This window comes from Streptomyces sp. NPDC044064 (assembly GCF_056434245.1).
Map to the genome: position 1 here is coordinate 1 of NZ_JBWKFN010000014.1, position 50,662 is coordinate 50,662.

General features: G+C 70.5%; 40 protein-coding genes. 25 read left to right on the forward strand and 15 right to left on the reverse strand.

The genetic code is table 11. The annotated features are described in order from the left end of the window. Positions 1-93: 93 nt before the first annotated feature. A complete protein-coding gene (locus AC07DS_RS22730) occupies positions 94-408 on the reverse strand; it encodes a hypothetical protein (RefSeq protein WP_479147905.1) in 315 nt (104 codons plus the stop codon). Positions 409-652: 244 nt separating this feature from the next. Here AC07DS_RS22730 and AC07DS_RS22735 point away from each other — a divergent pair, with 244 nt between their 5' ends. Together AC07DS_RS22735 and AC07DS_RS22740 are read left to right on the forward strand one after the other, a co-directional pair. Further along, positions 653-1,021 (forward strand): arsenate reductase family protein, encoded by a 369-nt coding sequence (locus AC07DS_RS22735; RefSeq protein ID WP_479147907.1) that lies wholly within the window; start codon positions 653-655, stop codon positions 1,019-1,021. A gap of 120 nt (positions 1,022-1,141) precedes the next feature. After that, positions 1,142-1,882 (forward strand): hypothetical protein, encoded by a 741-nt coding sequence (locus tag AC07DS_RS22740; protein WP_479147909.1) that lies wholly within the window; start codon positions 1,142-1,144, stop codon positions 1,880-1,882. Positions 1,883-1,885: 3 nt separating this feature from the next. On the opposite strand, the gene AC07DS_RS22745 is transcribed toward AC07DS_RS22740, so the two are convergent. Continuing rightward, on the reverse strand, positions 1,886-2,752 hold the full coding sequence (locus tag AC07DS_RS22745; protein ID WP_479147911.1) for an alpha/beta fold hydrolase: 867 nt from the start codon (positions 2,750-2,752) through the stop codon (positions 1,886-1,888). Positions 2,753-2,820: 68 nt separating this feature from the next. On the opposite strand from AC07DS_RS22745, the gene AC07DS_RS22750 reads away from it, so the two are divergent. The 7 genes from AC07DS_RS22750 to AC07DS_RS22780 all read left to right on the forward strand — a co-directional run bounded on the left by AC07DS_RS22750 (position 2,821) and on the right by AC07DS_RS22780 (position 10,302). Beyond that, a complete protein-coding gene (locus AC07DS_RS22750) occupies positions 2,821-3,288 on the forward strand; it encodes a MarR family transcriptional regulator (RefSeq protein ID WP_479147913.1) in 468 nt (155 codons plus the stop codon). A 199-nt stretch (positions 3,289-3,487) separates the two neighbouring features. Next, positions 3,488-4,519: a glutamine synthetase gene (glnII, locus tag AC07DS_RS22755; protein ID WP_479147914.1), complete on the forward strand. Its 1,032-nt coding sequence runs from the start codon at positions 3,488-3,490 to the stop codon at positions 4,517-4,519. Between the two features lie 422 nt (positions 4,520-4,941). Next, complete coding sequence (locus tag AC07DS_RS22760; protein ID WP_479147916.1) at positions 4,942-5,517, forward strand: winged helix-turn-helix domain-containing protein; 576 nt, start codon at positions 4,942-4,944, stop codon at positions 5,515-5,517. 66 nt (positions 5,518-5,583) lie between these two features. After that, positions 5,584-6,609, forward strand: coding sequence for an NAD-dependent epimerase/dehydratase family protein (locus AC07DS_RS22765; protein ID WP_479147918.1), 1,026 nt, complete (start codon positions 5,584-5,586; stop codon positions 6,607-6,609). A gap of 52 nt (positions 6,610-6,661) precedes the next feature. After that, positions 6,662-7,933 carry a sensor histidine kinase gene (locus AC07DS_RS22770; RefSeq protein ID WP_479147920.1) on the forward strand — a complete coding sequence of 424 codons (1,272 nt, stop codon included), beginning with the start codon at positions 6,662-6,664 and terminating at the stop codon, positions 7,931-7,933. After that, on the forward strand, positions 7,918-8,571 hold the full coding sequence (locus AC07DS_RS22775; RefSeq protein ID WP_479147922.1) for a LuxR C-terminal-related transcriptional regulator: 654 nt from the start codon (positions 7,918-7,920) through the stop codon (positions 8,569-8,571). The genes AC07DS_RS22770 and AC07DS_RS22775 overlap by 16 nt, the downstream gene beginning before the upstream one ends. 174 nt (positions 8,572-8,745) lie before the next feature. Continuing rightward, a complete protein-coding gene (locus tag AC07DS_RS22780) occupies positions 8,746-10,302 on the forward strand; it encodes a DUF1996 domain-containing protein (protein ID WP_479147923.1) in 1,557 nt (518 codons plus the stop codon). A gap of 112 nt (positions 10,303-10,414) precedes the next feature. On the opposite strand, the gene AC07DS_RS22785 is transcribed toward AC07DS_RS22780, so the two are convergent. Further along, complete coding sequence (locus AC07DS_RS22785) at positions 10,415-10,807, reverse strand: hypothetical protein (RefSeq protein ID WP_479147925.1); 393 nt, start codon at positions 10,805-10,807, stop codon at positions 10,415-10,417. A 97-nt stretch (positions 10,808-10,904) separates the two neighbouring features. Here AC07DS_RS22785 and AC07DS_RS22790 point away from each other — a divergent pair, with 97 nt between their 5' ends. The 5 genes from AC07DS_RS22790 to AC07DS_RS22810 all read left to right on the forward strand — a co-directional run bounded on the left by AC07DS_RS22790 (position 10,905) and on the right by AC07DS_RS22810 (position 16,168). After that, positions 10,905-11,423, forward strand: coding sequence for a tetratricopeptide repeat protein (locus tag AC07DS_RS22790; RefSeq protein WP_479148285.1), 519 nt, complete (start codon positions 10,905-10,907; stop codon positions 11,421-11,423). A gap of 49 nt (positions 11,424-11,472) precedes the next feature. After that, on the forward strand, positions 11,473-13,395 hold the full coding sequence (locus tag AC07DS_RS22795) for a hypothetical protein (protein WP_479147927.1): 1,923 nt from the start codon (positions 11,473-11,475) through the stop codon (positions 13,393-13,395). 69 nt (positions 13,396-13,464) lie between these two features. Then, positions 13,465-14,361: a metal-dependent hydrolase gene (locus AC07DS_RS22800; RefSeq protein WP_479147929.1), complete on the forward strand. Its 897-nt coding sequence runs from the start codon at positions 13,465-13,467 to the stop codon at positions 14,359-14,361. After that, positions 14,361-15,410: a PDR/VanB family oxidoreductase gene (locus AC07DS_RS22805; protein WP_479147931.1), complete on the forward strand. Its 1,050-nt coding sequence runs from the start codon at positions 14,361-14,363 to the stop codon at positions 15,408-15,410. The genes AC07DS_RS22800 and AC07DS_RS22805 overlap by 1 nt, the downstream gene beginning before the upstream one ends. 68 nt (positions 15,411-15,478) lie before the next feature. After that, positions 15,479-16,168 carry a TetR/AcrR family transcriptional regulator gene (locus tag AC07DS_RS22810; RefSeq protein WP_479147933.1) on the forward strand — a complete coding sequence of 230 codons (690 nt, stop codon included), beginning with the start codon at positions 15,479-15,481 and terminating at the stop codon, positions 16,166-16,168. Between the two features lie 13 nt (positions 16,169-16,181). On the opposite strand, the gene AC07DS_RS22815 is transcribed toward AC07DS_RS22810, so the two are convergent. Then, entirely contained in the window at positions 16,182-16,544 is a 363-nt protein-coding gene (locus AC07DS_RS22815; protein ID WP_479147935.1) for a 5-carboxymethyl-2-hydroxymuconate Delta-isomerase, read from the reverse strand. A 33-nt stretch (positions 16,545-16,577) separates the two neighbouring features. Next, on the reverse strand, positions 16,578-21,983 hold the full coding sequence (pulA, locus tag AC07DS_RS22820; RefSeq protein ID WP_479147937.1) for a pullulanase-type alpha-1,6-glucosidase: 5,406 nt from the start codon (positions 21,981-21,983) through the stop codon (positions 16,578-16,580). Positions 21,984-22,184: 201 nt separating this feature from the next. On the opposite strand from pulA, the gene AC07DS_RS22825 reads away from it, so the two are divergent. Further along, positions 22,185-24,257: a carbohydrate-binding module family 20 domain-containing protein gene (locus AC07DS_RS22825; RefSeq protein WP_479147939.1), complete on the forward strand. Its 2,073-nt coding sequence runs from the start codon at positions 22,185-22,187 to the stop codon at positions 24,255-24,257. A 10-nt stretch (positions 24,258-24,267) separates the two neighbouring features. On the opposite strand, the gene AC07DS_RS22830 is transcribed toward AC07DS_RS22825, so the two are convergent. The 5 genes from AC07DS_RS22830 to AC07DS_RS22850 all read right to left on the reverse strand — a co-directional run bounded on the left by AC07DS_RS22830 (position 24,268) and on the right by AC07DS_RS22850 (position 30,961). Beyond that, positions 24,268-25,647, reverse strand: a complete 1,380-nt coding sequence (locus tag AC07DS_RS22830; RefSeq protein WP_479147941.1) for an alpha-amylase — start codon at positions 25,645-25,647, stop codon at positions 24,268-24,270. A 133-nt stretch (positions 25,648-25,780) separates the two neighbouring features. Then, a complete protein-coding gene (locus AC07DS_RS22835) occupies positions 25,781-27,502 on the reverse strand; it encodes a glycoside hydrolase family 13 protein (RefSeq protein ID WP_479147943.1) in 1,722 nt (573 codons plus the stop codon). Between the two features lie 158 nt (positions 27,503-27,660). After that, the gene (locus tag AC07DS_RS22840) at positions 27,661-28,566 is read right to left on the reverse strand and encodes a sugar ABC transporter permease (protein WP_479147945.1); all 906 of its coding nucleotides are present in this window, start codon (positions 28,564-28,566) and stop codon (positions 27,661-27,663) included. A gap of 19 nt (positions 28,567-28,585) precedes the next feature. Further along, positions 28,586-29,590, reverse strand: a complete 1,005-nt coding sequence (locus AC07DS_RS22845) for a carbohydrate ABC transporter permease (protein ID WP_479147947.1) — start codon at positions 29,588-29,590, stop codon at positions 28,586-28,588. 99 nt (positions 29,591-29,689) lie between these two features. Beyond that, entirely contained in the window at positions 29,690-30,961 is a 1,272-nt protein-coding gene (locus AC07DS_RS22850) for an extracellular solute-binding protein (RefSeq protein ID WP_479147949.1), read from the reverse strand. A 379-nt stretch (positions 30,962-31,340) separates the two neighbouring features. Here AC07DS_RS22850 and AC07DS_RS22855 point away from each other — a divergent pair, with 379 nt between their 5' ends. Both AC07DS_RS22855 and AC07DS_RS22860 read left to right on the forward strand, forming a co-directional pair. Then, entirely contained in the window at positions 31,341-32,375 is a 1,035-nt protein-coding gene (locus AC07DS_RS22855; RefSeq protein ID WP_479147951.1) for a LacI family DNA-binding transcriptional regulator, read from the forward strand. A gap of 68 nt (positions 32,376-32,443) precedes the next feature. Continuing rightward, the gene (locus AC07DS_RS22860) at positions 32,444-33,310 is read left to right on the forward strand and encodes a phosphatase PAP2 family protein (protein ID WP_479147953.1); all 867 of its coding nucleotides are present in this window, start codon (positions 32,444-32,446) and stop codon (positions 33,308-33,310) included. A 5-nt stretch (positions 33,311-33,315) separates the two neighbouring features. On the opposite strand, the gene AC07DS_RS22865 is transcribed toward AC07DS_RS22860, so the two are convergent. Then, complete coding sequence (locus AC07DS_RS22865) at positions 33,316-36,318, reverse strand: bifunctional [glutamine synthetase] adenylyltransferase/[glutamine synthetase]-adenylyl-L-tyrosine phosphorylase (RefSeq protein WP_479147955.1); 3,003 nt, start codon at positions 36,316-36,318, stop codon at positions 33,316-33,318. Between the two features lie 1,026 nt (positions 36,319-37,344). Between AC07DS_RS22865 and AC07DS_RS22870 the strand changes: the two genes are divergently transcribed. Genes AC07DS_RS22870 through AC07DS_RS22880 form a run of 3 tightly spaced genes read left to right on the forward strand, consistent with a single transcriptional unit; the run spans position 37,345 to position 40,527 of the window. Further along, positions 37,345-38,232: an alkaline phosphatase family protein gene (locus AC07DS_RS22870; protein ID WP_479147957.1), complete on the forward strand. Its 888-nt coding sequence runs from the start codon at positions 37,345-37,347 to the stop codon at positions 38,230-38,232. A gap of 1 nt (position 38,233) precedes the next feature. Beyond that, positions 38,234-39,511, forward strand: a complete 1,278-nt coding sequence (locus tag AC07DS_RS22875; RefSeq protein WP_479147959.1) for an MFS transporter — start codon at positions 38,234-38,236, stop codon at positions 39,509-39,511. Further along, the gene (locus AC07DS_RS22880) at positions 39,508-40,527 is read left to right on the forward strand and encodes a TolB family protein (protein WP_479147961.1); all 1,020 of its coding nucleotides are present in this window, start codon (positions 39,508-39,510) and stop codon (positions 40,525-40,527) included. Before AC07DS_RS22875 ends, AC07DS_RS22880 begins: the two co-directional genes overlap by 4 nt. 103 nt (positions 40,528-40,630) lie before the next feature. On the opposite strand, the gene AC07DS_RS22885 is transcribed toward AC07DS_RS22880, so the two are convergent. Then, entirely contained in the window at positions 40,631-41,674 is a 1,044-nt protein-coding gene (locus AC07DS_RS22885; protein WP_479147963.1) for an NAD(P)-dependent alcohol dehydrogenase, read from the reverse strand. Between the two features lie 245 nt (positions 41,675-41,919). Between AC07DS_RS22885 and AC07DS_RS22890 the strand changes: the two genes are divergently transcribed. Then, positions 41,920-42,345: a hypothetical protein gene (locus AC07DS_RS22890; RefSeq protein WP_479147965.1), complete on the forward strand. Its 426-nt coding sequence runs from the start codon at positions 41,920-41,922 to the stop codon at positions 42,343-42,345. A gap of 96 nt (positions 42,346-42,441) precedes the next feature. Here AC07DS_RS22890 and AC07DS_RS22895 read toward each other — a convergent pair whose 3' ends face one another. After that, on the reverse strand, positions 42,442-43,803 hold the full coding sequence (locus AC07DS_RS22895; protein ID WP_479147967.1) for a glutamine synthetase family protein: 1,362 nt from the start codon (positions 43,801-43,803) through the stop codon (positions 42,442-42,444). Positions 43,804-44,103: 300 nt separating this feature from the next. On the opposite strand from AC07DS_RS22895, the gene AC07DS_RS22900 reads away from it, so the two are divergent. Next, positions 44,104-45,291: a globin domain-containing protein gene (locus AC07DS_RS22900; RefSeq protein WP_479147969.1), complete on the forward strand. Its 1,188-nt coding sequence runs from the start codon at positions 44,104-44,106 to the stop codon at positions 45,289-45,291. A 57-nt stretch (positions 45,292-45,348) separates the two neighbouring features. Here AC07DS_RS22900 and AC07DS_RS22905 read toward each other — a convergent pair whose 3' ends face one another. Further along, positions 45,349-46,389: an FAD-dependent monooxygenase gene (locus tag AC07DS_RS22905; RefSeq protein WP_479147971.1), complete on the reverse strand. Its 1,041-nt coding sequence runs from the start codon at positions 46,387-46,389 to the stop codon at positions 45,349-45,351. 90 nt (positions 46,390-46,479) lie between these two features. Beyond that, positions 46,480-46,926, reverse strand: a complete 447-nt coding sequence (locus AC07DS_RS22910) for an RrF2 family transcriptional regulator (RefSeq protein ID WP_479147973.1) — start codon at positions 46,924-46,926, stop codon at positions 46,480-46,482. 136 nt (positions 46,927-47,062) lie between these two features. On the opposite strand from AC07DS_RS22910, the gene AC07DS_RS22915 reads away from it, so the two are divergent. From AC07DS_RS22915 to AC07DS_RS22925, 3 genes are all read left to right on the forward strand, one after another. Next, positions 47,063-47,749, forward strand: a complete 687-nt coding sequence (locus AC07DS_RS22915; protein ID WP_479147975.1) for a DUF3105 domain-containing protein — start codon at positions 47,063-47,065, stop codon at positions 47,747-47,749. Then, entirely contained in the window at positions 47,746-48,375 is a 630-nt protein-coding gene (locus tag AC07DS_RS22920; protein WP_479147977.1) for a DUF305 domain-containing protein, read from the forward strand. The genes AC07DS_RS22915 and AC07DS_RS22920 overlap by 4 nt, the downstream gene beginning before the upstream one ends. Before the next feature lie 209 nt (positions 48,376-48,584). Continuing rightward, the gene (locus AC07DS_RS22925) at positions 48,585-50,528 is read left to right on the forward strand and encodes a S53 family peptidase (RefSeq protein ID WP_479147979.1); all 1,944 of its coding nucleotides are present in this window, start codon (positions 48,585-48,587) and stop codon (positions 50,526-50,528) included. Positions 50,529-50,662 lie beyond the last annotated feature (134 nt).

A 50,662-nucleotide genomic window follows, 5' to 3' on the forward strand; every position in this document is an offset into this window, starting at 1 on the left:
TCTCTTGCCCCCCCCCTCCTGGTGTTTTTTTTTCCCCTCTCCCCCCCCCCCCCCCCCCCCCCCCCCCCCCCCCCCCCCCCCCCCCACCTCGGCTCAGCGCGAGTACCGCATGAACGCCCGCACCATGTGGCACGTCGTGTCCGACGGCGGGTGCACGCCGATCTTCTCCGCCGTGCTGCGGATCGTCTCGTTGCGCGCCTGGTCGGGCAGGTAGATCCCCAGGTCGAGCAGGGCTATGGCCAGGCGCATGGCCTTCAGGCGCCGGTTGTGCGTGACGTACCACGCGCGCGGCCGCCCGGCCGGCAGGGCACGCTTCTGCATCGGCACGTAGGGCGAGTCGAGCTGGACGGAACGCTTGGCGGTGGACTGGGTCGGCAACGGCTTGGTCTTCAGGGCGGCAGCGGGCACGGGCATCCTCCTGTCGCGGTCGGGGCAGCACCGGAAGGCTCCGGCGATTCCCTCGAACACTGCCTCCAGTTTACTGCCGGGCACTGACAATCAGGGAGTCCGAACGTCCACCAAAGGTCCAGGTCAGCAAGGAAATTGTCATTGCGTCACCGCAGGTTCGGGAGGTACGCGTGAGACGGCAGAAATTCGAACAGAGCCGACGGTGACCGCAGGTGGGCAGCGGGGTTCGCGTACCGTGGGCCGCATGGAAATCTGGATCAATCCGGCCTGCTCCAAGTGCCGCAGCGCGCTCAGCCTTCTGGACGCCGAGGGGGCCGACTACACCGTCCGCCGCTATCTGGAGGACGTGCCCCACGAGGACGAGATCAGGGCCGTGCTCGACCGGCTCGGGCTCGAACCGTGGGACATCACCCGCACCCAGGAAGCCGCGGCCAAGGAGCTGGGGCTCAAGGAGTGGGCGCGCGACGACGCCTCGCGGGACCGGTGGATCACGGCCCTCGCCGAGCACCCCGAGCTCATCCAGCGCCCGATCATCACGGCCGACGACGGAACCGCCCTGGTCGCCCGTACCGAGGAGGCCGTGCAGGAGGCACTCTCCCGGAAGAAGAGCTGAGCGATGCTCAACTCCCCTGTGACGCAGGTTACTTCGGCAAAGTCCCGCAACCGCTGAGTAACCTCGTTCGGGATCTCGTACATAGCGGCGTACGCTCCCCTACCTCTTCAGGAGGCGCGGATGTCGCGCAGGAGAACTCTCGGCACGAAGAAGAAGATCGCGCTGCTCGTCAGCGCCGCGGCAGTGGCGGGCGGCGGAGCCTTCGCGCTGGCGACCACCTCGAATGCCGCGCAGAGCCCGCAGAACGCCAAGACGCTGTCCGCCGGGAACTCGACCGTGTGCCAGGGGCTGGCCACGGCCCACGGCAACAACGACAAGTTCATCGCGGACCAGAAGGCGAAGCCGGACGCGCAGTCGGCGGCCCGGATCGCCAACCGCGAGGCGGTCATCAAGCAGATCGAGGTCCAGCAGAAGGCTGCCGGATGCACCGTTGGGGAGTCGGCTCAGGGCTCTCAGGCGGCTCAGGGCAACGCCGGCCAGCAGGGCAACGCGGGCAAGCAGGGCAACGCCGGCCAGCAGGGCAACGCGGGTCAGCAGGGCAACGCGGGCAAGCAGGGCAACCAGCAGGCCGGCAACGCGGGGAACAACGGCGGTGGCGCCGCCGCGGCCTCCGGTCAGCAGGTGTGCAACGGCTCCACCGTCACGCTCTCCGGCGAGGGCGGTGCCCCGGCGGCGTCCAGCAACCAGTTCCCGGCGGGCACCACCCTGAAGGTCACCAACCTGGACAACAACAAGTCCACGACGGTGAAGGTCACCTCGGTCTCCGGCAGCTGTGTGCTGCTGAACAACGCGGCCTTCGAACAGGTCCGGGAGCCGGGCAAGTTCCTCATCCGCCGCGCGGTGATCGAGAAGGTGGGGTGAGGTTCAGCCACCGGACAGGAAATCGGTGAGGTGACGGGCCAGGCCGGGCGAGGCCGCCTGCGGCAGCGCGTGGTGGGAGACACCGGGCAGTACGACGGTCTCCACGTGCGGCAGCATCGCCGCGGCCCGGCCCGTCACTGTGATGGGGTCATGGGTTCTGCTGTTAGCTGCCACGAGCAGCAGGACCGGCACCTCCAGGGCGCGCAGCGCGTCCGGCGCCGGGCGGGGGTCCGTCACCGGCTTCGCGGACGGGAAGCCCGCGCCCGCCTCCTGGAGGGCCAGCCACTCGGGGTCGAGGGACGCTCCCCCGGTCTCCCACTCCAGGAACGCGCGGACCCGGCGGGGTGCGGGCCGCAGCAGCATGGGCAGGGCGTGGAGCAGGTACGCCGTCTTGTATCCGGCGAAGCACAGGGTCGGATCGAGGAGGAACAGGCGGCGTACCCGAGCAGGTGCGCGCAGGGCGTGATGCAGGGCGATCCAGGCACCGTACGAGTGCGCGCCCACGTCGGCCGACGTCACACCGAGGCCGTCCAGCAGGGCGTCCAGCCAGGAAGCCAGGTCGGCGACCGTACGGGGGTGGCGGTCGGTGGCCGGGATGCTCAGGCCGGGGGCGCCGATCAGGTCCGGGGCGTAGACGCGCCGGACGCGGGCCAGGTCGGCGGCCTGGGCGTACCAGGAAGCGGAGGTCGCGGTGCCGCCGCCCGGCAGCAGGAGCAGCGGCGGCGCCTCGCGCGGGCCGCAGACGTTGACCCGGGTGTCACCGAAGGGCGTGGCGACGGTGAGCGCCTCGCGGTCCGCCGGCCATTTCGCCAGCACCTTGTCGTACGCAACCCGGAAGGCGTCGGCGTCGTACACGTTCGTCCTCGGCACGGAGGAACCCCCTATTATCTCGCTGAGCAAGATACTTGTTGAGCGAGATGATACGCCGGAGGATCCGTATGCCGACCCCGCCCCGCCCCGACGCGGCGCCCGGGATGGAGACCGTCCATCTGCTGCGGGCCGTCGCCGTCGAACTCGGCCTGCACAGCGCCCGGTTCGCGAACCAGAACGGCATGCATCCCACCGACGTCCGTGCCCTGATCGCCCTCATGGACGCCCGGCGCGCGGGCCAGGAGATGACCGCCGGGCGGCTCGGGGCCGAGCTGGGGCTCAACTCGGCGGGGACCACCGCGCTCGTGGACCGGCTGGAGCGGGCCGGGCAGGTCCGGCGGGTGCGCGGGGAGCGGGACCGGCGACGGGTCGTGGTGGAGGTGGAGGAGCGCGCGGTCGAGCTGGGCCAGGCGTTCTTCGGCCCGCTGATCGAGCGGTCGCTGGAGCTCCTGCGCGGGTACGACGAGCGTCAGCTGGCGGCGATCCGGGGATTCTTGGAGGGAGTCCGGGAGGCCGCGGCCGAGGGGCATGAGTGAGCACCCATACCCCGCTGGTCCGGCCCTCACAAGGTGACCCGGGACACAGAACCACCAGGTAACACGGGGTTCACATAAGAGCAACGACCGGGAAATCGCCTGTTGACAGGCTGCGCGGCAGATCGACGCGGCGCCCCAGTGCCGCAGCGCCGCAAGCACCCGCGAGTGCACCCGCACCCACCCCGAAGGATGTGGCCCCGTGACCTTCAAGGCTGAGTACATCTGGATCGACGGCACCGAGCCGACGGCCAAGCTGCGTTCCAAGACGAAGATCATCACGGGTTCCCCCGTCGGTCTCGACGCGCTGCCGATCTGGGGCTTCGACGGGTCCTCGACCAACCAGGCCGAGGGGCACTCCTCGGACCGTGTGCTCAAGCCGGTCTTCACCTGCCCGGACCCGATCCGCGGCGGCGACGACATCCTCGTCCTGTGCGAGGTCCTCGACATCGACATGACCCCGCACTCCTCCAACACGCGTGCCGCGCTGGCCGAGGTCGCGGAGAGGTTCGCCGCGCAGGAGTCCATCTTCGGCATCGAGCAGGAGTACACCTTCTTCGACGGCGCCCGCCCGCTGGGCTTCCCCGAGGGCGGCTTCCCGGCCCCTCAGGGCGGCTACTACTGCGGTGTCGGCGCCGACGAGATCTTCGGCCGCGAGATCGTCGAGGCCCACCTGGACAACTGTCTGAAGGCGGGTCTCGCCATCTCCGGCATCAACGCCGAGGTCATGCCCGGCCAGTGGGAGTTCCAGGTCGGCCCGGTCTCCCCGCTGGAGGTCTCCGACCAGCTGTGGGTGGCCCGTTGGCTGCTCTACCGCACCGCCGAGGACTTCGGCATCTCCGCCACCCTCGACCCCAAGCCGGTCAAGGGCGACTGGAACGGCGCGGGCGCGCACACCAACTTCTCCACCAAGGCGATGCGCGAGGGCTACGACGCGATCATCACCGCCTGCGAGTCGCTCGGTGAGGGCTCCAAGCCGCTCGACCACGTCAAGAACTACGGCGCCGGCATCGACGACCGCCTGACGGGTCTGCACGAGACCGCCCCGTGGAACGAGTACTCCTACGGCGTCTCCGACCGCGGCGCCTCGGTCCGCATCCCGTGGCAGGTCGAGAAGGACGGCAAGGGCTACATCGAGGACCGCCGCCCGAACGCCAACGTCGACCCGTACGTGGTGACCCGCCTCCTGGTGGACACCTGCTGCTCCGCCCTGGAGAAGGCCGGCCAGGTCTGATCCCGGACTCCGAAAGGGGCGCCCGCCGTCACGGCGGGTGCCCCTTTCGCGTACCCACATCCAAGGAGTGAGACGGCAAATCGGCAGGTGAAGGGACGCAACGTCAACTTCACACCAAGGAAGCGTCCAAGCAGTGAGAGAGGGCTCCTGTCCGGCGCACTCGTCTGCTTCAATGAGCACATGGCCAGCTTTCAGAAGCACATCGCGACAGGTCGCCATGACCTCGAGCCGTTCTGGCCTTCCCGTCAGCACCACGACTTCGACCGGGTGTGTTGCCGCGCGTTGAACGCGCAGGCCCTCTAAAGCCGTACACCCCGGCCTTCGGCCAGCGCGGAACGACGTACGTCCCCCGGCGCGCCCGACCACGAATCGCGGCCGTCGTCCTGCCCGACGAACTTCTCGCGCGAAAGAGCTGACCTCTCATGGCGACCACTCGTTCCCTCTCCACCGCCACCCTCACCCCCCAGGCCCAGAGCGGCACCCGGCACCGACTGCGGGCCGTCGACCGGGACGAGGTCGTGGACGTGGCGGACTTCCTGCCGCCGGGTGCCACCTGGCTGCCCGCGCCGCAGCACACCCTGCCCACCCTGCCCGGCCAGCCGCCGATGGTCGGCTACCTGGTGCTGGTCCCGGCCGACCAGCGGCTCCCGTTCCTGCCGGTCGCGGTGCCGGACCAGCCGGAGGAGGTCGCGCAGGCGGACGGCGACCCGCTGGTGCGGATCGACCCCGTGCAGCGCACCGCGAGCGTCGACGGCCTCGAACTCGACCTCACCTACCTGGAGTTCGAGCTGCTCGCACACCTGGTGGCGCACCCGCACCGGGTGCACACCCGCGACCAGCTGGTCACCACCGTGTGGGGGTACGGCCACGTCGGCGACGGACGCACCGTCGACGTCCACGTAGCCCGGCTGCGCCGCAAGCTGGGCGCCCAGCACCGGCAGACGATCCAGACCGTGCGCCGGGTCGGCTACAAGTACACCCCACCGACCGGGCGTTGACCCGGCCTGTCTGCCGACGGCAGACAGGCCTTCCCTCCCGGGCCCGTACCGGGCACGCTCCCCGGCATGAGACTTCTCGTGCTGGGCGGTACGGAGTTCGTGGGGCGGACCGTCGTGGAGGCCGCGCTCGGGCGCGGCTGGGAGGTGACCGTCTTCCACCGGGGACGGCACCGGCCCCCCGAGGGGGTGCGGTCGCTGCACGGCGACCGCACCGCCGCCGGCGGCCTGGCCGCCCTCGCCGCGGACGACGGCACCTGGGACGCCGTGGTCGACACCTGGTCGGCCGCGCCGCGTGCCGTGCACGAGGCGGCACGGCTGCTGCGGGGCCGTGCCGGACGGTACGTGTACGTCTCCAGCCGGTCGGTGTACTCCTGGCCCTGGCCCGCGGGAGCCGGCGAGGACACCGCGCTGGTGGAAGGAGCCGCCGCCGACGCGGAGGCGACCGACTACGCACGCGACAAACGGGGCGGTGAACTGGCCGCCGTCGAGGCCTTCGGCGCGGAGGGCTCGCTGCTGGTGCGGGCCGGGCTGATCCTCGGCCCGTACGAGAACGTCGGCAGGCTCCCCTGGTGGCTGACCCGGATCGCCCGCGGCGGCCCGGTCCTGGCGCCCGGGCCGCAGGAGCTGCCGGTGCAGTACATCGACGTGCGCGACCTCGCCGACTGGCTCCTGGGCGCGGTGGAACAGAAGCTGAGCGGGCCCTGCAACCTGGTGAGCCCGCCGGGCCACACCACGATGGGTGAGCTGTTGCGGGCGTGCGTCGACGTCACCGGCGCGGACGCCGAACTGCGCTGGACCGACCCGGAGGTGATCCTGGACGCCGGGATCGAGCCGTGGACCGAGCTGCCGGTGTGGGTGCCCCCGGGCGGCGAGATGTACGACGCGGTGCACCGCGCGGACGTGTCCCGTGCGCTGGAAACGGGACTGGTGTGCCGGCCGGCCGGCGAGACCGTCGCGGACACCTGGCGGTGGCTGACGGAGATCGGCGGCACCGCGCCGCAGCGCCCGGACCGGACGGGCAAGGGCCTGGCCCCGGAGGTGGAGGCGAAGGTGCTGGCAGCGGGCGGGGGTGTAGCCGGCACCACCCCCTGACATGGGTCTTCGGCCCACTGACCGGGGCCCACGGGTCGGCGAGACTTGCGGCATGAACACCGAACCGAAGAGTGGCCGTGCCCGGGCGCGGACCCGAGAGGTACTGCTGGCCGCCGTGCAGGGACTCGCGCTGGCCGTGGCCGTGCTGCCCCTCTCGGTGCTGTTCCTGGTCCTGACCCTCGTCTCCGTCGCGTTCATCCCGCTCGGCGTCGGCATCGTCACGACTCCGCCGGTCCTGACCGCGGTGCGGGCCCTCGCGGACAAGCGCCGGGAACTCGCGGCCGAGTGGTGCGGGATACGGATACCGTCGGCCTACCGGCCGGTCCCCGCGGGCGCCAACCCGTGGACGCGGACCCTCGCCCTGCTGCGGGACCCGCAGGTCCGGCGGGACGTGCTGTGGCTGCCGGTGGACATGACGGCCGGTTTCGTGACGGCGCTGCTGCCTGCCGTCCTGCTCTTCTACCCCTTCGAGGGGTTCGCGGTGGCGGCCGGGCTGTGGCGGGTGCTCGCGAAGGACGAGACGTACTGGTACGGCTTCGTGCCGGTCACCGGCCAGCCGTCCGCGTTCGGCGCCGCCGCCACCGGCGCGGTCCTGCTGGTCGCCGCCTACCGCCTCACCCCGCGCCTGCTGACGGTCCATTTCCGGCTCACCCGGGCCGTCCTCGGCGCAGGCCAGAAGGAACTCGCCGAGCGGGTACGCGTGCTGACCGAGACCCGGCGCGACGCCGTGGACACCTCGGCCGCCGAACTGCGCCGCATCGAACGGGACCTGCACGACGGGGCGCAGGCCCGGCTGGTCGCGATGGGCATGGACCTCGGCACGATCGAGATGCTGCTGGACAGGGACCCGGCGCAGGCCAGGCAGCTCCTCTCCCAGGCCCGCCGGAACTCGGTGGAGGCCCTGGAGGAACTGCGCGACCTGGTCCGCGGCATCCATCCGCCGGTGCTGGCCGAGCGCGGACTCGGGGACGCCGTGCGGGCGTTGGCGCTGCGGCTGCCCCTGCCGAGCGAGGTGAGCGTGGAGCTGTCCGGCCGCGCGGACGCGCCCGTCGAGTCGGCCGCCTACTTCGCGGTCAGCGAGGTGCTCACCAACGCCGTCAAGCACTCCGGTGCCGACCGGCTCTGGGTGGACCTGCACCACGCCGGCACCACGCTGCGGATCACGGTCACCGACAACGGCAGGGGCGGTGCCGCGATCGGGGCGGGCTCCGGGCTCGCCGGCGTGGAGCGGCGGCTCGGTACATTCGACGGCGTCCTGGCCGTCAGCAGCCCCGCGGGCGGTCCCACCCTGGTAACCATGGAGATCCCGTGCGTGTTGTCCTAGCCGAAGACCTCTTCCTGCTGCGCGACGGACTGGTCCGGCTGCTGGAGGCCTACGGCTTCGAGATCGCGGCGGCCGTCGAGTCCGGGCCCGAACTCACCCGGGCGCTGGCCGAGTCGCAGCCGGACGTCGCCGTGGTCGACGTACGGCTGCCGCCCACGCACACCGACGAGGGGCTGCAGTGCGCGCTGCAGGCGAGGCGGGAGCGGCCCGGGCTGCCGGTGCTGGTCCTGTCCCAGCACGTGGAGCAGCTGTACGCCCGGGAGCTGCTCGCCGACGGCAGCGGCGGGGTGGGCTATCTGCTCAAGGACCGGGTCTTCGACGCCGACCAGTTCGTGGACGCCGTACGCCGGGTGGCCGCGGGCGGCACGGCGATGGACCCGCAGGTGATCCAGCAGCTGCTGTCGCGGCGGGCGGCCGACGACCGGCCTCTCGGCAACCTCACCCCGCGGGAGCGGGAGGTGCTGGAGCTGATGGCGCAGGGCCGGTCCAACGCGGCGATCGCGGCCCAACTGGTGGTGACGGAACGGGCCATCGCCAAACACACCTCCAACATCTTCGGCAAACTGGGCCTTGAGGTGTCGGACGACGACAATCGGCGCGTTCTGGCCGTGCTCGCCCACCTCGACCGCGACCGCTGAGCGAAAATTCAACTTCCGCTGCTCAGGGGGCATTTGAATCCCGAGTGTGGGGTAATCCGCTGACTAATTTGTGAGCGGGCTGAACACCTCTGAGGCGGCGTCCGTATGGATGGACGCCGCTTCACTCCTGTCGGGCGCCTCGATGCTGCCCCGCAAGGAAGTCAGAGGAGTTCCATGGGACGCAACACACGAAAACGCCGTACGCCGCTGGCCACCAAGGCCATAGCCGCATCGGCGGCCCTAGCGCTCGGTGGGGGCGGGCTGATCTGGGCGAACTTCTACGCCTCGGCGCACGAGTCGAACAACCAGTCGTGGGGAGGCAACCAGACCAAGGCCGCGACGGCGCAGGTCGCGACGATCTCCTGCCCGGACGTCGGCCAGAAGCTGACGAACGTGCCGAACCAGGCCCGCCAGGGCGTGGCGATGGAGGTGGCGAACCTCGACAAGCAGATCACCGAGGCCTACTCCAGGCTCGCCTCCACCCGGCAGTCGCAGACGAACGATCCGAGCTTCGTGCAGAACGCGATCGTCGGCCCCCTCAAGGAGAAGCGGGCCGCGACGATCGACCGGATCAGGATCGACATCCAGCGGGTCGGCGGTTCCTTCGACAACTCGCTCAAGCAGCTCGCCGCCTGTACGACGCAGACCGCCAACCAGACCACCGCCGGTGGTCAGCAGCAGAACGGCGGACAGCAGCAGAACACCGGTGGCCAGCAGCAGAACGGCGGCCAGCAGCAGAACGGCGGCCAGCAGCAGGCCGGCGGGCAGCAGCAGGCCGGCGGGCAGCAGCAGAACATCGGCGGACAAGCCGGCAACGGCCCGGTCGCGGCCGACTTCGTGGACATCACGAAGGTCGCCGCGAACGTCCAGGGCAAGCCGGTGCGCGGCAACAACGCCTCGAACGGCACCTTCACCACCCGCTGCGGTGTGAACGCGAACAAGAACCACAACACCGACAACGTGATCGTGGCGCCCGGCGTGGCCAACGGTGCCCACCACCTGCACGACTACGTCGGCAACCAGAAGGTCAACGCGTTCTCCAGCAACCAGACGTTCCTGCAGGGCGGCACCAGCTGCCAGAACCGGAACGACCTGTCGTCGTACTACTGGCCGGTGGTCCGCGTGCAGGACGGCACGCAGGACTTCGACCAGAACAAGGACGGCGGTGGCAAGGAAGGCAACGTCGGCAAGATCCTGACGCCGGTCTCGGCGCAGATCAAGTACGTCGGCAGCCCGGCCAGCAAGGTCGTCGCGATGCCGCAGTTCCTGCGCATCATCACCGGTGACGCCAAGACCACCACCAACGGTCTGGCCAACGCCAACGCGCACTGGAGCTGCACCGGCTTCGAGAACAAGGTGCAGCTGACGTCGCAGTACCCGATCTGCCCGCAGGGCAGCCAGGTGGTGCGTACGTTCGCCTTCCAGAGCTGCTGGGACGGCCAGAACATCGACAGCGCCAACCACCGCACGCACGTGGCCTTCGCCGACCCGGCGAGCGGTGTCTGCGGGAACGGCTTCAAGGCGATCCCGCAGCTGACGATGCGCCTGGTGTACAACATCACCCCGCCGACCGTTCAGAACGGCCAGGTGAAGAACGCCTACGCGGTGGACGGCTTCCCGGAGCAGCTCCACAAGCCGGCCACCGACCACGACGACTTCATCAGCGTCACGACCGGCGGCCTGGCGAACAAGATCGCGAACTGCATCAACAACGGTCAGCGATGCGCGTAGCGACCATGCAGTGACAACCCCCTGGGAAAGCGGGCGGTGGGAATCTCCCACCGCCCGCTTTTCTTGTGCTCCGTCTTTTCCTGTGCCGCGTCTTCCCCGTGCCCCGGACAGGTCAGCCGCTGTGCGCGTGGTGGTCCGTGCCCACCTCGAGGTCGCCGCCGAGCGTGCCGCGCAGCGCCTTGACGACCCCGTCGTCGCCGACGGCGACCCACTTGCGGCCGACGAGGTAGAAACCGCCGTAGTCCTTCGCGTCGTTGATCCACTCGCGCTGGCCGCGGTCGGTGGCGAAGGTGGCGAGGATGAACTGCCCGTCGGTGTTCTTGCAGATGGCCTGGCGGATCTCGTCGGCGTCGGTCTGCATGTTCGGCTTGCACTTCACCTCGGCGGCCAGGCTCTCCAGACTGCCCGTGGCGGTGGGCGGCACCGCCTTCGTGTCGCCGCTCGACCCGCAGCCCGCCAGGGTCAGTGCCGCAGCGGCGCCGATCATCAGTCGCGTCAACCTCATCCGTTCCTCCGGTCCTGGTGGGCCAAGCATGCCCCAGCTCCTTCGGATACGGCTGCGGGCCGCGGTACGCTCAAATCCGCTGCCGGGGTGGGCACAGGTGTGCGAGGGTGACCCGGTGAACCAAGACTGGGAAGACCGCGTGACCGCCGCCTGGGCGACCTTCGACGAGTATCCCGAAGAGCGGGCGGCCGAGTTCCGCGCCGTGATCGGCAAGCTCGTCGCCGAGCTGCCCGAGGGCAGTCCGCTGGCCCCGTTCGAGCAGGCCTGCGCCTGGGACTCCACCGGACACTCGGACAAGGCGGTGCCGCTGTACCGGGAGGCGCTGGCGGGCGGGCTGAGCGGTTACAAGGGACGCCGGGCCAAGATCCAGTTGTCGTCCTCCCTGCGGAACATCGGGCAGGCCGAGGAGGGCGTCGAGCTCCTCACCCCCGAACTGGACGCGCCCTCGGACGAGTTGGACGACGCGGTACGGGGCTGTCTCGCCCTGTGCCTGTCCAGCCTGGGCCGCGACCGCGAGGGCCTCTCCCTCGTGCTCGGCGCCCTCGCCCCTCATCTGCCCCGCTACCAGCGGTCGATGGCCAACTACGCGCGGCTGCTGGTCGAACCGGAGGAGTGAGTCACCCGCTTGGCGGTGACCAATCAACGGCTCACTCGTTCTCCCGGACGTGCAGTCACAGGATGTAGCCCAGCGTCACGCACCCTCCTCCGCCGGGGCCACCGGCCCGGTCGTCGACGTCGAACAGGCCGAGGCCGCGCTCGTCGAGCACTACCCACGGCTGGTCCGGCTCGCCCACCTGGTGCTGCCACCGGCCCTCGGCCGCAGCCGCCGGGTGCTGACGGCCCACGCACTGGTCCAGCGCGCCCTGCCCCGGGGCCGCAAGCAGACGTCCGTGATCCCGGCCCAGTCCACGGGCCGGGAGGGCGACCCCGGGTACGCGTTCCTGCGCCTGCGGGTCCTGAGTGCGGCACTGGAGGCGGCCCGCCCCCGCAAGGGCCTGCCGCGGCTCTCCCAGCTGCCGCCGCTGCTCCCCCAGGTGTGGGGGCTTCGCCTGTTCCCACGCTCCGGCGGCGCCGACGAACTGGCCCTGGACCAGCGGCTGTCCGCCCTGTCCGGCCCGGCCCGTGCCGCCTACGTGCTGCGCGGCCTGGAGAAGCTGCCCGACGCGGACATCCGCAGGATCCTCAAGTCCGCCGGGGTCGACCGTCCCGAGTCCGCACTGGCGGAGGCCAACGGGGTACCCGCGCAGGACGCCCTGCTCACCTCCCCCGAGTTCGACCCCTGCTGTCTGCAGGCCCGCCCCACCGACCTGATGCGCCGCCGCCAGCACACCAAGGCCGCGCTCGCCGCGGCGGCCGCGCTCGCGGTGTGCGGGGCGCTGGTGGCCATGCCGGGCGACGGCTGGGGTCCCGACGGCGCCGCCGCACCCGTCTACGCGGAGAACCCGGCGGCCGAGGCCGCCCTGGACCCCGGCAAGCTCACCCGCGCCGCCCCGACCGTGTGGGAGTCGGCGGCCCGCGACGACTTCTCCGTGTGGCCCGCGCGCGGCCCGCTCACCGGCGACAAGGCCCTGCTGCGCCGCGCCCTCGCCGTCTGGGCCCGGCCCGGGGAGACGGTCCGCGTCTCCGCCACCCCCGGCACCCAGACCGGCGCCCCGGCCGGCCCGCCCCAGCTGCTGTACGCGGGCAAGGTGGACAACGCGCGCGTGGCGGTCCTCTACGACGGCCTGCGCATCGTCCGCTACGCCGAGCCCACGGACGGCACCACGGGCGCCGCCCTCGACTTCGCCCGCGTCGACGGCGCGACCGGCGCCGAGGCGAGCGTGCTGGTACTCGGCCGCTCCGACGGCAACGTCCGCTATCTGATCGCCCCTTGGGTGAAGAAGGCCGCCGAGCGGGACCTGACGAAGCCGGCCGCGGCCGCGGCACCCCTCACCGTCACCGACGGCGTCACCACACCGATGGCCAGCTCCGCCCTGCAGCCCGGCAGCTGCACCTCGTGGCACGTGCTCCAGCTGACCGACGCCTCCGGCACCCGGCTCGCCACGGACCTCGGTGAGCTGGTCCCGGCCCACCTCACCGCCGGACGTCCGGGCGCCACGGGTGAGGCGTCCGGCGCGGAGGGTCTGCGCGCCTGGGCGCCGTTCGCCTGCTCGCTCTCCGCGGAGCGCTCCGCGGGGGTGCGCAGCGTCAACGCCTGGGCGTTCGCGAACCAGCCGTTGCCCGACGGGAGCGGGGCGGCCGAGTGGGTGTGCACCAGGGCCGAGACCTGGCGCGGCGACGGTACGGCCGCAATGGCCCAGTTCCGGACCCCGGGCGGGCCGGTCGGCGCTGTCGTGGCCAAGGGCACGGACCCACGGTCCTGCGGTCCGCGCGACCCGCACGTCCTGGCCGGGGTGCTGTGGAAGTCCCGTGCCGGGCACTGGTACCTGCTGGCCGCGGGCAGCCAGGACACCGCGTCGATCCGGGCGACGGGCGGGATCACCGCGTCCGGTCCGGGACCGCTGCTGGTGGCCCGGGCCGAGCAGGGGGCGCAGGCACAGCTGAAGGGAACCCTGACGGACGGCCGGCAGGTCGGCGGACTGCGCTAGCTGACACTCGCGTCAACAAGGTGCCGCACGGGGGTTCTCAGATGACCTACCCGTCAGTACATTGACGCCATGTCTAACACGCAGGCCCGGCCGGTGGAGTCCGAGCGCATACCGCTCAAGGCCCGCAACGTGTCCTTCTCCTGGGAGGACACACCGCTGCACTGGGTGCCCGGCGACCCGTTCACCACGCACACGATCAACGTGCTGCACCTGCTGCTGCCCGCCGGCGAGCGGTGGTTCGTGCATGTGTACAAGCAGGTACTGCCGCTCATCCGGGACGACCGGCTCCGCGAGGACGTCGTCGGTTTCATCGGGCAGGAGGCGATGCACTCCCAGGCCCATGACGAGGTCCTGCCGCATCTGAGGGAGCTGGGGCTCGACCCGACGCCGTACACCGCGCAGGTCGACTGGTTCTTCGAGAAGCTGCTCGGCGACCGCACGCTGCCGCCGGGCAGGGCGCGCCGCTGGTGGCTGCTGGAGCGGGTCGCGCTGATCGCGGCCATCGAGCACTACACCGCCTTCCTCGGCGACTGGGTGCTCAACGCCGCCGAACTGGACCGGCGCGGCGCCGACCCGACCATGCTGGACCTGCTGCGCTGGCACGGTGCCGAGGAGGTCGAGCACCGCTCCGTCGCCTTCGACCTGTTCATGCATGTCGACGGCAGCTACCGGCGCCGGGTGCGCACCTGGGCGACGGCCTTCAGCGCGCTGGTGTTCCTGTGGCAGCGCGGGGCCCGCTTCTTCATGGAGAACGACCCCACCCTGGTGGACGGCAAGGCCTCCTTCAAGGAGTTCCACCGGAGCGGCCGCCGGGGCACCCTGCCCACGACCGGTGCCATGCTCAAGTCCATCCCGCGCTACCTGAGCCACGCCTACCACCCCTCCCAGGAGGGCTCCACCGCCCAGGCGGTGGCCTACCTGGCCTCCTCCCCCGCCGCGCTCGCGGCCGAAAAGACAGGGCCGTGATGCCGAAGCTGCGCACCGTCGCGCTCGTCGCGGGCGCCGCCCTGCTGACCCGGCGGGCCCTGCGCCGCCGCGTCCGGGTCTCGCCGCTGTGGCCGCTGCCCGCGCTGGACCCGCCCGTCTCCGGACGCCCCCGCTCGCGGGCGCTGCGGCTGCTGCTCACCGGGCACGAGACGGTCGCCGACGGGGTCGTGCAACTGCGCCTGGAGGGCGGCGGATTGCCGCGCTGGGAGCCCGGCGCACATCTCGACCTGGTGCTGCCGTCGGGGCTCGTACGGCAGTACTCGCTGTGCGGGGACCCGGAGGACGGGGCCTCCTACACGGTGGCCACCCGGCTGGTCGAGGACGGCCGGGGCGGCTCGCGCGAGGTGCACGAGCAGCTCACCGAGGGCATGCAGCTGGAGGTGCGCGGACCGAGGAACCGTTTCCCCCTGGTCGAGGCGCCCTCGTACGTCTTCGTCGCCGGCGGCATCGGCATCACACCGGTCCTGCCCATGCTGCGGGCCCTGCCGGACGGCACGGACTGGCGGCTGCTGTACGGCGGGCGGACGCGGGCCTCGATGCCGTTCCTGGAGGAGGTGCGGGGGCTCGCCGGGGACCGGCTGACGCTGGTCGCCGAGGACGAGGACGGGCGGCCGGACCTGGAGGCGCTGTTCGCGGGTGTTCCGGAGGGGACCGCCGTCTACTGCTGTGGCCCGGAGGGCCTGATGGAGGCGGTGGAGGCACGGCTGCCCGAGGGCGCCACGCTGCACCTGGAGCGGTTCGCGCCGCGCACGTCGGCCGACGGCAACCGCGCGTTCGAGGTGGAGCTGCGGCGCAGCGGACGGACGCTGCCGGTCCCCGCGGACTCCACCGTGCTGGCCGCCGTACGCCGCGAACTGCCCGACACCGCCTACTCCTGCGAGCAGGGCTTCTGCGGGACCTGTCAACAGCGGGTGGTCGAGGGCGAGGTGGACCACCGGGACGAGCTGCTGACGGATGCGGAGCGTGCCGACTCGATGCTCATCTGTGTGTCACGGGCCAGAAGTGAGCGACTTGTGCTGGACATGTGACGGACCCGTGTGAACACCGGCGCTGGTCCGGCCCGTTCCGGGCCGGATTCGATCGGTAAGGTGTTCGCATGAGTACCGGGGTTCGCCGCAGGATGGGCGTCGAGGAGCGGCGGCAGCAGCTGATCGGTGTCGCACTCGACCTGTTCAGCCGCCGTTCGCCCGACGAGGTCTCGATCGACGAGATAGCGTCGGCGGCGGGCATCTCGCGCCCGCTCGTCTATCACTACTTCCCCGGCAAACTCAGCCTGTACGAGGCCGCGTTGAAGCGCGCCTCGGAGGATCTGTCGGCCCGCTTCGCGGAGCCGCACGAGGGTTCGCTCGGCGCCCGGCTGCTACGCGTGATGCGCCGCTTCTTCGACTTCGTGGACGAGCACGGGCCCGGCTTCTCGGCGCTGATGCGCGGCGGCCCGGCCGTCGGCTCCTCGACGACCAACGCCCTCATCGACTCCGTACGGCAGGCCGCCTACGAGCAGATCCTGGCGCATCTGGGCGTCACCGAGGCATCCCCGCGCATGGAACTGGTCGTCCGCTCCTGGATCTCGCTCGCCGAGTCGACGGCGCTGATCTGGCTGGACGGCCGCCGCATCCCGCGCGCCGAGCTGGAGCTGCAGCTCGTGCACGACTTCGCCGCCCTGACGGCGGTGAGCGCCGCCCACGACACGGACATGGCCGCGCTGCTGCGCACCATGGCCGAGGACGAACCGGCCGACGGGCCCTTCGCGGAGCTCGTCGGCCGGCTGCTGTTCCTGGCGCGCTGAGGAGCGCGGACCGCTACCGGTCGAACTTCCGGTACGACGGATCCAGGTCGCGGATCTCGGCGGAGGCGTGCAGGGCGAAGCGCTTGTCCGCCACATGCTTGCGGAGCAGCTCCAGCACGGTCTCCGTGAGCATCGCCTTCGTCTCGTCGCTGCGGCCGGCGAGGAGCCCGATGGTCACGTGCACGATGGCGTGCCCGTGCTCCGCCGGGTCCTCGTACCCGTACGCCGTGAGTGCGCCCGGCCGGAACTGCGTCTTGCAGGCTTCCGGCTTGGCCGCCGCGATCTCCACGGTCGCCTCGTGCAGCGCCCGCGCGAAACCGGCGCGGTCGAAGGCGGCCTCCATCGTGTTCGAGTAGTCGACGGTGATCTGCGGCATGAGCACTCCTGTTCTGGGGCGACGGGGCCGACCCTACTTCGCCGCCCGGGTGAAGACCGCCACCGTCCGCGCGGGAACGGTGAACGTGCCCGAGTCGGCTGCGTAGGAGGACGTCTTCACCACCGCGTCCGTGCCGGCCGCCTGCACCGGGTGCAGCCGGTAGGCCGTCCCGGCGAGGGTGCCGATCCGCTGTTCCTGCTGCTGCGGGGTGGCGTTGAAGACCACGACCAGGTCACCGAGCCGCATGGTGATCACGCCCGGCGTCTCGTCCTTGCCGGACAGCGGGAAGGACAGCCGGTCCTGCACCTGCGCGGCCGTGCCGAGGGAGAACGCCTTCTCCGTCGTACGGATCCTCAGCAGGTCCTGGTAGGCGGCCGAGGAGCCGGTGATCTGCGGGCAGCCCACCTTCACCGCGCCGAGCAGCGGCTTGGCGTAGGCCCACTTGGACTGGTTGTCGGCCGCCATCGGCAGCCCTCGTCCGAAGCCGTTGCCGTCGGCGCAGTTCCAGTGGATGGCGTTGAACCAGTCACCGCTGTCGAAGGAGTTGCGGTCCAGCGACTTCGAGCGCAGCAGGTCGGTGCCCGCCTGGGAGAGGGACGGCCCCTGCGAGAGGGCGGCCGTGGCCATCGCCAGCACCTGCATCCGGGCCCGGTCGGACGCCGGGGTGTCCTTGGGCAGCTTGTAGGTGAGGGCGTCGAACAGCGACTCGTTGTCGTGCGCGTCCACGTAGGCGAGGGCGTCGCCGGGTGCGTCCGCGTATCCGGCGGGCGAGCCGTTGTAGTCGACCTCGGAGCCCTTGACCTGCTTGCCGTCGGTGTCGGTGAAGGCGAAGGACTTCAGGTTGCCGGTCAGACCGACCTTGATCAGGTCCTGGTAGTGCAGCAGCCGGGCCTTCTGCTCGGCCGAGGTGCCGTTCGCCGTGGATCCGTTGGGGTCGGTGTAGAGCCCGGACGCGAAGCCCTGGATGCCGGGGTCCGAGTCGAAGGGGCCGCCGCCGCGCACGGCGTCACGGGCGCGGTCGGAGAAGGTGGCGATCCCGGTGCCGGCCATGTTCTGCTGCGTGGCCTGCACGAACCGGGCGTCGTTCGCGACCTCTCCGAAGTTCCAGCCCTCGCCGTACAGGATGATCTTCTTGCCGTCGACGCCGTCCTTGTCGAGGGTCAGCGCGTCGAGGGCCTTGCGCACCGCCAGGATGTTGGCCTTCGGGTGGTGGCCCATGAGGTCGAAGCGGAACCCGTCGACCTTGTACTCCTTGGCCCAGGTGACGATCGAGTCCACGACCAGCTTGCCCATCATCGCGTTCTCGGGCGCGGTGTTGGCGCAGCAGGTGCTGTCGGCCACGCTGCCGTCGGCGAGGAGCCGCTGGTAGTAGCCGGGCACGACCTTGTCCAGGACGGAGGTGTCCGCCTGGCCGCTGGCCGCCGTGTGGTTGTAGACGACGTCCATCACGACCCGCAGGCCGTCGTCGTTGAGCGACTTCACCATCCTGCGGAACTGGACCGTGCGGGCGGTGCCGTCCGGGTCCGTGGCGTACGAGCCCTCGGGGACCGTGTAGTGGTACGGGTCGTAGCCCCAGTTGAAGGCGTCCTTCGCGGCGATCTTCGCCACGCACTCCTGCTGCTTGTCGGAGTCGGCCGGGTAGGAGGCCAGGTCGCAGTCGGTGGTCGCCTGGTCGGCCTTCTTCTCGGGGATGGTGGCGATGTCGAAGGCGGGCAGCAGGTGCACGTACGAGGTGCCCGACTTCGCCAGCTGCCGCAGGTGCCTGGAGCCGTCGCTGTTCTTGTCGGTGAAGGCCAGGTAGGTGCCCTGGTCCTTCGCCGGGACGGTCTTGTCGGCGACCGAGAAGTCCCGGATGTGCAGCTCCTGGATCTGCGCGTCCTTCAGCGGTACGGCCCTGGGCTTGTGCAGACCCGTCCAGCCGCTCGGGGCGAGGGACCTGTCGTTCAGGTCGACGACCAGGCTGCGCCCGGAGTTCGCGGTGAGCGCGACCGAGTACGGGTCGGTGACCTTGTTGGTGACCACCTTGCGGACGCTGGGCGCCCAGACCTTCACGACGTACCGGTAGGGCTTGCCCTTCCAGGACGCGGGGCCGGTGACGGACCAGACGCCGGTGGTGGCGTTGCGGTGCATCTTCACGGCCGTGCCGGCCAGGTCCAGGTGGACCGACTGTGCCGTCGGCGCCCACACGGACAGGGTCGGCCGCCCGTCGTGGAAGACCGGGCCGAGGCTGCTCTTCGTCGCGCCGGAGTACAGGTCGTCCAGCACGCCGGCGATCTGCACCCCGGTCGCGGCCAGCACGGCACCGTTCGCCGCGCGCTGCGAGGCCACGAGCTGTCCGCCGAGCGCCGAGCGGACCCGGTCGCGGTCACGCGGGTCGACGGACCAGGCGGTGGAGTCCTTCAGGTGCGGGAACTTCGCCTTCTGGGCGTCGGTGAGGGTGGTCTTCGTCAGCCGCAGCCACCGCTCGTCGTCGCTGGTCAGCGCCCCGTCCTTGACGGCGATGGAACCGTCGTGGGAGTAGAGCAGCTGGGTGGAGACGGCGCCGTCGACGCCGGTCCAGGCGACCGTGTTCCGGTCGATCCAGACCGCCTTGGACGTGGTCAGGTCGAGGGCGGCCGCGCTGCCCGCGGGCTGCGGCAGCAGGTACTTCTCCTGGCCGTTCAACAGCCACACCTCGTAGCCGTTGGACTTGAGGTCCAGCGACTGGTCGGCGGGGAGATCCTTGTCGTCGCCCTTGTGGATGATGTAGCTGAGGCTGGTGGCACCCTCGGTGAGCGGCACCTCGAAGACCGCGCCATAGGCATCAGTCTTCACCGGCTTGAGCGGGTTCGACCAGTCGGTGGGGTTCGCGGCACCCGTCCAGTCGTGCAGGCCCCAGCCGTCGTAGTTCCCGTCGGCGCGGTGGTAGTGGATGACCGCCTTGGTCTTGTCCTGCGCGGGGTAGTCGGGCCGCTGCGTCAGTACGTCCGTCTTGCCCTGCTCGACCCAGACCTCACCCGTCTTGGTGACATCGATGGTCCGGTCGGCGGAGACGTCCTTGTTGCCGTCCTTGTCGATGACCAGGAAGCCGACGTTCGAGGCGCCCGGCTTCAGCTTGACGTAGGCGAAGGCTCCGTAGGCGTCGCGGCCGACGAAGGGGTGGCTGTTCGGCCAGCTGGTCGACTCGCCGTCGGCGAGGTCGCCCCAGGCGTACAGGCCCCAGTTGTCGTAGTCGCCGTCGGTGCGCTTGTAGTGGACGATCGCGTAGTCCCGGGAGGAGGCCGTGGGGACCTCGGGCGCCGCCGGGGTGCCGGTGGTGCTGCTCGCCAGGGTGCTCGCGGTGCGCCCGGCCGAGTCGATCACGACCGCCTTGTAGCGCAGGGCGGTCCCGGTGGGGACGTCCTTGCCGATGGCCTGGGTGACCTTGTAGGGGGCGTGGTCGGCGGAGCCGAGCGTCTTCCACGCGCCGTTGCCGACCTGGGCGGCGAAGACCACGCGGTTGAGCTGACCGCCGTCGACGTCCGCGGTGACGTCGACCGTGCCGGTGGCTCCGGTGGCCGGGGCCTTCAGCGTGACGGTCGGCTTGGCGGCGGGCGCGGCGAGGCTGCCGGTGGCCTTGAGGACCACGGCGGAACCGGCCGGGACGGTGACCGCGAGCTTGCGGTCGGCGTCGGACTTCACCGTGTCGGAGGTGCCGTAGACACCCTGGTACGTCATGTCCGCCGAGCCGGTGGAGAAGGTCGCGGACTTCTCGCTGTCGGCGTTGTTGAAGGCGACGACGTACTCGGCGCCGGTCTTCGCGTCCGTACGGGTGAAGGCGTAGACGCCGGCCCCGTCGGCCGCGTACCGCTCCGTCTGGACACCGTCCGTGAGTGCCGGGTTGTTCTTCCGGAGCTTCGAGAGGGCGGTGATCTCCTTGTAGAGCGGCGCCTTGGTGTCGTACGCGTCGCTCGCGTGGGTGCGGTCGGTGCCGATCTCGTCGTCGTCCAGGTAGTCGGCGACCTTGGAGGCGAACATCGTCTGGCGGGCGTCCTTGTCACCGCCGGAGCCGGTGAAGCCCTGTTCGTCGCCGTAGTAGACGACCGGGTTGCCGCGGCTGAGGAACATCAGCTCGTTGGCGAGCCTGTCCTTGCGCAGGATCTCGGCGTCACCGGCCTTCGGGTTGTCCTGCTTCAGGAAGTACCCGATGCGGCCCATGTCGTGGTTGCCGAGGAACGTGACCTGCTCGTACGCGTTGGCCTTGTCGGTCGTGTACTTGTAGTCGTCACCGAAGACGCTCGCCAGCCGCTGGGCGCTGCCGCCCTGGGAGGCGTAGGAGCGGGCCGCGTCCTGGAAGGGGAAGTCCAGGGTGGCGTCCAGGCGGCCCTGGGTGACGTACGGGGAGGTGATGGACGTGTCCGCCGAGTACACCTCGCCGAACATGAAGAAGTTCTTGCGCCCGCGCGCGGCCGCGTACTTGTCGAGCGCGGTGGCCCACTGGGTCCAGAAGTCCATGTCCACGTGCTTGACGGTGTCGATCCGGAAGCCGTCGACGCCGAAGTCCTTCACCCAGCGCTCGTAGATCTTCTCCATGCCGTGGACGACCTCGGGACGCTCGGTCCACAGGTCGTCCAGGCCGGAGAAGTCGCCGTAGGTGGTGGACTCGCCGGCGTACGTCGAGTCGCCCCGGTTGTGGTACATCGTCGGGTCGTTGAGCCAGGCCGGGACCTTGCTCCTGCTGGTCACCCTCGGCGTGCGCGGGAAGGAGTCCGCGTCGACGGCCGGGAACCTCCTGCTGCCGTCGGCGTAGTCGGCGTCGTCGAAGGGCCGGCCGTCCTCGGTCAGGTACGGGAAGGCGCCCTTGGAGAGGTAGTCGTACGACTTCTCCTTGTAGTCCACGACGTCGGCGGTGTGGTTGGTGATGACGTCGAAGAAGACCTTCATGCCCTTGGCGTGCGCCTTGGAGATGAGGGTCTGGAGGTCCTTGTTCGTCCCGAAGTGCGGGTCGACCCGGGTGAAGTCGGTGATCCAGTAGCCGTGGTAGCCGGCGGAGGCGTTGCTGCCCGTGCCCTGCACCGGGCGGTTCTTGAAGATCGGCGCCATCCAGATGGCCGTGGTGCCGAGGTTCTTGATGTAGTCGAGCCGCTTGGTCAGGCCCTTGAGGTCGCCGCCCTGGTAGAAGCCCTTGTCGGTGGGGTCGTAGCCGGTGCTGAGGCGTGAACCGGTCAGCCCGCCCCGGTCGTTGGACCTGTCACCGTTGGCGAAACGGTCCGGCATGACGAAGTAGAACTGCTCGCGGGTGTCGTCGTGCCGCGCGGGCTGGGCCGCGAGCCTGGCGTCCGAAGGGGGCGGGGGCGGGGTGTCCGCGTGGGCCGCGAGCGGCGTCACGAGGGCGGCGGCGAGCGCGGCGACAGCGACGGCCGCGACCCGTCTGACGTGGGCGGTTCGGCGCGTCGGGGGCGCCGGCCATCTCGGTATCACAGGCGGGAACTCCTTGCGATTGCGGCTCTCTTGGGTCCGACCCCGCGCGACCGTACCGCCGTCGAAAGGTTTACAGCAAGACCCTTGAAATTCATAGCAAGAAGTTTCAGCCTCAACCTTGACGCCTCCTTCCCAACTGCCGCACTCTCACGGGTTGTTGAACCCTGTCCTCTTCCCTCGAAGTTCGTTCCGGAGCCGCACATGAGCAGACACCGTCCCCCGGGTGTCCTCCGCCGCACCGCGACCGCCGCGGCGGCAGGCACCCTGGCACTGGCGGGAGCCATAGCCCTGCCCGCGACACCCGCACAGGCGGACACCACCGCCAAGGCCGACGTCATCGCCAACCTGTGGGAGTGGAACTGGGACTCCGTCGCCTCGGAGTGCACGAACGTCCTGGGCCCCGCCGGGTACGGCGCGGTGCAGGTCGCCCCGCCCGCCGAGTCCCTGAAGCAGACCGACTACTACTGGTGGGACGTCTACCAGCCCTACTCCTACAACCTGAACAGCCGCTTCGGTTCGGCGGCGAAGTTCGCGTCGATGGTGACCGCCTGCCACCGGGCCGGCGTCAAGGTCTACACGGACGCGGTGATCAACCACACCGCCGCGCAGACCGGCACCGGCTACAACGGCACGACGGTCACCAGCAAGTACGACACCCCCGAGTGGGACCGCGCCGACTACCACGACTCGACGTCGTGCCCCACCTCTGACCTGACGATCCAGGACTACTCGAATCTCACCCAGGTCCAGAACTGCGAACTCCTCGGCCTGCCCGACCTGAGGACCGGCTCGGACACGGTCCGCGCGGGCATCGCGAACTTCCTCAACAGCCAGCTCGCCCTCGGCGTCGACGGCTTCCGGGTGGACGCGGCCAAGCACATCCCCGAGGCCGACCTGGCGGCGATCGAGTCCAAGCTGACGAACACCACGGCGGGCTCGGCGCCGTACGTCTTCCAGGAGATCTACCCGGGCTCGACCCCCCGGCCCGCGGACTACTACGCCTCCGGCGACGTCCTGGACTTCACCTACGCGAGCAGGCTGAAGTCCGCGTTCCAGGGCAATGTGAGCGACCTGGAGTCGCTGTCGTCCTCCGGGATCCTGCCCGCCGCCGATTCGGTGTCCTTCGTGACGAACCACGACACCGAACGCAACGGCCTGCACATGTCCTACAAGGACGGCGACACCTACAAGCTCGCCAACCTCTTCCAGCTCGCCTACAAGTGGTCGACGCCGACCGTGTACGCCAGCTGGGAGTGGACCCGGAGCGACCAGGCGCCACCGAACTCGTCGGGCTTCGTGACGAACACGGACTGCTCCAGCGGCTCCTGGTACTGCCTGGACCGCGACACGGCGGTCGTCGGCATGGTGGCCTGGCACAACGCCGTCGACACGGCGGCCGTCTCCGGCTGGCAGACCAAGTCGTCGTCCGTGATCGGCTTCGGCCGCAGCGGCGCCGGCTTCTTCGCGCTGAACAACGGCTCGGCGCCGGCGACGTACACCTTCGCGACGGGCATGGCGGACGGCACGTACAGCAACGTCGTCGACGGCGGCGCGACGAAGGTCACCGTCTCCGGCGGCAGCGCGTCGCTCACCGTCCCGGCGAAGGGCGCGGTCGCCTTCTACAACGCGTCCTACACCTGCACGGTGGGCTGCGACGACACGGGCGGCGGCGGTTCGGTGTCGACGGTGAGCGCGACCTTCGACGAGTACGCCTCGACCACGTCCGGCACCGGCGTCTACGTCGTCGGCTCGATCCCGGCGCTGGGCGGCTGGGACACCTCGAAGGCGGTCCGGCTGTCCTCCTCCGGCTACCCGGTCTGGTCGGGCGAGGTCGGCGTGCCGATGAACACCTCGTTCGAGTACAAGTACATCAAAAAGGATAGTTCCGGCAATGTGACCTGGGAGTCCAACGCCAACAGGTCCGCTGTCACGACCACTTCGGCCCTCTCGCTGAACAACTCCTGGAACGTGGCCAACGCGAACGCCACCGACGTCACCTTCAACGAGACTGCGACGACCGACTGGGGCACCGACGTCTACGTCGTCGGCTCCCTCCCCTCCCTCGGCTCCTGGAACACGAGCGACGCCATTCCGCTGTCGTCGGCTTCGTATCCGACGTGGAGCAAGCTGGCGATCGTCCCGAAGAGCACGACATTCGAGTACAAATTCCTCAAGAAAGACGGCTCCGGGAACGTGACCTGGGAGTCCGGGACGAACCGCTCGTACACGACGGGCAGTTCGTCCGGCTACACCACCGGCGACACCTGGAAGTAGTGCCCCGGGCTCAGCAGCTCGACTTGCCGGCGTAGATCGCGAGCGCCGTGTTCGAGCCCAAGGTGGCGGTGAACTGCCCCGCGGAGTTCACCGCCACCGTCGTGTTGTTCTGGACGTTGCAGTAGGTGCCCGCGGGCAGCGAGGTCTGGTACGTGCGGGTCAGGGGCGCGGACTCGTGGTTGATCGCCACATAGCCCTTGCTGCCCCGGCCGAAGGCGATCGCGTTGTTGCCGTTGTCCCACCAGTCGGAGACGGCCTGGCCGCGGGTCGCGTTGCGGAAGGCGACCATGCGGATGATCTCCGGCCAGGCGTGCTGGCACTTCCAGCCGTCCTGCCAGCAGGCGTTGACCGTACCGCCGTTGGGCGGACCCGCGTCCACGTCGGACCACTCGTAGCCGGAGTTGATGTCCGGGGCACCGTAGGGGTAGGCCAGCATGAAGACGTTGGCCAGGGTGTAGTTGGCGCCGTCCTTGTAGTTGAGCGTGGAGCCGTTGCGCTCCGTGTCGTGGTTGTCGACGAAGACGCCGGCCACCGAGCTGCTCAGGTAGCCCCAGCCCTCGCCGTAGTTGGTCAGATAGGCGAGCTTCTCGTTGTTGAAGACACGCTTGAGGTCGTAGGCGTAGCGGAACTCCTGGACGTCGCCGTTGCCGGTGTACTCGGAGGGCTGGACGGCCTCGTTCGCGCCGTAGATGACCTCCTGCTTCCAGTAGACGGAGGGGTTGGTCAGACGGCTCTTGATGTTGGCCAGGTCGTCCGCCGGGATGTGCTTGGCGGCGTCGATCCGGAAGCCGTCGACCCCCAGCGTGAGCAGGTCGTTCATATAGCCGGCGATCGTCTTGCGGACGTACTCCTCGCCCGTGTCCAGGTCGGCCAGGCCGACCAGTTCGCAGTGCTGGACGTTCCAGCGGTCCTGGTAGTTGGTGACCTGGGCGGTGCAGTCGTCGAGGTCGTAGGAGGAGTACAGACCGGGGTAGTTGTACTTCGTGTACGACGAGCCGCCCGTGCCGGTGCCCGAGCCCGCCGCCATGTGGTTGACCACCGTGTCGACGACGACCTTCACACCGGCCGCGTGGCACGTGTTCACCATGCTCTGGAAGGCGGTGCGGTCGCCGAGGCGGCCCGCGATCTTGTACGACACCGGCTGGTACGACGTCCACCACTGCGAGCCCTGTATGTGCTCGGCGGGCGGGGAGACCTGGACGTAGCCGTAGCCGGCGGGGCCGAGGGTGTTGGTGCACTCGCGGGCGACCGAGGAGTACTTCCACTCGAAGAGGACCGCGGTGACGTCCTTGCTGCCGGGCGGGGAGGCGTACGCGGCGGTCCCTGGGGCGAGGACGGCCGCCGCCGCGGTGAGGGCGAGGGCACCCGAAACGATTCTGCTGCTGGCCATGTGGGGGTTCCTTCTCCGTTGAAGGCCTTGCTGAAATCTTTCAGAAACCTTGCGGTGGCCAGATGTTAAAGGCCCGCCACCCAAAAGGGCAGCGGGCCGTAAGAAGTTGACGGAAGAAGTTACCGAGCGGTTATCACGCCGTCGTCCACCACACGGTCGTGTCGGCAGGCACCTTCGCCTCGCCGTCGGCCTCGGTCACCTCACCGCTGGCGAGCAGGACACGGCCGTGGGACGGGGTCGTCACGGACTCGCCGGTGGTGTTCGCGACACACACGAACTCGCCACGGCGGAAGGCCAGCACACCCTCCGGCGCGCGCAGCCACTCGACCGCCTCGCCCGCGCCCAGGTCGGGCTGCGCCCGGCGGATGCCCAGCGCCGAGCGGTACAGCTCCAGCGTCGAACCGGGGACGCCCGACTGCGCCTCGACACTCAGCTCGGCCCAGGCCGACGGCTGGGGCAGCCAGCTGCCGCCGCTGCCGAAGCCGTACGAGGAGCCCTCCCGGGTCCACGGGATCGGCACCCGGCAGCCGTCGCGGAAGCCGTCCTGGCCGGCGCCGCGGAAGAACGCCGGGTCCTGGCGCACCTCGTCGGGCAGGTCCACGACGTCCGGGAGGCCCAGTTCCTCGCCCTGGTAGACGTACGCCGAGCCGGGCAGGGCCAGCATGAGGAGGGTCGCCGCACGGGCCCGCCGAAGGCCCAGCTCGCGGTCGCCCGCCGTGCGGATCTGGGTGCCGAGACCCGGGAGGTTGGCGAAGCGCGTCGCGTGGCGGGTGACGTCGTGGTTGGACAGGACCCAGGTGGCGGGGGCGCCGACCGGGCGCATCGCCTCCAGGGTGCGGTCGATGACCGTCCGCAGTTCCTTCGCGTCCCACTCCGTGCCCAGGTACTGGAAGTTGAAGGCCTGGTGCAGCTCGTCCGGGCGGACGTAGTTCGCGGTGCGCTCGACGGTCGGGGTCCACGCCTCGGCCACGAAGATCCGCCCGCCCGTCTCCCGCCGCCGCCCTTCTGCGGAAGGCCCTTCGGGCCCCAATTCATTTCCGGCGTACTCGTCGAGGACCACGCGCCACTGGCGATAGATGGCGTGCACGCCGTCCTGGTCGAAGAACGGCATGACATCGTTGCCCAGCAGCTTGAGCTGGTCGTGGGAACCCAGGTCCGGGAGGCCGTCGGCCTTCACCAGTCCGTGGGCGACGTCGATGCGGAAGCCGTCCACGCCCATGTCCAGCCAGAAGCGCAGGATGGAGCGGAACTCGTCGCCGACCGCCGGGTGCTCCCAGTTGAAGTCGGGCTGCTCGGGCGCGAAGAGGTGGAGGTACCACTCGCCGTCCTCGACCCGGGTCCAGGCGGGGCCGCCGAAGATCGACTCCCAGTCGTTCGGCGGGAGTTCGCCGTTCTCGCCCTTGCCGGGGCGGAAGTGGTAGCGCTCGCGCAGGGGCGAGCCGGGGCCCTCCGCGAGGGCGCGCTTGAACCACTCGTGCTGGTCCGAGGAGTGGTTCGGGACCAGGTCGACGATCACCCGCAGACCCAGCTCGTGGGCGTCGCGGATCAGCGCGTCGGCGTCGAGCAGGTTGCCGAACATGGGGTCGACGGCACGGTAGTCGGCGACGTCGTAGCCGGCGTCGGCCTGCGGGGAGGCGTAGAAGGGGCTGAGCCACACGGCGTCGACGCCGAGGTCCCGCAGGTACGGGAGTCGGGAGCGTACGCCTTCCAGGTCGCCCATGCCGTCGCCGTTGCTGTCGGCGAAGCTGCGCGGATAGACCTGGTAGATCACCGCGTCCCGCCACCAGTCGCGGTGCTTGGCGACGGTGGCGACTGCGGAGTCGTCGGCCGGGGCTGCGGAGTGCTGCTGGCTCATGGCGTCCTTGATGCTTAAGAGAGTTCGGGTCATGTCGTGGGTACGGCGACAGGGGCCAGGGGGTGTGCGAGGCGGCCGCGGTGTCAGCGGGGTCGGATGGACACCGCGGCCGCCTACCCGCGCGGACAGGCGCGCGGGAGTCCGGTGCGGAACGGGCCTCAGCCCTTGGTGCCGCCTGCGGTGAGACCGGTGACGAGGTTCTTCTGCACGAGGTAGAAGAACACGGACACGGGTATCGCGATCAGCACCGCGGTGGCGGCCATGTAGTTCCACTGTGCGTCGTGCTCGCTGACGAAGGTCTGCAGACCGACGGCGAAGGTGTACTTCGAGTCGTCGAGCATGAAGGTGGTCGCGAAGGCCACCTCGCCGACGGCGGTGATGAAGTTGTAGAAGGCGGCGACGGCCAGCCCGGGGCGGGCCAGCGGCAGGATCAGCCGGAAGAAGGTGCCGAAGGGGCTGAGCCCGTCCACGCGTCCGGCCTCGTCGATCTCGAAGGGGATGGTGTCGAAGTACCCCTTGAGCAGCCACGCGCTGTAGGGCACGGCGGTGGTGCAGTTGATGACGATCAGCGACCAGTAGGTGTCGATGAGCCCGAGTTCGCTGAAGATCTCGTACATCGGCACGATCAGGATGGCGATCGGGAAGGCCTGGGTGAGCAGCAGCACCCACATCAGCGACTTGTAGCCGGGGAAGCGCATGCGGGAGACCGCGTAGCCGGTGGTCGCGGCGACGAAGACACCGATCAGGGTGGTGCCGCAGGCCACGATCATCGTCGACTTGAACCAGTCGAAGAAGGCGGTGTGCTCCAGCACGAAGCTGTAGTTGGAGAAGGAGAGCTTTCCGGCGATCCTGCCGGGGTGCAGGTAGTCGTCCTTGTCCGGGCCGAGGGACAGGAAGAACAGCCAGGCCACCGGGGCCAGTGCGATGAGGCTCGCGACCACGAGGCCGCCGTGCAGGAGGGCTGCGCCGAGCGGGCTGCGCTCGCCGCGCCGGCGGGTCCGGCGCGGGGGCTGCGGGGCAGGCGTCGGCTCCGTCCGGGTCTTTTCGAGGGTCGTGGTGCTCATGGCGGCGGCTCCTGCGGCGTCAGACGGCGAGCTGGTCATTGCGCTTCAGCCAGCGGAAGTAGAAGGAGGTGAAGACGGTCAGGATCGACAGCAGCAGTACGCCGTACGCGGCGGACTGGGCGAAGTCGCGCGGCTGCTGTCCGAAGCCCAGGAAGTAGGCCCAGGTCACGAGGATCTGGGCGTCGGGCGCACCGGTGGGGCCGAACAGCAGGAAGATGATCGCGAACTGGTTGAAGGTCCAGATGATGCCGAGCAGCACCACTGTGGAGCTGACCGAGCGCAGGCCGGGCAGGGTGACGTGCCGGAACTGCTGCCAGGCGCTGGCGCCGTCCATCTCCGCGGCCTCGTAGAGCGTGGAGTCGATGGACTGCAGGCCGCCGAGCAGCGAGAGCATCATGAACGGCACACCGCACCAGGTGTTGACCATGATCGCGGCGAACCGCTGCCAGAAGGTGTCCTCGAGCCACTGCGGCTGGGGCAGGTGGAGGGCGCCGAGGAGCTGGTTGAGCACGCCGGAGTCGGCGAGCATGATCCGCCAGGAGAAGACGGTGACGAAGGTCGGCACGGCCCAGGGCAGGACCAGCATCAGCCGGTAGAAGGTGCGGCCGCGCAGCTTCTGGTTGAGCATGAGCGCGAGGCCGAGGCCGATCGTGTAGTGCAGGAACACACAGGCCGCCGTCCAGAAGACGGTCCACAGGAAGTGCGACCAGAAGCGGTCGTACGAGGTCGGGCCGAACAGGATGTCCTTGTAGTTGTCCAGGCCGATGAACTTGTAGGTGGCGGCGATGTGGTTGACGCCGATCGTGCGCGCCGAGTTGAGGCTGTTGGCGTCGGTGAGGGTCAGGTAGAGGCCCCGCACCAGGGGGTAGCCCACGATGACACCGAGCACGATGATCACCGGGGCGATCATCGCGTAGGCGTACCAGTGTTTCTGGTAGCCGTTCTTGATGCGCTGCCCCAGCCCAGGCCGAGGCGCGCGGTCACCGCGGCGCTTGCCGGTCGCGCGGTCGATGGCGACTGTCATGGTTCGACACCTTCTGATGGTTCAGGGGGTTGGGCTGGGGCATAGGCCGATGGCCGCCGGATCCTTCCCCCCTCGGGAGGATCCGGCGGCCACGAGGGCTTACTTGCTGAAGTCCGGCACCAGCTTGGCGATGGCCAGCTCGGCGTTGCTCAGGCCCTTGTCCAGCGACTCCTTGCCACCGGCGATCTTGGGCAGCTCGGTGTCCAGCGGCCCCCACAGGGAGCTGTACTCGGGCAGCGCCGGGCGGGGCTGGGCGGCGGCGAGGACACCCTGGTAGCCGGCGATGCCGGGGTCGGCCTTGACCTGGGCGGTGTAGGCGTCCGAGCGGGTCGGCAGCGTGGAGTTCTTCAGGGCGATGGTCTCCTGGGACTTCGCCGAGGTCATGAACTGCACGAACTTCAGCGCCGCGGCCTGGTGGGCCTTGTCGGAGCCGGCGTAGACCGAGAGGTTGTGGCCGCCGGTCGGGGCGCCCGCCTTGCCGGAGGAACCGGCCGGGACGGTGGCGATGCCCAGGTTGGACTTGTCCGAGAAGGCCGAGCCCTTGTAGAAGTTCGTGATCTCCCAGGGGCCCTGGATGATCGCGGCGACCTTGCCGTTGACGAACGCGTCCTGGATGTGGGCGTAGGCGTCGGCGGTGGTGTCGGCCTTGTGCAGGCCCTTGCCGGAGAAGGTGCTCAGCCAGGTGCCGTAGGCCTTCTTCGCGGCGGCCGAGTTCACCGTGATCTTCTTGGCGGCGGCGTCGACGGTGTCGGTGCCCTCGCCGTAGAGGAAGGACTGCGCGTAGTAGGCCTGGGTGGAGCCCCAGTAGCCGTCGACCTTCGTCTTGGCCTTGACCTTGGCGGCGTCGGACTTCAGCTCGTCCCAGGTCTTGGGGGCCTCGGTGATGCCGGCCTTCTTGAACAGGGCCTTGTTGTAGACCAGGGCGAGGGTGTCGGTGACGAACGGCACGCCGTAGGTCTTGCCCTCGTACTGGGCCTGCTTGATCAGGTTCGGCTGGAACTTGGCCTGGTCGGTGAGGGCGTCGGTGCCGTCCAGCGGCAGGAAGTAGCCCTTCTTCGCGAAGGCCGGGGTCCAGCCGACCTCGGAGCGCAGCACGTCCGGGGCGCCCTTGGAACCGGCGGCGGTGTCGAACTTGTTCTGCGCCTGGTCGAAGGGGACGTTGACGTACTTGACCTTGATGTCCTTGTTGGCGGCCTCGAACTGCTTGATCACGGCCTTGTACGTCGGCGCCTCATTGGTGGCGTTGGAGGTGTCCCACCAGGTGATGGTGACCGGGCCGTCCGACTTGCTGTCGCTGTCGCTCCCGCCGCACGCCGTCGCCGCCAGGGCGAGGGACGCCACCAGCGCGGAGGCCGCTATGCCACGCCGCATGAGTTCTCCTTGAGGGTTAAAGCCCGTGTGATGCAGGGAGGGCCCGTCCGCCGTCCCCGCGGTCTTGCCGACTGCGCCGTTGCGGCCGCCGGGCGACTGGAACGTAACAGCGATGTAAGACTTGCGAAAGACCTTGCAGAAAAAAAGTGCAAGACACCACGATGGTTACCGGCCCGTGACCTCCCCTCGACAGCCGTGTAACCGCTTATTGAAGCCGTTGAGCGGGCAGAGGGACACTTGTGCAAGACTCTGCAAGCTCTTGCCGCCACTATTTCGAGGGAGTGCGATGACGCAGCAATCCACGGCAGGCCGTGCGGCCGCCCGCGCGCGGCGTCCCGTCGGTGTGCAAGGCGCGGTGCGGCCGGTACAGTCCAGTGCCGTGACCACACGGCTTGCGGACATCGCTGCGCAGGCGGGGGTGAGCGAAGCGACCGTCAGCCGGGTCCTCAACGGGAAGCCGGGCGTCGCCGCCACCACCCGCCAGTCCGTGCTCGCCGCGCTGGACGTGCTCGGCTACGAGCGTCCGGTACGCCTGCGGCAGCGCAGCGAGGGCCTGGTGGGCCTGATCACCCCGGAGCTGGAGAACCCGATATTCCCTGCCCTGGCGCAGGTCATCGGCCAGGCACTGACCCGGCAGGGCTACACCCCGGTGCTCGCCACCCAGACCCCGGGCGGGTCGACGGAGGACGAGCTGACCGAGATGCTGGTGGACCGCGGGGTGGCGGGGATCATCTACGTCTCCGGTCTGCACGCCGACACCACCGCCGACATGCAGCGCTACGAGCGGCTGCGGGCGCAGGGCGTGCCGTTCGTCCTGGTGGACGGGTTCTCGCCGCAGGTGCAGGCGCCGTTCATCTCCCCCGACGACCGGGCCGCGATGACGCTGGCGGTGACGCACCTGGCGTCGCTGGGCCACACCCGGATCGGTCTCGCGCTCGGCCCGAAGCGGTTCGTGCCGGTGCAGCGTAAGATCGAGGGCTTCGTACGGGCGATGCAGGAGCAGCTGGGGCTGAACGCCCAGACGGTCGAGACCGAGCTGATCCAGCACTCGCTGTACACGCTGGAGGGCGGCCAGGCGGCCGCGACCGCGCTGATCCAGCGCGACTGCACGGCGGTGGTGTGCGCGAGCGACATGATGGCGCTCGGTGCCATACGGGCCGCCCGGCAGCTGGGCCGGGAGGTGCCGCGGGACGTGTCCGTGGTGGGCTTCGACGACTCCCCGCTGATCGCCTTCACCGACCCGCCGCTGACCACGGTCCGCAAGCCGGTCCCGGCGATGGGTCAGGCCGCGGTACGCACGCTGCTGGAGGAGATCGGCGGGACGCCCGCACCGCACAGCGAGTTCGTGTTCATGCCGGAGCTGGTGGTGCGGGGTTCGACCGCATCGGCACCGAATGTCCTCCGTATGTCGTAGAACGTGCGGGATGGACCCGACCTTGGGATGATCTGGCGAGGAAGCCTTTTCTGGCAGACTCTGTGCCTATGAGTGACTGGACCGTGACAGATTCGGAAGGTCGCGAGAAGGTGGCCGTTCCGCAGGCCGTCACGGGCGAGGGCAGACAGGGTCCGAGGCACCGGCTGCGCCACCCGCACAGGCCCCGGCTGTGGTTCGAGATCCTGCTCATCGCGGTGAGTTACTGGACGTACTCCCTGATCCGCAACGCGGTCCCGGAGCAGAAGGCCCAGGCGCTGCGCAACGCCGACTGGGTCTGGCGTCTGGAGCAGCGGCTGGGCGTCGCCGTCGAGGAGTCGGTCAACCACGCCGCGAACGCGGTGCATTGGCTGATCATCGGCATGAACTACTACTACGCCACCCTGCACTTCGTGGTCACGCTGGGTGTTCTGGTGTGGCTGTACCACTGGCATCCCGGCCGCTACGCGGCGACCCGGCTGGCCCTGTTCGCGACCACGGGTGTGGCGCTCGTCGGGTACTACCTGTTCCCGCTGGCCCCGCCCCGGCTGATGAACGGCGGCCGCTTCGTGGACACGGTGATGGTGCACCACACCTGGGGCTCGATGGCCTCGGGCGACCTGAAACACATGTCGAACCAGTACGCGGCGATGCCGTCCATGCACATCGGCTGGTCGCTGTGGTGCGGGCTGACCGTCTTCGCACTGGCCTCCGTGCCGTGGGTGCGGGTGCTCGGGCTGCTCTACCCCGCGACCACGCTGCTGGTGATCGTTGCCACGGCCAACCACTTCTGGCTGGACGCGGTGGGCGGCGTCCTCTGCCTGGCCTTCGGTTTCACGGCGGCCCGGCTCTGGTACGGCAGCCTGCCGTACGCCCTGCCCAGGCTGGCGCCGGCCCCGGCCCGGACCGCCGAGCCGGCCCGGCAACCGTCCGCGTAGAGGGCTCAGCCCCCGTCCGCGTAGAACAGGTCCTGCACGACCGTGCGTGCCTTTCGGGTCGTGCGGCGGTAGGCGTCCAGCATGTCCCCGGCGTGCCCGGCGCCGTAGCCCAGGGCGCGGCCGACCGCGGCCAGCTCGCGGGGTTCGGTCGGGAAGGTGTCCCCGGCCCGGCCGCGGACCAGCATGACGGCGTTGCGCACCCGGGTGGCCAGCACCCACGCCTCGTCCAGCACGGCCGCGTCCTCGGCGGCGATCAGCCCGGCCGCGTGAGCGTGGGCCAGGGCCTCACGGGTACGGGTGGTGCGCAGGCCGGGCTCGTGCCAGCCGTGGCGCATCTGGATCAGCTGGACGGTCCACTCGACGTCGGACAGGCCGCCGGGACCGAGCTTGGTGTGCAGCCTGGGGTCGGCGCCGCGCGGCAGCCGCTCGGCCTCCATCCGCGCCTTCAGCCGGCGGATCTCGCGCACCGCGTCGTCGCCCAGGCCACGCTCCGGGTAGCGCAGCGGGTCGATCAGCTCGGTGAAGCGGCGCCCCAGGTCCTCGTCCCCGGCGACCGGCTCGGCCCGCAGCAGCGCCTGCGACTCCCAGACCAGGGACCAGCGCCGGTAGTACGCCTCGTACGAGTTCAGGGTGCGCACCAGCGGCCCGGACTTGCCCTCGGGGCGCAGGTCCGCGTCGATGAGCAGCGGCGGGTCGGCGCTGGGCAGCTGCAGCAGGCGGCGCATCTCGGCGACGACCTTGTTCGCGGCCTGCGCGGCCTCCCGCTCGTCCACACCGTCCTGCGGCTCGTGCACGAACAGCACGTCGGCGTCGGAGCCGTAGCCCAGCTCATGACCGCCGAAACGGCCCATCCCGATGATCGCGAACCGGGTCGGCAGGGTGTCGCCCCAGCCGTCGCGGACCACCGCGCGCAGGGTGCCCGCGAGGGTGGCCGCGGTCAGGTCGGAGACGGCGGCGCCGACCCGGTCCACCAGCGCACCCTGGTCCGCCTCGGCGGGGTTGGTCTCCGTGCCGTACGAGGACACGATGTCGCCGGCCGCCGTACGGAACAGCTCGCGGCGGCGGACCCCGCGGGCCGCCGTGACGCCCTGCTCGGCGTTCCCGGCACGGCGCACGGCGGCGAGGATCTCCTGCTCCAGCGGGGCGCGCTCGCGCGGCTCCAGACCGCCGCCACCGTCGCCGTCGCCCAGCAGCGCCACCGCCTCCGGGGCGCGCATCAGCAGGTCCGGGGCGAGGCGGCCCGCCGACAGGACGCGGGCCAGGTTCTCGGCGGCCGCGCCCTCGTCCCTGAGCAGCCTGAGGTACCAGGGGGTCTTGCCGAGCGCGTCGGAGACCTTGCGGAAGTTGAGCAGGCCCGCGTCCGGGTCGGCGGAGTCCGCGAACCAGCCGAGGAGCACGGGCAGCAGGGTGCGCTGGATCGCCGCCTTGCGGGTCACGCCGGAGGCCAGGGCCTCCAGGTGGCGCAGGGCCGCGGCCGGGTCGGCGTAGCCCAGGGCGACCAGGCGCTCGCGGGCCGCCTCCGCGCTCAGCCTGGCCTCGCCGGGGGCCAGTTGCGCCACCGCGTCGAGCAGCGGCCGGTAGAACAGCTTCTCGTGCAGACGGCGTACGACACCGGTGTGCCGCTTCCACTCGCGCTGCAGCTCGGCCACCGGGTCGGTGCGCAGGCCCAGGGAGCGGCCGAGGCGGCGCAGGTCGGCCTCCGCCTCGGGGACAAGGTGGGTGCGGCGCAGCCGGTAGAGCTGGATGCGGTGCTCCATGGAGCGCAGGAAGCGGTAGGCGGCGTCGAGGCGGGCGGCGTCCTCACGGCCCACGTAGCCACCGGCCGCGAGTGCCTGGAGCGCGTCGAGGGTGGTACCGCTGCGCAGGGAGGGGTCGGTGCGGCCGTGCACCAGCTGGAGGAGCTGGACGGCGAACTCGACGTCCCGCAGGCCGCCCGGGCCCAGTTTCAGCTCGCGCTCGACCTCGGCGGCGGGGATGTTCTCCACCACCCTGCGGCGCATCTTCTGCACGTCGGCCACGAAGTTCTCGCGCTCGGCCGCCTTCCAGACGAGGGGTTCGAGCGCGTCGACGTACGCCTGGCCGAGGGTGGCGTCCCCGGCCACCGGACGGGCCTTGAGCAGGGCCTGGAACTCCCAGGTCTTGGCCCAGCGTTGGTAGTAGGCGAGGTGGCTGCTGAGGGTGCGGACGAGCGGGCCGTTGCGGCCCTCGGGGCGGAGGTTGGCGTCCACCGGCCAGATCGAGCCCTCGACGGTCGTCTCGGAGCAGATCCGCATCATGTGCGAGGCCAGCTTGGTCGCGGACTTGAGGGCCTTGCCCTCGTCCGCGCCTTCGGCCGCCTCGGCCACGAAGATCACGTCCACGTCCGAGACGTAGTTCAGCTCGTGGCCGCCGCACTTGCCCATCGCGATCACCGCGAGACGGCAGACCGCCGCGTCCCCCGGGGCGGCCGCCACAGCCAGGGCCAAGGCCGCACGGAGAGTGGCTGTGGCGAGGTCGGCCAGTTCGGCGGCGGTCTCGTGGACGTCCGTCGTTCCGCACACGTCACGTGCCGCTATCGACAGCAGGCACCGGCGGTAGGCCACCCGCAGCGAGATGGGGTCGACGGCCTCCGCCAGGCCGCGCTCGAACTCCTCCACACCGGGGTGCAGGTCCCGGGGCTCGTAGGTGACCAGCGCCTGCCAGTCGCTCGGGTGGCGGGCGAGGTGGTCGGCGAGGGCGGCGGAGGCACCGAGTACGCCCAGGAGGCGGTCGCGCAGGGGCTTGGCCGCTATCAGCGTGTCCAGCAGTTCACGGCGGGCGGCGGGGGCGGCCTGGGACTCCAGAAGCCGGACCAGACCGTGCAGGGCGAGGTCGGGGTCGGCGGTGGCGCCCAGGGCCTCCAGGAGGAAGGGGTCGTCGCGGAGGGGGGCCAGCTCACCGCTCTCCAGGAGACGCTCGGCGGCGGAGGGATCCGTGAAGCCGTGCCGCAGCAGTCGCGTGAAGGTACTGCTCCTGCGCCCCGGCGTCATCCGTGGCCTCCCCTGGATCTCGGTCGTCCTGGCCAGAGCCTAACCGCAGAGGGCGCCTGCGGCGCTTGGGCGGTGCTGTTGCGCGGGGTGCGTTGCGCCTGCGGCGGGCTGGGGCGTGCCGTGGTGGGGGTGCGTCGCGCCTGCGGCGGACTGGGCGGTGCCGTGGTGGGGGTGCGATTCGCCTGCGGCGGGCTGGGCGGTGCTGTTGCGCGCGTGCGATTCGCGTGCGGCGGGCTGGGCGGTGCTGTGGTGCGGGTGCGATTCGCGTGCGGCGGGCTGGGTGACTGCGTTGCGCCTGCGGCGAGCTGGGCGGTGCTGTTGCGCGCCTCCGATTCGCCTGCGGCGGGCTGGACGGTGCCGTGGTGCGGGTGCGTCGCGCCTGCGGCGGGCCGGGCCGCGCCGTGGTGGGTTGCGCTCTTCGCCTGCGGCGGCCTGCGCGGGTGCGTTGCGGCTTGGCTCTGTGCCTGCGGCGGTCCGTTCGGGTGCGTGGTGGGTTGCGTCCCGCGCCTGCTGCGGGCTGCTTGGCTCCCTCATGTCCATGCGTCGCGCCTGCGGCGGGCCGTGCCGTGCATGGTTCGCCCGCGGCGGCCTGCGCGGGTGCGTGGTGGGTTGCGTCCCGTGCCTGCGGCGGCCCGGTCGGGTGCTTCGTGGCCTGGGTCGCGCCCGCTGTGGTGGGTGGGTCGGGCCGCGTCGGGTGGTGTCCGTCCTCGGTCCGGCGGGCCGTGTGAGTCGTGACCGCGTTTTCGCCGGCTGCTGCGCGCGGACACCACCCCGGCACGTCCCCTTCCCGCCGTGCGCGGGTGCGGCACGTGGGGCCCGTGGTACGGCCGGACGGGTGGCCGTCGTCCAGGAGTGCATGCGGCGGAGCAACGTGCGGCCGTGTCAGGGGTCCTCCGGACCGGCCCACCGGGAGTAGTAGTTCACGTGATCTTCATTCTCCGGGTTGAGTGAGGTGGGGCTGGGGCATATTGGCGTGTGCATGCTCTGTCCGCACCGCCAACCCCGCCCCCCTACCCGGAGGTTGATGTGTCCGGCAGTTCCGTGTACCGCCGTGCCCGCACCGTCGTGGCGTCCGCTGCGGCTTTCGCCGCGGCCGCGTTCGGCGTGTGGACCGGGCTCGGCGGTGAGACCGCGCACGCCGCGGGTGCCGTCCCCAGCCCGGACCACGTGGTCGTCGTGGTCTTCGAGAACCACGCCTACAGCCAGGTGATCGGCTCCTCCAGCGCCCCGTACATCAACTCGCTCAAGTCCGGCGGCGCCAGCCTGACCCAGTCCTACGCCATCACGCACCCGAGTCAGCCGAACTACTTCGCCCTGTTCTCCGGCTCCACGCAGGGGATCACGGACGACAGCTGTTACACCCCGGGCTTCTCCTCGGCGGCGAACCTGGCCTCCGAGCAGATCGCCGCCGGCCGCAGCTGGGCCAGCTACAACGAGACGCTGCCCAGCCAGGGTTCGACCACGTGCAGCAGCGGCAAGTACGCGCGCAAGCACAACCCGTGGTTCGGCTTCAGCAACGTGCCGACGTCGAGCGCCAAGACCTTCGCGCAGTTCCCGTCCGACTACTCGACGCTGCCTCAGATGTCGTTCGTGGTCCCCAACCTGTGCAGCGACATGCACGACTGCTCGGTGTCGACCGGTGACACCTGGCTGAAGAACAACCTGGGCGCGTACGCGACTTGGGCCAAGACCCACAACAGTCTGCTCGTCGTCACCTTCGACGAGGACAACCGGCTCAGCGGCAACCGCATCCCCACGGTGCTGTACGGCCAGCCGGTGGCGGCGGGTTCCTCCTCGTCCACCACCTACAACCACTACGACATGCTGCGCACCCTGGAGGACACCCAGGGCCTGCCGACCCACGCGGGCAACGCGGCCTCCGCCCAGGACATCACCGGTATCTGGACGTCCTGACGTGTACGTAGCGGACAGCCGCGCCAACACTCCCGGTGCGCCGGCGTCCGCGGACGGTGCCGTCCGGCCTTCCGCCGGGCGGCGCCGCGCCGTGGTCGCCCCCACGGTTCTCGCCCTCGGCACCGTCAGTCTCGTCACCGACGTGTCGTCCGAGATGGTCACCGCGGTGCTCCCGCTCTACCTGGTGACGGGGCTGGGCCTGAGTCCCCTGGGCTTCGGGCTGCTCGACGGGATCTACAACGGCTTCTCGGCGCTCGTGCGGCTCGCGGGCGGGCATCTCGCCGACCGCGGGGGCGGGCGGCACAAGTGGGTGGCCGGCTTCGGCTACGGCGTCTCGGCTGTGTGCAAACCGTTGCTGCTGGTCGCGCACTCGCTCACCCCCATCGGGCTGATCCTGGCCGCCGACCGCACCGGCAAGGGACTGCGTACGGCCCCGCGTGACGCGCTGATCTCACTCTCCAGCACGCCGGAGACCCGGGGCCGCGCCTTCGGTGTGCACCGGGCCATGGACACCGCGGGCGCCCTCCTCGGGCCGCTGGTGGCGTTCCTGATCCTGCGGGCCACGGTCGACGGCTACGACGCGGTGTTCACGGTCAGCTTCTGCGTGGCCGTGTTCGGGGTACTCGTGCTGGTGCTGTTCGTACCTGGTGGCCGCCGGGAGGCCGAAGTCGGCGGGGACGGCGCGCGGCCCACTCTGCGTGCCGCGGTGGGGCTGCTCGGCCGGCGCGACCTGCGCCGGATCACCGTCTGTGCCCTGCTGCTGGGGCTGGCCACGGTCAGCGACTCCTTCGTCTATCTGCTGCTGCAGCGCCGGCTGGGCGTCCCCGACCGCTGGTTCGCGCTGCTGCCGCTCGGCACGGCGGCCGCGTTCCTGCTGCTGGCCGTCCCGCTCGGCCGGCTCGCCGACCGGGTGGGCCGGTGGGCCGTCTTCCTGGCCGGTCACGGAGCCCTGCTCGTCGCGTACGCGCTGCTGCTCACCTCCTGGCACGGCGCGGCCCTTGCGTACCTCGTCCTGGCGCTGCACGGCGGCTTCTACGCGGCAACGGACGGGGTGCTGATGGCGGCGGCCTCGGAGGGCGTGCCGGAGGCACTGCGCTCGTCCGGCCTGGCCGTCGTGCAGACCGGGCAGGCGCTGGCCCGGTTCGCCTGCTCGCTGCTGTTCGGCGCCGCCTGGACGGTGTGGGGCGACCGGGCCGCGCTGGCGGGTGCGGTGGTGGCCCTGGCCGGGTGTGCGGCGTTCTCCCTCACCCTGCGCCCGAAAGGCACCGTCACCGCATGACCGTACGCACCCGCATCCTGATCCTGCTCTCGGCCGTCGTCGCGCTGGCGGCGGTGGGGGTGGCGTCCGTCCTGCACGCGTCGGCGCGCGCGGACCGCCGCGACCAGACGCAGGCGGGCGGCCCGAAGGTCACGCCGGGCACGGTGTCCCTGACCGGGCACGGCCGCATGGTGTTCCGCAACATGGCGTGGGGACCGCACCGCGACGAGCTGACGACGGTCCCGGCCTCGGACCCGGCCGGGCCGCGCACCGCCTCGGGCGTCAAGTGCCTGCGCTTCTACGCCGCCTCGGGCACGGGCGTGTGTCTGCAGGCGGTGCACGGCCCGGTCTCGGACACCTACCGTGCCCTGATCCTGGACGACCGTCTGCGCACCCGGGACCACTACGAGGTCCCGGGCATCCCCTCCCGCGCCCGGGTCTCCCCCACCGGGCACTTCGCCGCCTGGACGGCGTTCGTCGGCGGTGACTCGTACGCCGGTACGAACTTCTCCACGCGCACGGCGATCGTGGACACCCGCACGGGCGGGCTGATCCCCTCCCTGGAGGCCTTCCGGATCGTCAAGGACGGGCACTCGTACCGTGCGGCGGACACCAACTTCTGGGGCGTGACGTTCGCCGCCGACGACCGCACGCTCTACGCGACGCTGGCGACCAGGGGCAGCACCTATCTGGTGCGGGGCGACCTGCGCACGCGCACGGTCACCACCCTGCACGCGAACGTCGAGTGCCCGTCCCTCTCCCCCGACGGCACCCGCGTCGCTTACAAGAAACGGGTCAAGGGCCTGTCCAAGGACGCCCCTTGGCGCCTGTACGTCCTCGACCTGCGCACGATGCGCGAGACTCCGCTCGCCGAGCCGCGGAGCGTGGACGACCAGGCGGTCTGGAAGGACACCCGCACGATCGTCTACGCCCTGCCCGGGGACTACGGCGCGGACCTCTACCAGGTCCCGGCGGACGGGTCGGGGCAGCCTCGGCGGATCAGCGAGGCGGCGGTGTCGCCCGCGTATCTGCACTGAGCACAGCGGCGGGCGGGCGTACGGCGGGTGCAGATGGCCTGGGAGGCCGAGGACGTCGAGGCCGTCGTCCGACGGGGCACCAGGAACCCCGCGCGGGCGTCGGTCAGGCGAGCGTCGAGGTGTCGATGACGAAGCGGTAGCGCACGTCCGAGGCGAGCATCCGCTCGAAGGCTTCGTTGATCTTCGCGGCCGGGATGATCTCGATCTCGGCGCCGATGCCGTGTGCACCGCAGAAGTCGAGCATCTCCTGGGTCTCGCGGATGCCGCCGATGAGGGAACCGGCGCAGATGTTGCCGTGCATGACGAGGGAGAATGCGTTCAGCGAGAGCGCCTCGGGGGGAGCGCCGACGTTGATGAAGGCTCCGCCCGGCTTCAGCAGCCCGAGGTGGGCGTCCAGGTCGATTCGCGCGCTGACCGTGTTGACGATGAGGTCGAAGGCGCCGGCGAGCTGCTCGAAGGTGGCCGGGTCGCTGGTGGCGAAGTACTCGCGTGCGCCGAGGCGCAGGCCGTCGTCCATCTTCTTCAGCGACTGGGACAGGACGGTGATCTCCGCGCCCAGGGCATGGCCGATCTTGACCGCCAGGTGGCCGAGTCCGCCGAGCCCGACGACCGCGGCCTTCTTGCCGGGTCCCGCACCCCAGCGCCGCAGCGGGGAGTACGTGGTGATGCCCGCGCACAGCAGTGGAGCGGCCTCGTCCAGGGTGAGCGCCTCGGGGAGACGGAGCACGAAGTCGTCGTTGACGACGACGTGCGTGGAGTAGCCGCCCTGCGTGAGGGTGCCGTCCTCGTCGACGGAGCCATACGTGAGGGTGTTGCCGTTCAGGCAGTACTGCTCCTCACCCCTCAGACAGAGTTCGCACACCCGGCAGGAGTTGACCATGCAGCCGACGCCGGCACGGTCGCCGGGAGCGTATCCGCTGACCTCGGAGCCGACCTCGGCGACGACACCGGCTATCTCGTGGCCGGGGACCATCGGATAGGACGCCGGGCCCCACTCGCTACGGACGTTGTGGATGTCCGAGTGGCAGATACCGACGTACTTGATCTCTATCAGGACGTCGTGCGGCCCCAGGTCCCGTCGCTCGACGGTCGTGGGGGTGAGCGGTTCGGTCGCGGACGTCGCGGCGTAGGCGGGAACGGTGAGCACGTGTCCCTCCCGTACTTCGAGGGTGCGTGGTGGGCAGCGGCGGACATATCCACCCTGCGCCACAGCCCGGGCCGGAGCCACCTGAGCGGGGGCGGCCGGCTTCGGGGGTCGCCGCCGAGTGCGACCCGGAACGTGTCAGCGCGATGAGCCTGAGTGGGTGACTCTGCGAAGCGGCACCCTGACAGCGGCCACCCCGGGTGACTACAAAGAGTCACCGAAGCATCACAGAAAGGAGCAACTGGAGTATGGCCAACGACCAGCTCATCTCCGCCGGGACCTTCACGATCCTGGGCCCTGGCGGGCACCTCACCCACATGGGCAAGGGGGAGGACATCGTAGTGCTGCCGCCGGACGGGAACGCGCAGCAGTTGTGGGAGGTGCAGCCCGAATCGGGCACCTACACCCTGCGCAATGTCGCCACCGGCTACTACCTGGGCAGCGACGGTGATCCCAACCAACCCGCCATGATGATCAGGGGAAGCAAGCAGCCGTACCCCTGGCGCACAGCCCAGGGCCCGGACGGCGATCCGGACACCTACCTGCTCGCCCCGGGCGCCTCGAACGACGGGCTGATTCTGACTTACAGCCTCCTTCGCATCTTCCCGCCGCGCGTCGCCATCCTGCCCAGCTCCGAATACCGCGACCCGGAATGGTCCTTCAAGGCCGTCTAGCCAGGCCGAACCGACCTCTCAACACGCGATGGGGCCGACGGTCCATGACCGTCGGCCCACGGGATCGTTTCGGCGGCACCCCGCTCCGGCCTGCCCCTACAGCACCGGCAGGTTCTTCCGCAGCTCGAACGCGGTGACCTCGGAGCGGTACTCCTCCCACTCCGACTTCTTGTTGCGCAGGAAGAAGTCGAAGACGTGCTCGCCGAGGGTCTCGGCGACCAGGTCGCTGCGCTCCATCAGGGTCAGGGCCTCGCCGAGGTTCTGCGGGAGGGGTTCGATGCCCATGGCGCGGCGCTCGGCGTCCGAGAGGGCCCAGACGTCGTCCTCGGCGCCCGGCGGGAGTTCGTAGCCCTCCTCGATGCCCTTGAGGCCGGCGGCCAGCAGCAGTGCGTAGGCCAGGTACGGGTTGGCGCCGGAGTCCAGGGAGCGGACCTCCACGCGCGCGGAGCCGGTCTTGCCGGGCTTGTACATCGGGACGCGGACCAGGGCCGAGCGGTTGTTGTGGCCCCAGCAGATGTAGGAGGGGGCCTCACCGCCGGCGCCGGCCGTGCGCTCGGAGCCGCCCCAGATGCGCTTGTAGGAGTTCACCCACTGGTTGGTGACCGCGGAGATCTCCGCCGCGTGCTTGAGCAGGCCCGCGATGAAGGAGCGGCCGACCTTGGAGAGCTGGTACTCCGAGCCGGACTCGTAGAACGCGTTCCGGTCACCCTCGAAGAGGGAGAGGTGCGTGTGCATGCCGCTGCCGGGGTGCTCGGAGAAGGGCTTCGGCATGAAGGTCGCGTGGACCCCCTGCTCCAGGGCCACCTGCTTCATGACCAGGCGGAACGTCATGATGTTGTCGGCCGTGGAGAGCGCGTCGGCGTAGCGCAGGTCGATCTCCTGCTGGCCGGGGGCGCCCTCGTGGTGGGAGAACTCGACCGAGATGCCCATCGACTCCAGCATGGTGATCGCCTGGCGGCGGAAGTCCATGCCGACGTTGGTCGGGGTGTGGTCGAAGTAGCCCGAGTTGTCGGCCGGGGTGGGGCGGGTGCCGTCCAGCGGGCGGTCCTTCAGCAGGAAGAACTCGATCTCGGGGTGGGTGTAGAAGGTGAAGCCCAGATCGGAGGTGCGGGCCAGGGCGCGCTTGAGCACGTAGCGCGGGTCCGCGAAGGACGGGGAGCCGTCCGGCATGAGGATGTCGCAGAACATGCGGGCCGTGCCGGGGGTCTCCGCGCGCCACGGCAGGACCTGGAACGTGGAGGGGTCCGGCTTGGCGATCATGTCGGACTCGTAGACCCGGGCGAAGCCCTCGATGGCGGAGCCGTCGAAACCGATGCCCTCGTCGAAGGCCTGCTCCAGCTCGGCCGGGGCCACGGCGACGGACTTCAGGAAGCCCAGCACGTCCGTGAACCACAGGCGTACGAACCGGATGTCGCGCTCCTCCAAGGTCCGGAGCACGAACTCCTGCTGCTTGTCCATCTTCCGCTTCCCCATCCTTGCTGGTCAGGCCGCCTGGGAACATCCCACCACAACACCGTTTCAAGCGCGTTGCGGACCTTGATCGCCCCGGCGTCCCAGGCCTGAATGCCTGTCGTACGGCAGGTGTACTGCTCTGCCGCCCATCTTGCCTTCTCTCGCCGACATCCGTAATGGCCGGTCCGCTTCCCCCGTGAGCGACACCACGCCCATTTAATTTGCATATCAGATGCAAGTTTTCATAGCGTGCTGACCAGCAGAGCCGATCCGTCGAGCCGAGCAGTCGAGCCGTGAGGAGTCACGATGCTGTCCGAGCAGTCCGCAGCCACCGTCCGCGCCAGCCTTCCCGCCGTCGGCGCGGCCATCGGCGAGATCACCGAGCGCTTCTACACCCGGCTCTTCGCCGCCCACCCCGAACTGCTGCGCGACCTCTTCAACCGCGGCAACCAGGCCGCCGGCACCCAGAAGCAGGCCCTCGCCGGCTCCATCGCGGCCTTCGCCACCCACCTGCTGGAGCACCCGGACCGGCGGCCGGACGCCCTGCTGGGCCGGATCGCCCACAAGCACGCCTCGCTGGGCGTGGCCCCCGAGCAGTACGCGGTGGTCCACCAGCACCTCTTCGCCGCCATCGTCGAGGTCCTGGGCGAGGCCGTCACGCCCGAGGTCGCCGCCGCCTGGGACGAGGTGTACTGGCTGATGGCGAACGCGCTCATCGCCATCGAGAAGCGGCTGTACGAGGAGAGCGGCGGCACGCGGCGGCGGCCGTGGGAAGTCGTCGAGCGCGTCGAGGAGACGGCGGACGTCGTCACCTTCCGGCTGCGGCCCGCCGACGGCGGCCCGGTGCGTGACTTCCGCGCCGGCCAGTACGTCTCCGTCCAGGTCGAGCTGGCCGACGGAGCCCGGCAGATACGGCAGTACAGCCTCTCCGGCGCGCCCGGTGAGACGCTCCGCCAGTTCAGCGTCAAGCGTGTGCGGGGCGACGCCGCGACGCCCGACGGCGAGGTCTCGGACCACCTCCACGCGCACGTACGCGAGGGTGACGTCCTCGACCTCTCCGAGCCCTACGGCGACCTCGTGCTCGCGGACAGCGCCGGCCGGCCGCTCCTGCTCGCCTCGGCGGGCATCGGCGTCACCCCGATGACCTCGATGCTCGCCGCACTGGCGGCCGACGGCCACAACGCCCCGGTCACCGTCGTGCACGGCGACCGCTCCCCCGCCGACCACGCCCTGCGCGCCGACCACGAGGCCTACGCCGCCAAGCTCCCGGACGCGTCCACGCACTTCTTCTACGAGCGTGACGCCGAGCCCGGCACCCGCACCGGCCTGGTCGACCTCACCGACGTCACCGTGCGCCCCGGCACGCGCGCGTACCTGTGCGGCCCGCTGCCCTTCATGCGCGCGGTGCGCACCCAGCTGATCGAGCAGGGCGTGGCCCCGGCGGACATCCACTACGAGGTGTTCGGGCCGGACCTCTGGCTCGCCCAGGACTGAGAGGGCGGCCCGGGCCGCCGCCGCGCAGTCCGTGCGTGGCGGTGGCCCGCAGGGTGCTCAGGCCCCGAAGCGCCGCGCCCCCTCCCGGCCGATCTCCTGGTTCTCGGTCACGTACGGGCGCAGTTCCTGCTCGTAGGACGCGAAGGCCTTGGTGTGGTCACCGGAGGCGGCGAGGTGGCGGGCGAGGGTGTGGGCGCCGATCAGGGCCTGGGAGGTGCCCATGCCGGAGGTCGGGGCGGCGCAGTGGCCCGCGTCGCCCACCAGGACCACGCGGCCCTCGGACCAGCGGTCCAGGTGCACCTGGCAGGCCGAGGAGAAGTAGAAGTCGGTGGCGGCCGACATGTCCTCCAGCAGGCGGGGCAGCAGCCAGCCCGCGCCGGCCATCCGGTCCCGGGTGATGCGCTCCTGTTCCGCGCGGTCCAGCAGGTCCAGTGCCGGGGAGTCGCTGGCGAAGGACAGGCTGACGGACATCCGGTCCCGGTCCGCCGCACTGAACATGTAGACCGCACGGCCCGGGGTCTGCCACAGCGCTCCCCGGTGGTCCAGGCCGAGGTGGTTCGCCGCGCTGAAGCCGGCGCCCGAGAGCCCGAGGTGGCGGATCGCCTCGGAGTGCGGGGCGAAGACGAGGCGGCGCACCACGGAGTAGATGCCGTCGGCGCCGACCACCAGGTCGTACGTGTCCGGGGCGGACCGCTCGAAGCCGACCCGGACACCGGTCGCGTCCTGTTCGATGCGGTCGATCGAGTCGTCGAAGACGTATCGCACCGTCCGGGCCGTGTGCTCGTGGAGGATGCGGGTCACCTCGCGTTTGGGGACCTCCAGCTCACCGGCGAAGATCTCGGGCGGCAACGCGCCGGCGCGGGCGCCGTCGGCGTCCAGGAGGTCGGTGCCCGTCATGCCGGTGGCGTGCGCGCGGACCTCCTCCAGGATGCCCAGCTCCTCCAGCACCTCGAAGGCCGGTCCCCGGAAGTCGACGGCGTAACCGCTGTCGCGCAGGGCCGGGGCCCGCTCGACGACGGTCACCTCGTGCCCGTCGCGGTGCAGGAACCAGGCCAGGGCGGGTCCGGCGACACTCGCGCCCGAGATCAGGATCTTCATACGTACCCCCGTGGTCGATCCGTACGGAGGTCCCAGCCTTCACGGGCCCGAGCCGGCGATCAACGGCCCTTCCGGCCAAACGGCAGCCCCTCAGTCGCGCCGCGGCCCCCTCGAGATGCCCAGCAGCAGGGGCCCGGTCGGTTCCGCCACCATGTCCCCCACCGTCACCGGGTCGAGTGTCGCGAAGAACGCCTCCTGGGCCCGGCGCAGGGCGCCCCGCAGGCGGCAGGCGGAGTTCAGGGGGCAGGGGGTCGTGCCGCCCTCGCAGTCGACGACGTCGCCGTCCCCCTCGAAAGTACGGACGACCGTACCCACGGACGCCGTACGGCCCCGTTCGGTGAGGGCGAGGCCGCCGCCCCTGCCGCGGCGGGCGTCGACCAGGCCCAGGTGCTGGAGTTCCGCCACGACCTTCGCCGCATGGGTGTACGGCACGTCCATGTCCGCCGCGACCTGGCGGGTCGTGGGGGTGGTGTCGCCGGCGACGGCGAGCCGCATCAGGACTCGCAGGGCCAGGTCGGTGGAGCGCAGCAACCGCATACCGCGAGGGTAGGTAATGCGCATCCGCGGTTCAAATTATCCCGTTGCGGTGCCCTCCCTACGGACAGGCACTCCTTGCGCACTACGATCAGCGAGCCCCACCATCCACGTCCCTTTCCCCCAAGAAGGACACCTCATGGGTTCCGCGAAGAACAGCAGCAGCGCGGCACGCAAGGCGCGCATCGAGGAGTTGCGGCGCGCCGAGCGCGCCCGGGAGCGCCGCAACCGGGCGCTCACCATCGCCGCCAGCGTGGTGGTCGTCGGCGGTCTCGTCGTCGGCGGTGTGGTGCTCGTGAACTCGCAGTCGGACAAGTCCGGCAAGAACGACACGGTCTCCAGCGGCGACGCGAAGGGCTCCGGGGACTCCGGGCACTTCACCACCGGCAAGGACGGCGTGCAGACCTGGTCCGGGAAGCTGGCGCGGACGCACGTGACGAACAAGGTGTCGTACCCGATGCACCCGCCGGTCGGCGGCAACCACAACCCGGTGTGGCTCAACTGCAACGGCGACGTCTACACCAAGCCGGTGCAGGACGAGAACGCCGTGCACGCGCTGGAGCACGGCGCGGTCTGGGTGACGTACACCGGCAAGGCACAGAAGTCCGACGTGGACGCGCTCGCGGCCAAGGTGAAGAAGACGCCGTACTCGCTGATGAGCCCGTACGAGAACCAGGCCGCCCCGCTGATCCTGTCGGCCTGGGGCCACCAGGTGGCCGTGAAGAGCGCGAGCGACCCGGAGGTAGACAAGTTCTTCGCCTCCTACGTGCAGGGGGCCCAGACCCCTGAGCCGGGCGCCTCGTGCACCGGCGGGGTCATGAAGTGAGGCGGCAGCACATCGGCTGGGTGGCGGGTGCCGCGGCGGCGGTGCTCGTCGCGGCCGGGGCGATCACGTACGCGGTCGCCGAGGACGGCGGATCGGGGCCGAAGACGCCCACGGCCGAGTCCGCCGACGCGGGGTTCGCGCGGGACATGGCCGTCCATCACCAGCAGGCCGTCGAGATGTCGTACATCGTGCGCGACCGCACGAAGAACGAGGAGGTGCGGCGGCTCGCGTACGACATCGCGCAGACGCAGGCCAACCAGCGCGGGATGCTGCTGGGCTGGCTGGATCTGTGGGAGCTGCCGAAGGTGTCGGCCGATCCGCCGATGACGTGGATGGGCATGGGCGACATGGCCGCCGGCAAGGACGGCGCGCTGATGCCGGGCATGGCGACCAACACCGAGCTGAACAAGCTCCAGTCGCTGAGCGGGAAGCAGGCGGAGATCCTGTATCTCCAGCTGATGACGGCCCATCACAAAGGCGGTATCCACATGGCCGAGGGGTGTGTGGCCAAGTGCACCGTCGGGGTGGAGAAGCGGCTCGCGCAGGGCATGGTCGACGCGCAGCAGTCGGAGATCGAGCTGATGGCCGGCATGCTCAAGGAGCGGGGCGCGCAACCCGGTTCATAAGCCGCCGCGCGGACGAAGGCCTCAAATCCCCCTGGATGACGGTTCCTTGAGCTTCTCTTGACCTTTGCGTTCCCCTGGCATGAACGGTTCATCGAAAGAGTGGCCCCCATCGTGTGATCCCTTCGCGGGCCGACGCCGCCGCGGGCCGGTGTGCGGATCCACGACGTACCGACCACTACATGCATGCGAACCGCATCGCAGGGGGTTCTATGAGATCCAACCGCGCCAAGGTGCGCGCCGGCGTGAGCATGGCAGCGACACTGCCCATGATCGCCGGAGCGCTGGCGTTCGGTATATCCGCGGCGCACGCCGCGGACAACCCGGCCCGTGACGCACTGGCGGGCACCAAGCCCGCCTGGGCCACGGCCAAGGCGGACAAGGGTGCCACCGCCGACAACGCGCAGGTCAAGGCCCGCGTGTACCTGGCCGGCCGGGACCGGTCCGGACTCGCCGCCTACGCCAAGGCCGTGTCCGACCCCAGCTCGCCGCAGTACGGCAAGTACCTGAGCCCCAAGAAGGCGCAGGCCCGCTTCGGGGCCACCAAGGCCCAGGTGGCCGCGGTCAAGTCCTGGCTGAAGGCCGCCGGGCTCCAGGTCACCGAGGTCACCTCGCACTACGTCGCCGTCTCCGGTGACGTCGCCGCCGCCGAGAAGGCGTTCGGCACTCAGCTGCACGACTTCGCCAAGGGGTCGAAGACCTACCGCGCCCCGGTGAAGACCGCCTCGGCGCCGGCCGGCCTGCAGGGCGCCGTGCTGACCGTCACCGGTCTGGACAGCGCGCCGCACAAGTCGACCCACGACGACCAACTGCCGCCGCCGGACGCCGTGTTCAAGAACTCCGGGCCGTTCTCCTCGTACTTCGGCTCGAACATCGCGACCTCGCTGCCGGACGCGTACGGCCAGAAGATCCCGTACGCGATCAAGGGCTACACCGGCAAGCAGCTGCGTGCCGCCTACGGCGCGGGCGACTACACCGGCAAGAACGTGCGCATCGCGATCACCGACGCGTACGCCTCGCCGACCATCGCCTTCGACGCGGGCAAGTACGCGCTGAAGAACGGTGACGCGGCCTGGAAGACCGGCCAGCTGCACCAGTCGCTGCCGAAGAACTACACGAAGACCAAGGAGTGCGGCGCGGCCGGCTGGTACGGCGAGGAGACCCTCGACGTCGAGGCCGTGCACGCGGTCGCGCCGGCCGCCGACGTCACCTACGTGGGTGCCGCGTCCTGCTACGACGACGATCTGCTGGACTCGCTCAGCAAGGTCGTCGACAACCACCTGGCCGACATCGTCTCCAACTCGTGGGGCGACATCGAGGCCAACCAGACGCCGGACCTCGCGGCCGCCTACGACCAGGTCTTCCAGCTGGGCGCGGTCCAGGGCATCGGCTTCTACTTCTCCTCCGGTGACAACGGCGACGAGGTCGCCAACACCGGTACGAAGCAGGTCGACACCCCGGCCAACTCGGCGTGGGTGACCGCGGTCGGCGGCACCTCGCTGGCCGTCGGCAAGGGCGACACGTACCAGTGGGAGACCGGCTGGGGCACCGACAAGGCGACCCTGTCGGCCGACGGCAAGAGCTGGACGAACTTCCCCGGCGCGTACACCTCGGGCGCGGGCGGCGGCACCAGCAAGACGGTGGCGCAGCCGTACTACCAGAAGGGCGTCGTCCCGGACTCGCTCGCCAAGGCCAACAGCGCCGACGGCAACCGCGTCGTCCCGGACATCGCGGCCATCGCCGACCCGAACACCGGCTTCCTGGTCGGCCAGACCCAGACCTTCCCGGACGGCACCCAGCAGTACAGCGAGTACCGCATCGGCGGCACCTCGCTGGCCGCCCCGGTGATCGCCGCGGTCCAGGCCCTGGCCCAGGAGGCGCACGGCGGCAAGGCGCTCGGCTTCGCCAACCCGGCGATCTACGCCAAGTACGGCAAGAAGGGCGCGTTCCACGACGTCACGGACAACCCGACCGGCTCCGGCCTGGCGGTGGCCCGTATCGACTTCGTGAACGGCCTGGACGCCTCCGGCGGCCTCGCGACCTCGGTCCGCAGCCTCGGCAAGGACAGCTCGCTGTCCGCGGTGAAGGGCTACGACGACGTCACCGGCGTGGGCTCGCCCGCGGGCGGCTACGTCCAGTCGTACCGCCGTCACTGATCGGCAGACGCCGATCCGCTGGCGCTGATCGGCTGACGCGGTAGGCGCCGCAGGGGGGGGGGGGGGGGGGGGGGGGAGGAAGCAACAAAATCACCCCGCCCGCCGGGCCCAACCGCGCCCTGTCCTCGCTCCCC

Coding starts and splice junctions, on each gene's coding strand:
- AC07DS_RS22925 (WP_479147979.1), top strand. CDS start 48,585: ATGAGATCCAACCGCGCCAAGGTGCGCGCCGGCGTGAGCATGGCAGCG.
- AC07DS_RS22845 (WP_479147947.1), bottom strand. CDS start 29,590: ATGACAGTCGCCATCGACCGCGCGACCGGCAAGCGCCGCGGTGACCGC.
- AC07DS_RS22860 (WP_479147953.1), top strand. CDS start 32,444: ATGAGTGACTGGACCGTGACAGATTCGGAAGGTCGCGAGAAGGTGGCC.
- AC07DS_RS22810 (WP_479147933.1), top strand. CDS start 15,479: ATGAGTACCGGGGTTCGCCGCAGGATGGGCGTCGAGGAGCGGCGGCAG.
- AC07DS_RS22805 (WP_479147931.1), top strand. CDS start 14,361: ATGCCGAAGCTGCGCACCGTCGCGCTCGTCGCGGGCGCCGCCCTGCTG.
- AC07DS_RS22880 (WP_479147961.1), top strand. CDS start 39,508: ATGACCGTACGCACCCGCATCCTGATCCTGCTCTCGGCCGTCGTCGCG.
- AC07DS_RS22815 (WP_479147935.1), bottom strand. CDS start 16,544: ATGCCGCAGATCACCGTCGACTACTCGAACACGATGGAGGCCGCCTTC.
- AC07DS_RS22780 (WP_479147923.1), top strand. CDS start 8,746: ATGGGACGCAACACACGAAAACGCCGTACGCCGCTGGCCACCAAGGCC.
- AC07DS_RS22865 (WP_479147955.1), bottom strand. CDS start 36,318: ATGACGCCGGGGCGCAGGAGCAGTACCTTCACGCGACTGCTGCGGCAC.
- AC07DS_RS22770 (WP_479147920.1), top strand. CDS start 6,662: ATGAACACCGAACCGAAGAGTGGCCGTGCCCGGGCGCGGACCCGAGAG.
- AC07DS_RS22760 (WP_479147916.1), top strand. CDS start 4,942: ATGGCGACCACTCGTTCCCTCTCCACCGCCACCCTCACCCCCCAGGCC.
- AC07DS_RS22905 (WP_479147971.1), bottom strand. CDS start 46,389: ATGAAGATCCTGATCTCGGGCGCGAGTGTCGCCGGACCCGCCCTGGCC.
- AC07DS_RS22785 (WP_479147925.1), bottom strand. CDS start 10,807: ATGAGGTTGACGCGACTGATGATCGGCGCCGCTGCGGCACTGACCCTG.
- AC07DS_RS22825 (WP_479147939.1), top strand. CDS start 22,185: ATGAGCAGACACCGTCCCCCGGGTGTCCTCCGCCGCACCGCGACCGCC.
- AC07DS_RS22840 (WP_479147945.1), bottom strand. CDS start 28,566: ATGAGCACCACGACCCTCGAAAAGACCCGGACGGAGCCGACGCCTGCC.
- AC07DS_RS22895 (WP_479147967.1), bottom strand. CDS start 43,803: ATGGACAAGCAGCAGGAGTTCGTGCTCCGGACCTTGGAGGAGCGCGAC.
- AC07DS_RS22915 (WP_479147975.1), top strand. CDS start 47,063: ATGGGTTCCGCGAAGAACAGCAGCAGCGCGGCACGCAAGGCGCGCATC.
- AC07DS_RS22765 (WP_479147918.1), top strand. CDS start 5,584: ATGAGACTTCTCGTGCTGGGCGGTACGGAGTTCGTGGGGCGGACCGTC.
- AC07DS_RS22890 (WP_479147965.1), top strand. CDS start 41,920: ATGGCCAACGACCAGCTCATCTCCGCCGGGACCTTCACGATCCTGGGC.
- AC07DS_RS22900 (WP_479147969.1), top strand. CDS start 44,104: ATGCTGTCCGAGCAGTCCGCAGCCACCGTCCGCGCCAGCCTTCCCGCC.
- AC07DS_RS22850 (WP_479147949.1), bottom strand. CDS start 30,961: ATGCGGCGTGGCATAGCGGCCTCCGCGCTGGTGGCGTCCCTCGCCCTG.
- AC07DS_RS22800 (WP_479147929.1), top strand. CDS start 13,465: ATGTCTAACACGCAGGCCCGGCCGGTGGAGTCCGAGCGCATACCGCTC.
- AC07DS_RS22740 (WP_479147909.1), top strand. CDS start 1,142: ATGTCGCGCAGGAGAACTCTCGGCACGAAGAAGAAGATCGCGCTGCTC.
- AC07DS_RS22750 (WP_479147913.1), top strand. CDS start 2,821: ATGCCGACCCCGCCCCGCCCCGACGCGGCGCCCGGGATGGAGACCGTC.
- AC07DS_RS22910 (WP_479147973.1), bottom strand. CDS start 46,926: ATGCGGTTGCTGCGCTCCACCGACCTGGCCCTGCGAGTCCTGATGCGG.
- AC07DS_RS22830 (WP_479147941.1), bottom strand. CDS start 25,647: ATGGCCAGCAGCAGAATCGTTTCGGGTGCCCTCGCCCTCACCGCGGCG.
- AC07DS_RS22835 (WP_479147943.1), bottom strand. CDS start 27,502: ATGAGCCAGCAGCACTCCGCAGCCCCGGCCGACGACTCCGCAGTCGCC.
- AC07DS_RS22735 (WP_479147907.1), top strand. CDS start 653: ATGGAAATCTGGATCAATCCGGCCTGCTCCAAGTGCCGCAGCGCGCTC.